47 protein-coding genes and 2 tRNA genes (2 of these 49 running past the window's edge) are annotated in these 57,671 nt (G+C 58.8%); 20 read left to right on the top strand and 29 right to left on the bottom strand.

What is annotated here, in order from left to right; genetic code table 11:
* From tsgA to GWQ29_RS06230, 7 genes are all read right to left on the bottom strand, one after another.
* Positions 1-893, bottom strand: the 5' portion of a protein-coding gene (gene tsgA, locus GWQ29_RS06265; RefSeq protein WP_275919005.1) for an MFS transporter TsgA. Its footprint begins 271 nt before the window's first position; the window shows 893 of its 1,164 coding nt (coding positions 1-893); the start codon lies at positions 891-893; its stop codon lies beyond the left edge, outside the window.
* 54 nt (positions 894-947) lie between these two features.
* Positions 948-1,649 (bottom strand): purine-nucleoside phosphorylase, encoded by a 702-nt coding sequence (deoD, locus tag GWQ29_RS06260; RefSeq protein WP_005303072.1) that lies wholly within the window; start codon positions 1,647-1,649, stop codon positions 948-950.
* Positions 1,650-1,983: 334 nt separating this feature from the next.
* Positions 1,984-2,565, bottom strand: coding sequence for a DUF1349 domain-containing protein (locus GWQ29_RS06255; protein WP_275919004.1), 582 nt, complete (start codon positions 2,563-2,565; stop codon positions 1,984-1,986).
* A gap of 225 nt (positions 2,566-2,790) precedes the next feature.
* Positions 2,791-3,159 (bottom strand): hypothetical protein, encoded by a 369-nt coding sequence (locus GWQ29_RS06250; RefSeq protein WP_275919003.1) that lies wholly within the window; start codon positions 3,157-3,159, stop codon positions 2,791-2,793.
* 1,394 nt (positions 3,160-4,553) lie between these two features.
* Positions 4,554-5,039, bottom strand: a complete 486-nt coding sequence (locus GWQ29_RS06245) for a DUF3617 family protein (protein WP_275919002.1) — start codon at positions 5,037-5,039, stop codon at positions 4,554-4,556.
* Positions 5,040-5,595: 556 nt separating this feature from the next.
* Positions 5,596-6,180 (bottom strand): hypothetical protein, encoded by a 585-nt coding sequence (locus GWQ29_RS06240; protein WP_345893275.1) that lies wholly within the window; start codon positions 6,178-6,180, stop codon positions 5,596-5,598.
* 1,187 nt (positions 6,181-7,367) lie between these two features.
* Entirely contained in the window at positions 7,368-8,318 is a 951-nt protein-coding gene (locus GWQ29_RS06230; RefSeq protein WP_275919001.1) for a transposase, read from the bottom strand.
* Between the two features lie 263 nt (positions 8,319-8,581).
* Here GWQ29_RS06230 and GWQ29_RS06225 point away from each other — a divergent pair, with 263 nt between their 5' ends.
* Entirely contained in the window at positions 8,582-9,499 is a 918-nt protein-coding gene (locus tag GWQ29_RS06225; protein WP_275919000.1) for a hypothetical protein, read from the top strand.
* Between the two features lie 206 nt (positions 9,500-9,705).
* On the opposite strand, the gene GWQ29_RS06220 is transcribed toward GWQ29_RS06225, so the two are convergent.
* The 6 genes from GWQ29_RS06220 to GWQ29_RS06195 form a co-directional block, all read right to left on the bottom strand.
* Positions 9,706-9,954: a hypothetical protein gene (locus GWQ29_RS06220; protein ID WP_096118807.1), complete on the bottom strand. Its 249-nt coding sequence runs from the start codon at positions 9,952-9,954 to the stop codon at positions 9,706-9,708.
* A 322-nt stretch (positions 9,955-10,276) separates the two neighbouring features.
* A complete protein-coding gene (locus tag GWQ29_RS06215) occupies positions 10,277-10,693 on the bottom strand; it encodes an SgcJ/EcaC family oxidoreductase (protein ID WP_275908680.1) in 417 nt (138 codons plus the stop codon).
* A 93-nt stretch (positions 10,694-10,786) separates the two neighbouring features.
* Positions 10,787-12,061, bottom strand: a complete 1,275-nt coding sequence (gene thrC, locus GWQ29_RS06210) for a threonine synthase (RefSeq protein WP_275918999.1) — start codon at positions 12,059-12,061, stop codon at positions 10,787-10,789.
* A complete protein-coding gene (thrB, locus tag GWQ29_RS06205) occupies positions 12,058-13,050 on the bottom strand; it encodes a homoserine kinase (protein ID WP_275918998.1) in 993 nt (330 codons plus the stop codon). Before thrB ends, thrC begins: the two co-directional genes overlap by 4 nt.
* A gap of 2 nt (positions 13,051-13,052) precedes the next feature.
* Positions 13,053-15,545 carry a bifunctional aspartate kinase/homoserine dehydrogenase I gene (thrA, locus tag GWQ29_RS06200; protein ID WP_275918997.1) on the bottom strand — a complete coding sequence of 831 codons (2,493 nt, stop codon included), beginning with the start codon at positions 15,543-15,545 and terminating at the stop codon, positions 13,053-13,055.
* Positions 15,546-15,795: 250 nt separating this feature from the next.
* A complete protein-coding gene (locus GWQ29_RS06195; protein WP_005312418.1) occupies positions 15,796-16,488 on the bottom strand; it encodes a tRNA/rRNA methyltransferase in 693 nt (230 codons plus the stop codon).
* A gap of 266 nt (positions 16,489-16,754) precedes the next feature.
* On the opposite strand from GWQ29_RS06195, the gene aceK reads away from it, so the two are divergent.
* Entirely contained in the window at positions 16,755-18,482 is a 1,728-nt protein-coding gene (aceK, locus tag GWQ29_RS06190; protein ID WP_275918996.1) for a bifunctional isocitrate dehydrogenase kinase/phosphatase, read from the top strand.
* Between the two features lie 171 nt (positions 18,483-18,653).
* Here the strand turns inward: aceK and GWQ29_RS06185 are convergent, their stop codons facing one another.
* The gene (locus GWQ29_RS06185) at positions 18,654-19,052 is read right to left on the bottom strand and encodes an META domain-containing protein (protein ID WP_005312410.1); all 399 of its coding nucleotides are present in this window, start codon (positions 19,050-19,052) and stop codon (positions 18,654-18,656) included.
* Between the two features lie 172 nt (positions 19,053-19,224).
* Here GWQ29_RS06185 and GWQ29_RS06180 point away from each other — a divergent pair, with 172 nt between their 5' ends.
* The gene (locus GWQ29_RS06180; RefSeq protein ID WP_265462481.1) at positions 19,225-19,701 is read left to right on the top strand and encodes a hypothetical protein; all 477 of its coding nucleotides are present in this window, start codon (positions 19,225-19,227) and stop codon (positions 19,699-19,701) included.
* 4 nt (positions 19,702-19,705) lie between these two features.
* Here the strand turns inward: GWQ29_RS06180 and GWQ29_RS06175 are convergent, their stop codons facing one another.
* A complete protein-coding gene (locus GWQ29_RS06175) occupies positions 19,706-20,185 on the bottom strand; it encodes a putative 4-hydroxy-4-methyl-2-oxoglutarate aldolase (protein ID WP_021139130.1) in 480 nt (159 codons plus the stop codon).
* A 42-nt stretch (positions 20,186-20,227) separates the two neighbouring features.
* A complete protein-coding gene (locus tag GWQ29_RS06170) occupies positions 20,228-20,644 on the bottom strand; it encodes a DUF3293 domain-containing protein (RefSeq protein ID WP_099992153.1) in 417 nt (138 codons plus the stop codon).
* 376 nt (positions 20,645-21,020) lie between these two features.
* Here GWQ29_RS06170 and arcA point away from each other — a divergent pair, with 376 nt between their 5' ends.
* Positions 21,021-21,740, top strand: a complete 720-nt coding sequence (arcA, locus tag GWQ29_RS06165) for a two-component system response regulator ArcA (RefSeq protein ID WP_005312398.1) — start codon at positions 21,021-21,023, stop codon at positions 21,738-21,740.
* 132 nt (positions 21,741-21,872) lie between these two features.
* Here the strand turns inward: arcA and GWQ29_RS06160 are convergent.
* Both GWQ29_RS06160 and GWQ29_RS06155 read right to left on the bottom strand, forming a co-directional pair.
* Positions 21,873-21,947 (bottom strand) — tRNA-Gly (locus GWQ29_RS06160).
* A 99-nt stretch (positions 21,948-22,046) separates the two neighbouring features.
* Positions 22,047-22,120: transfer RNA gene (locus GWQ29_RS06155), tRNA-Gly, on the bottom strand.
* 201 nt (positions 22,121-22,321) lie between these two features.
* Between GWQ29_RS06155 and cydD the strand changes: the two genes are divergently transcribed.
* The 4 genes from cydD to GWQ29_RS06135 all read left to right on the top strand — a co-directional run bounded on the left by cydD (position 22,322) and on the right by GWQ29_RS06135 (position 26,765).
* A complete protein-coding gene (gene cydD, locus GWQ29_RS06150) occupies positions 22,322-24,091 on the top strand; it encodes a cysteine/glutathione ABC transporter permease/ATP-binding protein CydD (RefSeq protein ID WP_275918995.1) in 1,770 nt (589 codons plus the stop codon).
* Positions 24,084-25,829 (top strand): cysteine/glutathione ABC transporter ATP-binding protein/permease CydC, encoded by a 1,746-nt coding sequence (gene cydC, locus GWQ29_RS06145; protein WP_275918994.1) that lies wholly within the window; start codon positions 24,084-24,086, stop codon positions 25,827-25,829. Before cydD ends, cydC begins: the two co-directional genes overlap by 8 nt.
* Positions 25,830-25,997: 168 nt before the next feature.
* Entirely contained in the window at positions 25,998-26,369 is a 372-nt protein-coding gene (rcsF, locus tag GWQ29_RS06140) for an Rcs stress response system protein RcsF (RefSeq protein ID WP_017412233.1), read from the top strand.
* Between the two features lie 9 nt (positions 26,370-26,378).
* Positions 26,379-26,765, top strand: coding sequence for a DUF488 family protein (locus tag GWQ29_RS06135; protein ID WP_256687872.1), 387 nt, complete (start codon positions 26,379-26,381; stop codon positions 26,763-26,765).
* 80 nt (positions 26,766-26,845) lie between these two features.
* On the opposite strand, the gene GWQ29_RS06130 is transcribed toward GWQ29_RS06135, so the two are convergent.
* A complete protein-coding gene (locus GWQ29_RS06130) occupies positions 26,846-27,838 on the bottom strand; it encodes an NAD-dependent epimerase/dehydratase family protein (protein WP_275918993.1) in 993 nt (330 codons plus the stop codon).
* Between the two features lie 235 nt (positions 27,839-28,073).
* Here GWQ29_RS06130 and tsaA point away from each other — a divergent pair, with 235 nt between their 5' ends.
* Complete coding sequence (tsaA, locus tag GWQ29_RS06125; RefSeq protein ID WP_275918992.1) at positions 28,074-28,778, top strand: tRNA (N6-threonylcarbamoyladenosine(37)-N6)-methyltransferase TrmO; 705 nt, start codon at positions 28,074-28,076, stop codon at positions 28,776-28,778.
* A gap of 43 nt (positions 28,779-28,821) precedes the next feature.
* On the opposite strand, the gene GWQ29_RS06120 is transcribed toward tsaA, so the two are convergent.
* From GWQ29_RS06120 to GWQ29_RS06105, 4 genes are read right to left on the bottom strand one after another with little or no spacing between them, the layout of a single operon-like run.
* Positions 28,822-30,267 (bottom strand): HD domain-containing phosphohydrolase, encoded by a 1,446-nt coding sequence (locus GWQ29_RS06120; RefSeq protein WP_275918991.1) that lies wholly within the window; start codon positions 30,265-30,267, stop codon positions 28,822-28,824.
* Positions 30,268-30,322: 55 nt separating this feature from the next.
* Entirely contained in the window at positions 30,323-31,444 is a 1,122-nt protein-coding gene (locus tag GWQ29_RS06115; protein ID WP_275907392.1) for a beta-ketoacyl-ACP synthase III, read from the bottom strand.
* A 57-nt stretch (positions 31,445-31,501) separates the two neighbouring features.
* Positions 31,502-32,665 carry a VWA domain-containing protein gene (locus GWQ29_RS06110; protein ID WP_275918990.1) on the bottom strand — a complete coding sequence of 388 codons (1,164 nt, stop codon included), beginning with the start codon at positions 32,663-32,665 and terminating at the stop codon, positions 31,502-31,504.
* 4 nt (positions 32,666-32,669) lie between these two features.
* Complete coding sequence (locus GWQ29_RS06105; RefSeq protein ID WP_005312374.1) at positions 32,670-33,512, bottom strand: MoxR family ATPase; 843 nt, start codon at positions 33,510-33,512, stop codon at positions 32,670-32,672.
* 167 nt (positions 33,513-33,679) lie between these two features.
* Here GWQ29_RS06105 and cysK point away from each other — a divergent pair, with 167 nt between their 5' ends.
* The 4 genes from cysK to crr all read left to right on the top strand — a co-directional run bounded on the left by cysK (position 33,680) and on the right by crr (position 37,673).
* Positions 33,680-34,648 carry a cysteine synthase A gene (gene cysK / locus GWQ29_RS06100; protein WP_005312371.1) on the top strand — a complete coding sequence of 323 codons (969 nt, stop codon included), beginning with the start codon at positions 33,680-33,682 and terminating at the stop codon, positions 34,646-34,648.
* A gap of 442 nt (positions 34,649-35,090) precedes the next feature.
* Positions 35,091-35,348, top strand: coding sequence for an HPr family phosphocarrier protein (locus tag GWQ29_RS06095; protein ID WP_005303128.1), 258 nt, complete (start codon positions 35,091-35,093; stop codon positions 35,346-35,348).
* A 44-nt stretch (positions 35,349-35,392) separates the two neighbouring features.
* Positions 35,393-37,120: a phosphoenolpyruvate-protein phosphotransferase PtsI gene (gene ptsI, locus GWQ29_RS06090; protein WP_275918989.1), complete on the top strand. Its 1,728-nt coding sequence runs from the start codon at positions 35,393-35,395 to the stop codon at positions 37,118-37,120.
* A gap of 43 nt (positions 37,121-37,163) precedes the next feature.
* On the top strand, positions 37,164-37,673 hold the full coding sequence (crr, locus tag GWQ29_RS06085; protein WP_005312365.1) for a PTS glucose transporter subunit IIA: 510 nt from the start codon (positions 37,164-37,166) through the stop codon (positions 37,671-37,673).
* A gap of 88 nt (positions 37,674-37,761) precedes the next feature.
* Here the strand turns inward: crr and GWQ29_RS06080 are convergent, their stop codons facing one another.
* The gene (locus tag GWQ29_RS06080) at positions 37,762-38,724 is read right to left on the bottom strand and encodes a sensor domain-containing diguanylate cyclase (protein ID WP_275918988.1); all 963 of its coding nucleotides are present in this window, start codon (positions 38,722-38,724) and stop codon (positions 37,762-37,764) included.
* 62 nt (positions 38,725-38,786) lie between these two features.
* A complete protein-coding gene (locus GWQ29_RS06075; protein ID WP_275918987.1) occupies positions 38,787-39,605 on the bottom strand; it encodes an ABC transporter substrate-binding protein in 819 nt (272 codons plus the stop codon).
* A 234-nt stretch (positions 39,606-39,839) separates the two neighbouring features.
* Between GWQ29_RS06075 and GWQ29_RS06070 the strand changes: the two genes are divergently transcribed.
* Positions 39,840-40,385 (top strand): cytochrome b, encoded by a 546-nt coding sequence (locus GWQ29_RS06070; RefSeq protein ID WP_111588146.1) that lies wholly within the window; start codon positions 39,840-39,842, stop codon positions 40,383-40,385.
* 72 nt (positions 40,386-40,457) lie between these two features.
* Here GWQ29_RS06070 and GWQ29_RS06065 read toward each other — a convergent pair whose 3' ends face one another.
* From GWQ29_RS06065 to GWQ29_RS06055, 3 genes are all read right to left on the bottom strand, one after another.
* The gene (locus tag GWQ29_RS06065) at positions 40,458-44,210 is read right to left on the bottom strand and encodes an AAA family ATPase (protein WP_275918986.1); all 3,753 of its coding nucleotides are present in this window, start codon (positions 44,208-44,210) and stop codon (positions 40,458-40,460) included.
* On the bottom strand, positions 44,207-45,433 hold the full coding sequence (locus tag GWQ29_RS06060) for an exonuclease SbcCD subunit D C-terminal domain-containing protein (RefSeq protein WP_265462494.1): 1,227 nt from the start codon (positions 45,431-45,433) through the stop codon (positions 44,207-44,209). The genes GWQ29_RS06065 and GWQ29_RS06060 overlap by 4 nt, the downstream gene beginning before the upstream one ends.
* Positions 45,434-45,537: 104 nt before the next feature.
* Positions 45,538-45,966: a GNAT family N-acetyltransferase gene (locus GWQ29_RS06055; RefSeq protein WP_005312341.1), complete on the bottom strand. Its 429-nt coding sequence runs from the start codon at positions 45,964-45,966 to the stop codon at positions 45,538-45,540.
* A gap of 179 nt (positions 45,967-46,145) precedes the next feature.
* On the opposite strand from GWQ29_RS06055, the gene rdgC reads away from it, so the two are divergent.
* The 4 genes from rdgC to GWQ29_RS06035 all read left to right on the top strand — a co-directional run bounded on the left by rdgC (position 46,146) and on the right by GWQ29_RS06035 (position 52,627).
* Entirely contained in the window at positions 46,146-47,057 is a 912-nt protein-coding gene (gene rdgC, locus GWQ29_RS06050) for a recombination-associated protein RdgC (RefSeq protein WP_275918985.1), read from the top strand.
* Between the two features lie 174 nt (positions 47,058-47,231).
* On the top strand, positions 47,232-49,013 hold the full coding sequence (gene ggt / locus GWQ29_RS06045) for a gamma-glutamyltransferase (protein WP_275918984.1): 1,782 nt from the start codon (positions 47,232-47,234) through the stop codon (positions 49,011-49,013).
* Between the two features lie 372 nt (positions 49,014-49,385).
* On the top strand, positions 49,386-51,038 hold the full coding sequence (gene ybaL, locus GWQ29_RS06040; protein WP_275918983.1) for a YbaL family putative K(+) efflux transporter: 1,653 nt from the start codon (positions 49,386-49,388) through the stop codon (positions 51,036-51,038).
* A 407-nt stretch (positions 51,039-51,445) separates the two neighbouring features.
* Positions 51,446-52,627, top strand: coding sequence for a M28 family metallopeptidase (locus GWQ29_RS06035; RefSeq protein ID WP_265433678.1), 1,182 nt, complete (start codon positions 51,446-51,448; stop codon positions 52,625-52,627).
* 77 nt (positions 52,628-52,704) lie between these two features.
* On the opposite strand, the gene GWQ29_RS06030 is transcribed toward GWQ29_RS06035, so the two are convergent.
* Positions 52,705-52,929, bottom strand: a complete 225-nt coding sequence (locus tag GWQ29_RS06030; RefSeq protein ID WP_275919015.1) for a hypothetical protein — start codon at positions 52,927-52,929, stop codon at positions 52,705-52,707.
* Between the two features lie 303 nt (positions 52,930-53,232).
* Between GWQ29_RS06030 and pykF the strand changes: the two genes are divergently transcribed.
* Positions 53,233-54,645, top strand: coding sequence for a pyruvate kinase PykF (pykF, locus tag GWQ29_RS06025; RefSeq protein WP_099992100.1), 1,413 nt, complete (start codon positions 53,233-53,235; stop codon positions 54,643-54,645).
* Positions 54,646-54,792: 147 nt separating this feature from the next.
* Positions 54,793-57,671, top strand: partial view of a mechanosensitive channel MscK gene (gene mscK / locus GWQ29_RS06020; RefSeq protein WP_275918982.1) — the 5' portion only. 445 nt of this gene lie beyond the right edge of the window; the window shows 2,879 of its 3,324 coding nt (coding positions 1-2,879); it begins with the start codon at positions 54,793-54,795; the stop codon falls past the right edge of the window.

Raw genomic sequence — 57,671 nt, 5'->3', positions numbered from 1 at the left:
GTGAGGTAAGGCAGCTGGCTCAGGTTGTCGGTGGTAACGATCAAGGCCGTCATCCCCATCGCCAGGGTGATGATCACCAGCAGGAAGGTGCGGATCGGAATGCGGGTGACGATGGCGGTCGACACCAGGGCGCCGAGCAGGGCCGCCGTCCAGTACTGGGTGATGATGTTGCCCGCCTCCTCGAAGGGGATGCCGAACTTGTTCTTCACGAACATGGGCGCCCAGGTGAGGAAGGTGTAAAGCGCCAGCATGCCGAGAAAGAGCCCCAGCCCGCCGCTGATGATGCCAAGGTTCCACTCGGAGTGCTCGTTACCGGCGCTCTCGCCGCCCGCCTCGCAGGCCTTGAAGTTCGTCAGCACAGCCACCAGCATGGTGGCCAGCGCCACCACGCCCACCGCCAGATAGCTCCAGCTCCACACCATGGCGTGGGTCAGGGTGTAAGTGGTGATGAGCGGAAAGACCACCCCGGCCACGTTGAAGGTGGCATCCTGCACCACCAGCATGGTGCTCTGCATCCGCGCCTTCCAGACACTCACCACCAGGGTTCCCGCAATGCAGAGCCCCACCCCGCCACACAGGCCAATCACCGTCATGGCCGCCATCACCACATAGAGGGAACCGGTCAGGTGGAGGGATGCCGCCGCCAGGGCGATCAGCCCGTAGCAGAGCAGCGTCATCCGCTTGAGACCCACCTTCTCTATGAGGAAGAAGGCGGCAATGGTGCCCGCCAGCGCCCCGCCGTTGAGCAGGGAGAAGATGGAGGCCACCTGATTGACGTCGGCGCCAAACTTGGCGGCTATGGGTTCGATCAGCATGCCGAACTGGGTCGCAAAACCGGCCATCACAAAGTTGGCCAGGAAGCTGATGGCAGTGAGGGAGAGCTTATTGTTCATATTGGATCTCTCATAGGGGTCAGGGTGCGGGCAGGGTTGGCGGCGCGGCTGCGCTTACAGCGCTGTGTGCAGCGCCAGCTCGATCATCTGGTTGAAGGAGAGCTGCCGCTCCTCGGCAGTAGTCTCTTCACCGGTCAGGCAGTGGTCGGAAACAGTCAGGATGGCGAGCGCCTCGATCCCCTGCTGATGGGCCAGCCCGTAGAGACCGGCCACCTCCATGTCGATGCCGAGCACACCGAACTTCTCCAGCGCCGGAATGAGGTTTTCGTCCGGATCGTAATAGAGGTCACCGGTGAAGATATTGCCCACCTTGACCGGAATGGCCTTCTCCTGCGCCTTGGTAAACGCCTTGTGCAGCAGGGCGAAATCGGCCGAAGTCGCCATCTGGTAACCGGCGCTGCGCTTGGCATTGGTGGGGGAATCGGTGCCTGCCGCCTGCGCCAGGATCACATCACGCATCTGCACGTGACGCTGGGTCGCCCCCAGACTGCCGATGCGGATGATGCGCTTGACCCCGAAGTCATTCACCAGCTCGTGGGCGTAGAGCACCATGGAGGGGATCCCCATGCCATGGCCCATCACAGAGATACGCTGGCCGTTGTAGTAGCCGGTGTAGCCCAGCATGTTGCGCACATTGGTCACCTCGCGCGCATCGGTCAGAAAGGTCTCGGCGATATAGCGGGCCCGCAGCGGATCCCCCGGCATGATGACGGTCTCGGCGAAATCGCCCGGGTTGGCATTGATATGAGCGGTCATTGTTGTTGTGCTCCAGTTTGACTCTTGTGGATGAGCGCATCCTAGCCCCCGCCCGGCCTCCCTTTGCAGGACAAAAGTCCTGTTGCCCCGATCGAGATCCCAGTTCCGGCAACTTGTTGTCTGCTGCGTTGCGTGCCGCATGCTTTTCGACGTTGCTTGCTACGGCTTGCCCGCCACAGTCACCCGCCATACCTGACGCGCCGGGCAAGCGGCATAAAAAAGCGGGAGGGCAACTGCCCTCCCGCTCGATAGACCCTGTTACTGGCGCAACGGGCCGATGACATTGTTGGTTCTGCCGGTTGACGCCGTCACGGCGCCAACAATAGGCAGATAGCTAGCTCAAATCATGCAGCGCCTTGCCCAGAGGCGCCGTGAGGCGCAGGTCAGAGAAGCGCACCGCCAACCCCTGCCGCTCCGGGGTACAGCACATCACCCCGATAAAGCAGCGTTCGCTTGGCGGGAACGGGGCGAGGCGCAGCAGCGGCCACACCTTGCCATCGGTGGAGTATTGCAGGCGCAGGCAATCGGCCAGCCGGGTCAGCCGCAGCCAGAAGCGGCGCGGATTGCCGGTGAAAATACCGGTGGCCCAGTCAGAGCGTGGGTTGGTGAGCACGCTGCCGATCATCGGCTGGGCATCGTTGTACTCGATCCCCGCTTTGAGCCAGTGCGCGTCGTCTTGCAGCAGCATCAGCCCCGCCTGATCGTAGAGGGTGGTGAACTCCCCCTCGACGCAGACCTGAAAGGTAAACTCCCCTTCAACCTCGCAACCATAGAGATGCCCGCTGTGGCGCTCGAAGCCATACCAGGTGCTGCGCCAAAAATCGGTCTGCTTGTCCGTCACTACCTGCAAGCCATCGCTGGTCTTGCGCCACTCGGCGGGCTCATTGAGCCAGCGCCACGCTGTGCCTTCCATCATGCTGCTCTACTCCCTTTTATCCCGCGTAATCCCGCACAAATGCGGCTCGCCAACACCTCGTCCGGTCACGACAGGTCATGGCTGCGCCTCTGCGGAACCCATAAAAGGAGTCAATAGTGTCGCTATTGCCGCCCCGATACAAGCCTGGTGCCCCGCGCCATCCGTCCCCCTAAAAAGCACGGGGGCCTGATGGCCCCCGCTAGCATGCACTGTCGACCTGTTGGCTTATGCCGATTTGACGCACTTCTGGATAAAGCTGTTCTTGGCCGCGCCCGCCAGCTTCTTGTCAGCGGCGGCCTTCTCGCACTTGGCCGCCGGATCCATCGCAGCGCCCGTCTTGACGCACTTCTGGATAAAGCTGTTCTTGGCCGCGCCAGCCAACTTCTTGTCGGCGGCCGCCTTCTCGCACTCGCCGGTCGCAGCGCCAGCGGCATCTTTCACACACTTGCCGACAAAGCTGGTCTTGGCGACGCCGTTAAGCTTTTTCGCTGCGGCCTGCGCCTCGCACTGCAACTGGGCTGCGTCGTTGGCAAAGACCGGATTGGCCAGCAGCACGCTGCCGCAGAGCAGGCCGAACAGGATGGTACGCTTCATGGGTGATCTCCTCTCTATCTGGTGATGTGTTTGCATGGTCATATTTGCATGACGATGTGTTGCAAATGGCTGTGATTGCAACAGCTGATTGTTGCCGCAGATCCCCCGCCTCGCCACCCTGGGAAACGGAGCACAGGGCAACCATCGCCCGCACTATAGCGCCGATTGGCTAAGCGGGATTCTCTCCGGCCAGCTCCGTCTCAACAGCAAGCCAAACCCCTCTTCTCCACCACGACAGCCAACCCCAATAAAATCAAGGGCCATGGGAATCCAGTTTCCCACCTCAGCCATTTTTTGAACCAGCGCAAAAAACCAATCATTACTGACTGTTACGCCACTTTTTGACTAGCACGCCGGAATCCGAGAAGTGAGCGACACCCATACGTCCCCTAAGGGTAATGAAACTGACCTAATTAATGACCTAGCATTTTAAATAAATTAAGTTAAAAAATAAAAATTCTTAAAGACTATTAAAAAATAATTCTGAGAGCTAAAACATGTATTTTTTAAGTCGTTTTCTCTCTAAAAATTTTTTAATGGATATGATTTATCAAAAGAAATCATGAATTCCATAATTTATTAAATGAATGCTATAAGTACATCAATGGTGAACATGTATGCACATTTAAAAACTTTGACATTTCAAGTACAGATATACATGTCAACCATTTTACTCTGCACCCTTAATTAATTGTGAAGAATTATGACTAACTATGCCTTATGGCATTTGCAAAATGCTGTCAGTTCAACGCGAAGATATAAAAACAATTGGTTTTTTCTTTATAAAACCACTGGCGATATAAAAACAATATGGAACATTTAGAGAAGGTTCTCGATGAGAGAAATAACTTTTTAGAAAAGATAGCAATCAATAATATTAAGGTAGAGCCCCCCCCTGCTACGATGTCACAGGCATATGGGAAAATCAATATGGTAATTAAATTTATGTACAGATTAGACTTAGAAATCTAGGGCTCTATCTTTCTGAGCCAGCAATTACCTAGCTAGCTATGTCTCTCATAACACACCACTCCACCAAGAACCTACTAAAGATCGGGCAAGAAGGCGACTTTTACCTAGCGGGCCACGTGTTCAGACGTAGTAAGACCTGAACAGGCGAATATTATGGTGTCAAAAAGGTAAGAGTCTCAATTTACCCTCCTACTAAAGCAACGTAAACATGACACCGGTTTGAGGCCGGCGTCATATGACAACCAGATCTGTACAGCCAATATCAACACCAATAACAAATTGCTGATCTACTCATTCAACAACATAATGCGATTTTCCGAAAATCATCAACAGATTTTAGCTGTGTGAGGTTTGTGCCATGTATAGCACAAACGAATATTTCGAAAGTTTGTCAGAGTGATTTTTTTGTTAGCAGCAATTTCTCACAACCTTGGCATATCATCGGTACATTCTCCAATATACGTATGTTTCACCGATGAATTAATATATGCTGACTGAAATCCTTGTGTTACGACCTGATTTACAGTGGCTATTACCTGTTTGGCAGACAGTTTCACATTAAATTTCATCGTGAATGATTTTCCATCATTGGTAGTACACGCCATCATCCAGTGAGCCATAGCCCCCTCACGCTCATAGTTTTTAACACTGCAATCGACGCCTCTCCCTTTTAATTTTCCCTGATCCAACGTTGCTGTCAAATATGGATCTGAAGCCAAAAACTCTTTACTAAGACATGTTGAAGCTTTAGATTCACCAATATTCTTCTTCTCTCCAGTGCTCGGGTTTTCAGCAATCATACTCATTGTGGTTTCCCACCCACCAGGAATCATGATTCCTTCGGCTAAAACAGAACTTACATTCAAACCAAATAGAATAGCCAGTGAAATTACAACTTTATTCTTCATCTTAAGCCTTATTAATCATGTGTAACTAACACTAAGTAGATGGAAGACGGCACTAATTCATTAGTCGCACCTTCCCTATCACTCCGTTAACCCCTGATAACCAAATTCAAAAAAATTTTTAGATCAATCCATTACGCGCCTACCGCCAATGCTGAATACATTGGCAAACCCCACTGACTGACAGTCTATGGTTTGCAACTTTTAATCTACACAGATCTGGCATGATACATCCGTGTTACCAAGGAGACCATCTTCAAACGGCTATCTTAGAGAATAAATCCAAGGAAAAAAGAAGGACATGTGCGTTTCTTGGGCAAGATCAATAAATGAAATGCTGCATCATCTTCATCTTCCCGCAGGAAATCTAGGACACCCACCTTTCTGAGCCAGCCACTGCTCGGCTGGCTATCTCTGCAATCATGAATACTGACCCCAGGAAAACAGTAACAATCGGGCAAGCGAGCGGTTTTTATCTGACAAACCGCTTGTGCAAACATGGCAATGCCTGACACCGGAACATATGCCAAAAACGGGGGAGAAGGCAGGGTCTAACGGATTAGTACGGTGGCTGATGACATCGTTGTTGACCACAGTGGTGGGCGAACTGCCGGCAATGCGCCTTGTCTCCCACAACTCTGATCCCTTGTCGCCTAAACAGTGTCACCTGTTTCAGCCATCGGGCACCATCAAGGCCCAACCGCGCCAAGATTGGGGCCAGATTGGCCGGAATATAGCCCCGCTTGTCGGTCCGAATTGCACGGCCTGTCCAGTCAACCAGCATCAGATAGTCAGAAAAGGCATAGGGCAGGCCGTCAGGTTCGAACTTACTGGCAAACGGCAGCAATAGTGGTGGCAAATTATCGGTGCCGGGATCTTTCTCGAGACGCTGTTTGATACTGGTGTAATCACTCTGCTCGGGCCGGTTGGCCAATCCAGCCCGTATCGGATTGAGGTCCACATACGCCATGCAGGCCAGAAGGGCTGACTCGGTGAGCAGGGCCTGGCTTTTGAAGCGCCCTTCCCAGAAATGGCCCTTGCAGCCATCTTCCCGATTGGCCTGCCGTGCCAGGGTTTCATGAAAAATCCTGGACACCCACCTTTCTGAGCCAGCCACTGCTCGGCTGGCTATCTCTGCAATCATGAATACTGCCCCCAGGAAAACAGTAAAAATTGGGCAATCGAGCGGTTTTTACCTGACAAACCGTTTGTGCAAACGTGGTAATGCCTGACACAGGAACATATGCCAAAAATGGGGAGAAAACAGGGCCTAATAGATTAGTACGGTGGCTGATGACATCGTTGTTGACCACAGTGGTGGGCGAACTGCCGACAATGCGCCTTGTCTCCCACAACTCTGATCCCTTGTCGCCTAAACAGTGCCACCTGTTTCAGCCATCGGGTACCATCAAGGCCCAACCGCGCCAAGATTGGGGCCAGGTGGGCCGGAATATAACCCCGCTTGTCGGTCCGAATTGCACGGCCTGTCCAGTCAACCAGCATCAGATAGTCAGAAAAGACATAGGGCAGGCCGTCAGGTTCGAACTTACTGGCAAACGGCAGCAATAGTGGTGGCAAAATATCGGTGCCGGGATCTTTCTCGAGACGCTGTTTGATACTGGAAAAGAAATTAGGACACCCACCTTTCTGAGCCAGCCACTGCTCGGCTGGCTATCTCTGCAATCATGAATACTGACCCCAGGAAAACAGTAACAATCGGGCAAGCGAGCGGTTTTTATCTGACAAACCGCTTGTGCAAACATGGCAATGCCTGACACCGGAACATATGCCAAAAACGGGGGAGAAGGCAGGGTCTAACGGATTAGTACGGTGGCTGATGACATCGTTGTTGACCACAGTGGTGGGCGAACTGCCGGCAATGCGCCTTGTCTCCCACAACTCTGATCCCTTGTCGCCTAAACAGTGTCACCTGTTTCAGCCATCGGGCACCATCAAGGCCCAACCGCGCCAAGATTGGGGCCAGATTGGCCGGAATATAGCCTCGCTTGTCGGTCCGAATTGCACGGCCTGTCCAGTCAACCAGCATCAGATAGTCAGAAAAGGCATAGGGCAGGCCGTCAGGTTCGAACTTACTGGCAAACGGCAGCAATAGTGGTGGCAAAACATCGGTGCCGGAAAATCTAGGACACCCATCTTTCTGAGCCAGCAGCCCCTCAGCTGGCTATTTTTACCATCACAAAAGCTAACGAAGAAAAAAGGTCAACATGGGGCAAACAATTAGCTTTGACCTGGCAAAACGCTGGTGCAGGCGTGGCAATTCATCACATCGGAAAAGAGGTCAAAAATAGAGGGGAAACAAAACTTACCGAATTACTCAAGTGGCTGATGACATCGTTGTTGACCACAGTGGTGGGCGAACTGCCGACAATGCGCCTTGTCTCCCACAACTCTAATCCCTTGTCGCCTAAACAGGGTCACCTGTTTCAGCCATCGGGTACCATCAAGGCCCAACCGCGCCAAGATTGGGGCAAGGTGGGCCGGAATATAACCCCGCTTGTCGGTCCGAATTGCACGGCCGGTCCAGTCAACCAGCATCAGATAGTCAGAAAAAGCATAGGGCAGGCCGTCAGGTTCGAACTTACTGGCAAACGGCAGCAATAGTGGTGGCAAAACATCAGTGCCGGGATCTTTCTCGAGACGTTGCTTGATGCTGGTGTAATCACTCTGCTCGGGCCGGTCGGCCAATCCAGCCCGTATCGGGTTGAGGTCCACATACGCCATGCAGGCCAGCAGGGCTGACTCGGTGAGCAGGGCCTGGCTTTTGAAGCGCCCTTCCCAGAAATGGCCCTTGCAGCCATCTTCCCGATTGGCCTGCCGTGCCAGGGTTTCATTGAGCAGCCGCACAAACCAGCTGATGGAATAAAGCCGCTCCCGCCATTCCTCTATCAGTTGCTGCACCACCATAAGTTCGGGCTCAATCAAGGATTCCCCTTGATACCAGCGCCGTACCAACAATGGCCACTGGAACAGCGCTGCCCAGCGCTCGGCCACTTCCCGTTCGCTCCAGCTGGAGGCGGTATCTTGCTCCACCTTGAGCACCAGGTGATAGTGGTTGCTCATCACCGCATAAGCACAGACGCTGATGGCAAATAGCCGCGACAGTTGGCCCAACTTGTCGACTACCCACTGGCGCCGGTGCTCGTAACTCTGGCCAGAATGGGTATCTTCCCCGCACAGAAAAGCCCGCCGCACACAGCGGCTGACCACATGGTAGTAAGGCGTATCCTGCAGACTGATTTGACGTGAACGGGCAATAGTCATGGCTCCTCCCCCCGACTGTGACCTCTCATCTCAAGCCAAGTACAGCAGTGCGCCGCTGTCAAAAAGGTGGGTGTCCCAATTTGAAAGTCGCAAAGCGCCCCCGCCTCCCGAGTGGGTTGCCTTGACGCTGCTTTATGCTTGCCATATGGAAACCACCCTAAGTATGATGCCAAACGGCACCACTGTGGGGGCATGCTATTTTCTCGAGACCCAGGCTGCCGTTTTGCATCATCACCCACCTATTCAATAAACAGTGAGTCCTTATGAACGTTCGCTACTGCGCCCTGCTGGTGTGCTGTCTGCCGCTAGTTGTGACCAATGCCGAAGTCACTGCTCCCTATCAACTTGAAGCAGACAAGGTAGTCTTCAAACCCTATGGCAACCTGCCAGGCAAACCCCTTGCAGATGCGTTGCCGACAGACTTTGATGTCACATATCGCAACGATGATTTCAGCATTGCCCTCTCACAAGGTCGTTATTTCTGTAACGACCAGCAATTGCCCGCAAGCTTTGATATCAACACGGCCAAGGCGCTTGGCAGCTTCCTGCTGAGCGGGCAACAGGCCTATGCCTATTGCGAGCAAATCAAGGTACCGGTCAATACAGCCGCGTTTGCATTGCTCGACCACCCTTTCGCGAGTGACGGGCGTCATGTATTTCTCGTCACCGGCGAAGTACTCGAGGGGGCAGATCCCAAGCACCTGAAGACGGCCCATGGTCAGGCCGCCGATCTGCGTCACTACTACTATGTGGCCGAACAAACCAAAATCATCCCCCACAAGGGCAAAGTCGTGCTGTACGATACCTGCCAAGGGTGGGCCAAGATCGATGACACCCTCTATTTCGAGGGGGAAACCCAACAAGAGGTGGATGCCTCCAGCTTCCACTGCCTGAACTTCTCTTCGGCCGTAACCAAAGACGGCTTCTATAGCGGCAACAAGCGGATCGCGCCCCTGCCAAAAGGGGTCGACAGCGACCTTATCAAACCGCTGCAGGAGAACTTCGTCACCGATGGCACACGCGTTTGGTATGTGAACATCAAGCCGACCGAACTGGAAGGGGTCAATCTGGCCGCAGCCAAGGTGGAATACGACCAGCTCAGCGATGGCGCGCATAACTGGGATTGCAGTGTTCACGACGATCTGGGCAACCCCAGCTGTGAAAAAACGGCCGTCGAGTAGACCTGTCGGCGCTCACCACTAACAGACAGTCAGAAAATCCAGGTACAACAAACCGGTAACCATAAGGTTTCTAGCCTCCCGGTTCTGACGCAGCGCGGCCTGCTCGCGCAATAAAAATCCCCTGCGCTCGGGGATTTTTTGTTTCCTGTTTATCCTGTTTGACGAGTCACTATCTGCATCGGCGAGCAGGGATTGGCTTCTCACCATCAACGGTTATTCAGCGCTTCCACTTTCGCGATCATGATGGCCATCAGGCTAGAGATGAGCATCAGCACCATGGCAATGGGCAGCGAGAAGAGGAAGTAATAAACACGCCCACTTGCCACCAGAACAGAGTCTGCAGTCACCATAAAAGGCAGCGGTAGCAGCATGAGCAAGGCGAAGTAGAAAATGATCCTGGCGATCACCAAAGGGGTTTTGAGGGACTGAGTCACTATTTTTCGGTACGGCCACATGATGGTTTGCTCCCTGATTCGTGATTATCCGGCCATCGGCCACCAACCCTGAACAGGGTCCCGGCCTTGTTCGTCCATGATGGCTTCATGCAGCACCCTGATTAACAGCCACCGACCAGCTGGTCAAGGGACTCCCCATCAGCGGGTTTTTCCCATGATTCTTATTCTTCTGCGCGCAGCCACTATGGCGGAGAGAACCTGCAACAAACCGGCGCCGCACCACAGTAACGTCTAACAAGTGTTTCTATATCAGCAGCTTATTGATTTTCTGCCATTCGGGGGCTTGTACCAGCCCCCACTCTGCGATAGCGCTTGGTAGCGTTCAGGCAGAAGGCGCGGGGTCCACCGCCGCCAGCAATGCAGTGCCGTAGGAGTTGTCTATGGTGCAGCGCCACTGTCCATCGGTTTCTTTGCGAAACACATAGGTGGCGCGGCGGGTTTCATCGATAACCCCTCCCTCACCATCGGGATAACGCAGCCGGGTTTCCATGATCACCAAGGCATTATCGGCCCCTTCTATCACCTTCATTGCACCCTGGGTGACCTGGAGCCGGCCCTGAAAATGGTCCGAGATGGCCCCGAAGGCGCGGCGGATGGCGGGGATGCCACGCACCACCATGCCGGGTTTGACAACTAGGGCGGCATCTTCGGCGTAGAAGGCCATCAGGGCGTCGAAATCGCGCCGGGAGATGGCGGCGTCGCAGGTCTCGATAAGGGTACGAAGGGGATGCTGACTCATCTTCACTCCTTATATGGGGCGGCTTGCCCGCCCTGTCACGGATAGAAAACAACAGATAGAAAATCCCCCGAAGTCGGGGGATTGGCAATCAACTTAACCGAGTAGGAAGGCCCTTAGGCGGGCAAACTCCGCAGGCAAATTAACGGAGAGCAGCGGCAGTTCGGCGTGCTTGGCAAGCGGGCCGGGCAGCGGCACGTCCAGCCCCAGGATCTCGTCCACCGACTCCTTGAACTTGGCGGGATGGGCGGTGCAGAGGAAGACCCCTACTTCGTCCTCGGCCAGCTGTTCGCCCAGCAGATCCCAGGCAATGGCGCCGTGGGGCTCGCACAGGTAATCCAGCTGATGCAGGCGTTTGAGGGCATCGCGGGTCTGAGCGTCGTCACGCATGCCGGAGCCCAAGGTTTCCAGCGCCCAGCCTTCGCGGCGGCACAGCTCTTCCACCCTAGGCCAGTTGTTGGGGCGGCTCACGTCCATGGCATTCGACAGGGTCGCCACTGTCTGGTGTGGCTCCCACTGACCGGATTTCAGGTAGCGCGGCACTGTGTCGTTGGCGTTGGTGGCGGCGATAAAGCGCTTCACCGGCAGCCCCAGCGCCTTGGCGATCAGCCCTGCGGTAAGGTTGCCAAAGTTGCCGGACGGCACGCTGATGACCGCCTTGGCGCGATCAGCTTTGGGCAGCTGGGCCACTGCCTCGAAGTAGTAGCAAACCTGGGCCAGCAGACGGCTGATGTTGATGGAGTTGGCGGAGTTGAGGCCAATCGCCTTTTTCAGCGCCTCGTCGTCGAAGGCATCTTTCACCAGCGCCTGACAGGCATCGAAGTCGCCGTCGATGGCGATGGTGCGGATATTGCCGCCGAGGGTGCAGAAGAGCTTCTCCTGCAGCGGGCTTATCTTGCCCTTGGGATAGAGGATCACCACCTCGATCCCCTCCAGCCCGTAGAAGGCGTGGGCCACGGCTGCGCCGGTGTCGCCGGAGGTGGCGGTGAGGATAGTGATTTTGTCGTTGGTTCTAAAGGCCGCGAGGCACTGGGCCATAAAGCGGCCGCCGAAATCCTTGAACGCCAGGGTCGGGCCATGGAACAGCTCAAGGGCATAAGTGCCATCTTTGAGTTTCACCAGCGGCGCCGGGAAGGTGAAGGCGGCGTTAATCAGCTCGCTTACCTTGGCCGCGGGCACTTCATCCCCCAGCAGGTGGCTGATGATGCGGGCAGAGCGTTCGGCCAGCGGCAGCGCCAGCAGGGCATCCACATCGGCCAGCGGCGCAATCACTTCGGGGAAGAAGAGCCCCTGATCGCGACCCAGCCCCTGACGCACCGCCTGCGCGAAGCTCACCTGTTCACTCTTGTCCTTGATATTGTAAAGATTCATAGCTCGCTTCCTGTTACCCGTGCCCCGGCCATGTCCAGTTTGCAGACCCGGGCAAATCCATCTTCGTTCTGCACAAAATGTGCGTCCATCCAATCCTTCATCCGCTCGGCCTGGGCCAGATCCTTCATCACCACGAAGACGCTGGGGCCTGAGCCGGAGATGCCGGTGGCAAGCGCCCCATTCTGGGCCGCCTGGGCCCGCACCTCGTTAAAGCCTTCGATCAGCGCCGCGCGGTAGGGTTCGGCAATCACGTCTTTCAGTACGCTGGCAGCCAGCCCCTCCTGCCCTGTGTAGCTGGCGTGAACAAAGGCAGCCAAGCGACGACCATAGGTGAGGCAATCCTGACGGCGATATTGCGCAGGCAGAATGGCGCGGGCAGCGGCGGTCGACACCACTGTGCCCGGATAGCAGACCACCCAGTACCACTGCTCGAACACCGGAATGCCCTGACTGATGACGCCGTGCTCTTCCAGCACCAGCTGCATGCCGCCGAGATAGCAGGGGGCCACGTTGTCGTAGTGCACCGAGCCGGAGATGCGCCCTTCCATCTCCCCCATCAGCAGCAGCATGTCGTGCTCATTGAGGGGCGAACCGTGGAAGACGTTGAGCCCTTCAAGGGCCGCCACCACGCTACAGGCGCTGGAACCCAGACCCGAGCCCACCGGCAGGTTCTTCTCCAGCACCATTTCGAGCGGCTTGAGTGTCAGGCCACGCTTCTCCAGCGCCTCGCCATAGGCCACCCAGCAGTCGTAGAGGATGTTCTTTTTCGGATCATCGGGCAGCTTGTGGGCGTAGCGGCCCACGGAAGAGAGGGCAAACGCCACGTCAGCCGCTTTCACTTGCACCCGATCGCCGAGCAGAGATCCATCCACGGGGGCGAGCGCCGCCCCCAGTACATCGAATCCCACGCTCAGGTTGGCGCTGGAGGCGGGGGCGTAGGCAACCACGCTACCGCCTGTTGCCATATAGGGGTTCATCTCTGAACTCATGGTTATAACTCCTGCTTCCAGTTCTGGGTGCGCAGCACGTCGGCAAAGACGCCCGCCGCAGTCACTTCGGTACCGGCGCCATAGCCACGCAGCACCAGCGGGATCGGCTGGTAGTAGGTGGAGAAGAAGGCGAGCGCGTTCTCCCCGTCTTTTACCTTGAACAGCGGTTCATCACCACCGACCGCCTTGATGGCGACCTTGCACTGGCCACCCTCAATCGACCCCACATAACGCAGCACCTTGCCCTCACGCTGGGCCGCCGCAAACTGGTCGCGGAACCAGCCATCGGCTTCGGGCAGACGAGCCATAAAGGCTTCCACGTCGCCGCTGACGTCAAAGCCCGGCGGCAACGCCTGCTCGACCTCGACATCGGAGAGCTCCAGCGCCATGCCGGCCTCGCGGGCCAGGATCAAGAGCTTGCGGGCCACATCCATGCCGTTGAGGTCATCGCGGGGATCCGGCTCGGTAAAGCCGTTGCCGCGGGCGATTTTGGTCGCCTCGGAGAAAGCCATGCCCTCATCCAGCTTGCCGAAGATAAAGGAGAGCGACCCGGACAGCACGCCATCAAAGGCGCGCAGCTTGTCACCGGCCTTGATCAGGTTCTGCAGGTTCTCGATGACCGGCAGGCCAGCGCCGACGTTGGTTTCGTACAGGAACTTGCGGCGAGTCTGGCGGGCGGTGCGGCGCAGCGCCTTGTAGTAATCGAGCGACCCTGTGTTGGCCTTCTTGTTCGGGGTCACCACATGGAAACCGGCGGCCAGGAAGTCGGCGTACTGGACGGCGACGGCCTCGCTGGAGGTGCAATCGACGATCACTGGATTGATGAGGTGGCTCTCTTCCACCAACTTTTGTACCGCTTCCAGGCTGAAGCTGTCACGGGCTTCCACCAGCTGTTCACGCCAGTTGGCCAGCGCCAGTCCATCCTTGTTGACCGCCATCTGGCGGCTGTTGGCGATGCCTACCACCCGCAGACCAGTGCCCTGCTCGGCGAGCACCGGCTGCTGGCGGGCGATCTGATCCACCAGGGCTGCGCCAACGCCGCCGACCCCGACCACGAAGAGGTCGATGAACTGCTGGCTGCCAAAGAAGTTCTGGTGGCAGGCCTTGATGGCTTCCGCCACCTTGCGATCCCGCACCACGGCGGAGATGGAGCGCTCGCTCGACCCTTGCGCGATGGCGACGATATTGATGGAAGCTTGCGCCAGGGAGGTGAAGAAGCGCGCCGCCATCCCCTTGCTGGTACGCATGCCGTCACCGATCAGGGAGATGATGGCGAGATCGCTGATGATATCCAGTGGCTCCAGCAGCTGGTTCTTGAATTCAAGCTCGAACTCGCGCTCCAGCACCTTGCGGGTCTTCTCACTGTCATAGCTGTGGATACAGAAGCTGACGCTGTACTCAGAGGATGACTGGGTGATGAGGACGATACTGACCCCGGCGCGGGAGACGGCGGAGAAGATGCGGCCTGCCATACCGACCATGCCCTTCATGCCGGGGCCGGAGACGTTGAACATGCACATGCCGGAGAGATCCGAGATGGCCTTAACCTTGAGGTCATCATCCCCCTGCTCGACGCCGATCAAGGTGCCCGGCCCCTGCGGGTTGAAGCTGTTCTTGATGAGGCAGGGAATGTGGAACTGGGCCACCGGCGCGATGGTTTTCGGGTGCAGTACCTTGGCGCCAAAATAGGAGAGCTCCATCGCCTCTTTATAGGAGAGGGTTTTGAGCAGGTAGGCATCCGGTACCAGACGAGGGTCGCAGTTGTAGCAACCTTCCACGTCGGTCCAGATCTCGCAGCATTCGGCATCGACACAGGCGGCCAGAACGGCGGCGGAGTAATCCGAACCATTGCGACCCAGCAGCACGGTTTCACCCTTGTCGCTGCCGCCGGTAAAGCCCGGCATCAGGTAGAGACATGATTCTTTTCCAGCGGGGCCCTGCCCCTCTACCACTGGACGCAGCCCCTTGGCGACAAAGCGCAGGCGGGAGGCTTCGATATCGACATGGGCTTCCAGATAACCGCCGTCGGTAACCAGCAGTTGCTCCGGCACTATGATGTCCAGCTCGAGGCCACGCACTCGCAGCAACTCGTGCATGAAAGCGATGGAGAGATTCTCGCCACGGCTCAGGATGCGGGCCTGCACGTTGTCCGGGCAGAGGCCCAGCAGACGAATGCCCTGCATCAGCCGCTCCACCTGATCCAGCTCGGCAGTGAGACGGGCCAGCAGCGCCTTGTCATCGAGAGCCGGATAGGCGGCCTTCAACCCGGCCAGCAGGCGGGAGAAGATGCCGTTGATTTCAAACAGGGTGGAACTGGCATCCATGCCGCGACTGGTCTGCTCCACCAGGGCGACCAGGTGGTTGGTCACCTTGGCCGGTGCCGACAGCACCAGGGCAACCTGGGATTGGCCGTGGGTATTGACCGCGATATCCGCTACCCGTAAAAAACGCTCTGCATCGGCCAGTGACGACCCGCCAAACTTCAACACTCTCATCGCTTTCTCTCCCTGTAAATCTATGAAATTCAATCTAAAAACCAATCCAACAAAAAGGCCCGTACTGGGTGGGTACGGGCCTTTTCTGATTTCTGTGCTTGTTCGTCAGCGCATCAACCGGCCCCAGTGCCACCTGTGGTGGTACCGGTAATAATGGTGGTGGTGATGACGTTGGTGAATGACTGCATGACGAACACTCTTGAACGAAGCTGGCTTTTAGCAATACCGCGCCGGGCGCCGGGCTGTCAACTTAAACCTCTTTGCCAAATCGGCGAGCAAGGTCTTTGCAGAGCAGATGCAGCATGTTCAAATCCCGCTGTGGCAGCATGGGTACCCGGTCCATCACCCATTGATGCAGTTTTTCATCCTGCGAAACTCCGAGTTCACCAAGTATTTCTGCTGTTTTGTGTTTCAGTACGCGAACCTGTCCGACGCTATCAAAATTTTCTGCTACGGCTTGCGGCTCATCCAGCAACTGGCTCATCTCATAGGCATACAGCATGATCGCCTGCCCCAGATTCAGGGACGGGTAGCTCACCTTGAGGGGCAGATAGCTCAGCAAATCCGCATGGGCCAGCTGCTCATTGGAAAGGCCTGACTCTTCACAGCCAAACACGATGGCGACTTTGTTGAGAGACGGCTTGGCACGGATTTGATCGCGAATTTCCCCCGGGGTGAGGTAGTGCTGATACCGGCCACGCTGACGGGCCGTGGTGGCGATCACCAGATCCATATCGGCCAGTGCCTCTGGCAAGGTGTCGAACGCCTCGGCCTGGGTCAAAATCTCCTGCGCCCCATGGGCCACCCAGCTCGCCTCCTCCTCTTCGTGTACCCGGCTCGCCACCAGTCGCATGGCATCGAAGCCCATGGTTTTCATGGCGCGGGCAGCGGCCCCGACATTGGGTGCCCGGGCAGGTGCCACCAGTACAAAATAGAGCTTCATTGGGTTTCCTCTTGGGCTGGGCCGACATCTGAAACAGGCTGCAAACCGTCGGCAAAACAGGGGCGCAATCTACCGTTTATCCCCAAAAATTGCCACTTGAACAGATGTTTGAATGTTGCCATAGTGGCCAAACGTGTGAACAAACTGCCAGCCATTCCCGGCATGAATGCCGTGAGTGATTGAGCGCTTGCAGGGCAAGGACAGGACGACAGACCAGCCCCGGACTCAGCCGCCATACCGGCCGACACATCACAAGGAAGAGAGAGATGCAGCAGCCATTGGAACAGGCCGTCGCCGAGACTATCTTGCAACGCTTCGAGTCGTTTTACAGCCGGTTTCTCGAGATAACCCAGGGCAGCAAGAGCCGCTTCGAGAACAGTGACTGGCTGGGAGTGCAGCTGGCCGGGCGCGAGCGCATTCGCCTCTATGATCACCACGTCGGCGCCACCACGGCCCTGATCAAGCAGATGATGGGGGAGCATCACGCCACTCAGACGCTGCTCAAACGGGTAAAAGGCGCCTTCAGTGATCTGCTGCCCCGTTGTGACAACTTCGAGGTGGCGGAGTCCTTCTTCAACTCCGTCTATCGCCGCATCTTCCGCCATCGCAACATTCGCGACGAGAACCTCTACATCCATCCCTTTCGCAGCCGGGGGGAGCATCCCGATTTGAGCGCCCTGCTGCGGGTCTATCGCACTGACCTCACCCATCTGCCCCAGACCCTGAGCCAGATGCTGGGGGATTACAGCTTCACCCTCCCCTATGAGGACAAGCAGCGCGACATTGTCGACATCCACCGCCATCTTGCCGAGAACGGCCCGCATATCCTGCATGAAGAGCCCTTCGCCATCGAGCTGCTCAAAGAGGTGTTCTACCGCAACAAGGGCGCCTATCTGGTGGGACTTATTCGGGTGAAGGGGCAGGTGTTCCCCTTCATTCTGCCGCTGCTCAGCACAGGCCAGAGCATCTATGTGGATACCGTCATCTTTGAACCGGAGCTGGCCTCCATCGTGTTCGGCTTCGCCCGCGCCTACTTCATGGTCTACGCCCCATTGCCGGCGCTGCTTGTGGTGTTTCTGCGCCAGATCATGCCCCACAAGCCTGATTATGAGATCTACAACGCCATCGGCTGCCAGAAGCACGGCAAGACAGAGCTCTATCGTCACTACCAGCAACACCTGGCCCAGAGCCGGGAACAATTTGTCATCGCCCCCGGCATCAAGGGGATGGTGATGAGCGTGTTCACCCTCCCCTCCTACGACGTTGTGTTCAAGGTGATAAAAGACGAGTTCACCCCACCCAAGGATGTGAGCCACGAGCAGGTGCGGGCGAAATACAGACTGGTAAAACAGCACGATAGAGTGGGCCGCATGGCCGATACCCAGGAGTTCACCAACTTCGAGTTTCCTCTGGATCGCATCTCGCCCGAGCTGCTGGCAGAGCTCAAGACGGTGGCCCCCTCTGCGCTTACCATCACCAGTGACAAGCTGGTGATAAAGCACCTCTACACAGAGCGCAAGATGATCCCGCTCAACCTCTATCTGGACAAGGCGGACGAGCAGCAGACCCGGCTCGCACTGGAGGAATACGGCAACGCCATCAAGCAGCTGGCGGCGGCCAACATCTTCCCGGGCGACATGCTGTTCAAGAACTTCGGCGTCACCCGTCACGGCCGGGTGGTCTTCTACGACTACGACGAGATCTGCTACATGACGGAGTGCAACTTCCGCCAGATCCCGCCCCCCCGCTACCCGGAAGATGAATGGAGCGCCGAGCCCTGGTACTCGGTAGCTCCCAACGACATCTTCCCCGAGGAGTTCGCCACCTTCCTGCTGCAAAAGCCCCAGGTGCGGGAGATCATGATGCAGCTGCACAAGGAGATGTTCGACGCCAACTACTGGAAGATGCTGCAAAGCAACATCAAGGTGGGGGTATTCGAGGATGTCTATCCCTATCGGCGCAAGAAGCGCTTCAAGTTTCAGCGAGGGGGATGAAGAGGCGAGCCTCGCCTTGCTGCCAACTTGAGATGCAATGCATATTGCGACGGCAGAACCGGGAGTCTTGCCACAACGCTATGGCGCAGTATTGAAAAAGGGACGCCGCGGCGTCCCTTTTTGATGGCAGCTGCCAGCTCACGCTACGACAACCCCTGACATAAATATCAGTTATTTGGCCGCAGGCATGGCATCGAAAGTGAGCAGTGCAACCTTGTTGGCATCGCTCAGTACCAGCTGCTTGCCGCTGACCTTGAAGGTCGCCACCTTCTCCAGTTGCTGCAGATAGATCATCTCTTTGCCCGCCAGATCACCCGGGCACATCATGCGGGTCGAGCCCATGGCACCCAGCGTCAATACGCCGTCACCCTGCTGGGTGATACCGCCAAAATAGCGGTTGCAGCCGCCCTTGCCCGCCACCTTGTCACCCGCCACTTGCAGGGTGAAGGTATCATCGCTCGCACCTTGCAGTTGCCAGGTGGACGCTTGCAGCGCAGCCAGATTGGAACCAGTGGTCATGGCGCAGCCTCCCAGAGCCAATGCGGCCAGCAGGGTCAGTTTCTTGTTCATGGGTTCACCTCTTGATATAAGCGAAATAGGGGAAGGAACGTGATGATGGTGGCCTGTTTATCACGAGACCGAGGCAGATTAAAACTCTTTTATTGTGATCTCAGTTCCCTTTACTACCAACTGGCATGTGCCATGCTTGTATTCCTGTTCCGGACCCAGGGAGGGGAAAAGAATGGTTAAATCACTCATCGTCACACTGGTTTCATGCTTAAGCCTCAGCGCTCAGGCCGCCGACTGGGATTTCCTCAAGAGCGAGGCTGACAGCCAGCTCTACGTCAAAAGCTACTCAGGCGTGCTGCTCGACAGCCAGACTCATCACAGCGACAGTTTCGACCTCTGGCTCATCAACACCGGCTATCAATATCCGATCATGGATGACGTCAGTCTCTACATGGAAGCAGGCCCGGCCATAGGCCCGCACAGCGAACAGTCCGGCTACAACCTGAGCTCGGGGGTGCGCTACCAGTTCTCCCCCACATTGAACATCGGCAGCCAGCTCAAACAGCTGGAAGTGCACAAGGCCAGCACACTGCTGGAGCTCAACACCAGCCTGCTGCTCACACCGCAGCTTGCCATCACGGCCAACTACGGCGTGAGTGCATTCAGTACTGAGCACTCCCTCAGTCTGGGCGTAGGCTTCAACTTCTGACCGCTCAAATAAGCCGGGCGGCACTGACCAGTACGCCGTTGAGGTCGGCGTAAACATAGTCACCCGGATGTATGGTCACACCGGCAAACGACACCACGGCATCCAGCTCTCCCTGACCCAGCTTCTCTGTTTTGACCGGGCAAGCTGCCAACGCCTTGACTCCCAGCGCCAGGGTTGCCAGTGTCCCCACATCGCGCACAGCGCCAAAGATCACTATTCCCTCCCAACCCTGCTCCGCCGCCTTGATGGCCAGCTGATCGCCGAGCAAAGCACGGCGCAACGAGCCGCCGCCATCAATCACCATCACCCTTCCCTGACCGGGACGGTTGACCAGCTCTCGCACCAGGCTGTTGTCTTCATAACAGGAAAGCGTGACCGCCTGGCCATAAAACAGCGGCTTGCCACCAAAATCGTGAAACAGTGGATCGGCGACTTGCAGGGCATCACCGTGTTGATCGCAGAGGTCGGGCAGTAGATCCAGCATCATAAGCTTCCTTCCATGGACATGAATTCGCTCATTCTTTCATCAAGCTGTTGATCTGACAATCCAGTGGGATTCAATTTTGCCCAAATGGAGTGGTTCGCCTTTCATCAGCACGGGCTGCAACCAGAGCTCGCCCTGCTCCACCCAATAGATGGCGTTCTGGCCGAAACGAGCTGCCAAACCGATGGCCTCAGCACGAGAAGAAGCCAGCGCCAGCGATGATTCACGCCAACTTGCATCAGGAGCACTGCCCCACAATGGCCCCAGCGCCATCATGGTGGGAGACGCGGCGATGGCCCGCCACAGGGCGCGCTGACGGCGGGTATTGCGACGCATTCCTACCTCGCGGCTGGCAGGATTCCAGGCCGTCACAATGGCGTAAACAGGCCATTGAGGTGCCAAAAATGGTGCAATAAAACAAATTTTTTTGTAGTTTTCCCACAAAATCATGTCAACCACATGTTACATTCCATTACATTTTATAAGGGCGAAAATGGGGGTAACCCCAAGTATCATGCTGTGAACTCAGGGTTTGACCTATATCAATCCAGAGTTAAAAAGTTGCTATCTGACGGCAAAGAGTGTTGTTATGCGCCTGTTAACTGATAAAATGCAGCCACTTTTGTAATGGACTACCTTTCCAGGCTTCTCTCGATCAGACTTGTTGAGAGCCCACGTGTGGCACAGGGATGTTTGCCGACGCTGATGCCAAATTCGCGATAATCCGACCTGACATTCATACCCAGGATGACGTAATAAATTTTCAGGACCGGTCGGGTAACGCCAAAGAGTGTTAAAATTTAGATAACTAACTGATAAGAATCTGGGAATACTCATGCAAACACCACACATTCTGATCGTCGAAGACGAACTGGTCACCCGCAATACCCTGAAAAGCATCTTCGAGGCCGAAGGCTACGTTGTACTCGAGGCCAATAATGGCGACGAGATGCATCAAGCCCTCACTGCCCACACCATCAATCTGGTGATCATGGACATCAACCTGCCAGGCAAAAATGGCCTGCTGCTGGCGCGCGAGCTGCGTGAAGATGACAACATCGCCCTGATGTTCCTGACCGGTCGTGACAATGAAGTGGACAAGATCCTGGGTCTGGAAATCGGCGCCGATGATTACATCACCAAGCCGTTCAATCCCCGTGAATTGACCATTCGTGCCCGTAACCTGCTGAGCCGCACCATGAATGTGGCCGCTGGCGGCGAAGAGAAGAAGCTGGTTGAGCGCTACCTGTTCAACGGCTGGGCACTGGACATCAACAGCCGCGCACTGGTCAGCCCGGCTGGCGACATGTTCAAGCTGCCCCGTTCAGAATTCCGTGCCATGCTGCACTTCTGCGAAAACCCGGGCCAGATCCAGACCCGTGCAGAACTGCTCAAAAAGATGACAGGTCGTGAGCTCAAGCCCCATGACCGCACTGTGGATGTCACCATCCGCCGCATTCGCAAGCACTTCGAGAGCGTCAACGACACACCTGAAATCATTGCCACCATCCATGGTGAAGGCTACCGTTTCTGTGGTGAGCTGGAGCAGGAATAAACCCGTTTCGTCATTGCAGAGTGAGTTTACGAGGCGCCCATGGCGCCTTTTCTCTGCCTGATGTTTGCCATCGCCCAGCGCAAACACAAAACAAAAAGCCCACTCGCAGGAGTGGGCTTTTTGCATGAAAGCTGGAGCGGGCAGCGGGAATCGAACCCGCATCATCAGCTTGGAAGGCTGAGGTAATAGCCATTATACGATGCCCGCAGGACATCAAAATCAAGTGCGAAACGGGAGTTCAACCCCTTGCAATCAGCCTGTGGGCTTGTGCAGTTACCGCATTGATGCAGGCTTTGCATCTGAATTTGGAGCGGGTGATGGGAATCGAACCCACGTATGCAGCTTGGGAAGCTACCGTTCTACCATTGAACTACACCCGCGTCAGGGCCTCTACTATATGCATTTTGCCGCTGAGCGCAATCACCGCAATGGTGTTTTTTACCATAAATCAAGCTGTTCGACCAACTAATGAGCAGCAAGCTGTTTTTTCAATCAAACATTTTCAACACCAGAAATTTACAAGGTTGCCAAGCCTGAGGGGCGAGGATAGTCTTGCGCCACTCGACGCGAGGATGGTGGTAATGGATAAAAAAACTCAAAAACGTCTTTATGGCTGGTTGCGCAACCAATCGAGCCACGGCCGACGCTGGATCGGTCTCTCCATCGGCTTTGGCCTTGGCCAGGGCATCTTGATGGTCGCCCAGGCCTGGCTGCTGGCGACCTTGTTGCATGGCTTCATCATCGAGGGGGCAACCCCGGAGCAATCCATTCCTCTCTTTATTACCCTGCTGCTGGTCACCCTGACCAAGGCCGCTTTGGCCTATGGCCGCGAGGTTGCCAGTTTCAAGGCGGGCTGCGCTGTGCGCCAGGCCATTCGCGAGCTGGTGCTCACTCGCCTCAGCCGTCTCGGCCCTGCCTATATACAGCGCCGCCCTGCCGGTAGCTGGGCCAGCCTCTTGCTGGAACAGATTGAAAATATGCAGGATTTCTTCTCCCGCTATCTGCCGCAGATGGCCATTGCCGTCTTTATTCCACTGGTGATCCTGGTGGCCGTGTTCCCGGTCAACTGGGCGGCTGGCCTGATCCTGCTGGGCACAGCCCCCCTCATTCCCTTCTTCATGATCCTGGTGGGTGTGGGCGCCGCCGATGCCAACCGCCGCAACTTCCAGGCACTGGCCCGCCTCTCCGGCCACTTTCTCGATCGCCTCAAGGGCTTGCGTACCCTGCAACTCTTCATGCGCACCCGAGCGGAGGGTGACGCCATTCGCGACGCGTCGGAAGATTTTCGCGAGCGAACCATGGAGGTGCTCCGTCTGGCGTTTCTGAGTACCGCCGTGCTGGAGTTCTTCGCCGCCCTCTCGGTGGCGCTGGTCGCGGTCTATTTTGGCTTTTCCTACATAGATCATCTGAATTTTGGCCACTATGGCACCAAGGTCACCCTGTTTACCGGCCTGTTCGTGCTGTTCCTCGCCCCCGAGTTCTATGCCCCGCTGCGCGAGCTGGGCGCTCACTACCATGCCAAGGCGCAAGCCATAGGCGCGGCCGAACAATTGCTGGAATTCCTCGAAGCCGAGGTCAGCGAGCCCGCCTCCGGCAATGCCTCCTTTCATGCCGACAGCCCCGTCAAGGTAGAAGCCAGTGCCCTGGAGGTGCTGAGCGCCGAAGGCAAGGTGCTGGTCGGCCCCATCGACTTCACGCTGGCAGCCGGTTCACGCACGGCACTGATCGGGATCAGCGGCGCGGGCAAGAGCTCGCTGGTCAATGCCCTGCTCGGCTTTGCCCCCTATCGTGGTGAGCTCAAGGTCAACGGGCAGGAGCTTGCCAGCCTCGACATGAGCCAGTGGCGACTGCAACTGGGCTGGCTCTCCCAGAATCCCCAGTTGTTTCACGCCTCCTTGCGCGACAACCTGCTGCTGGCCAAGCCATCTGCCAGCGACGCCGAGCTGGAAGATGCCCTCAAGCGGGCTCAGGCCTGGGAGTTTGCCATGGAGAAGGGACTCGACTATCCGGTCGGTGATCAGGCCGGCGGTCTCTCGGTCGGTCAGGCACAGCGTCTCGCCCTAGCTCGCACCCTGCTCAAATCGACCCAGCTGATGGTACTGGATGAACCCACCGCCAGCCTGGATCGCCACTCGGAGCGCGCCATCATGACCACGCTGGAACAGGCGACGGCAGGTCAAACTCTGCTGATGATCACCCACCGCCTGGATGAACTCACCAAGATGGATAACATCTTGGTGCTGGCCCGTGGCCAACTGGTGGAGCAAGGCAGCTTCCAGCAACTGAGCCAGACCCGGGGGGCTTTCGCCCATCTGTTGTCCCATCGTTCCGGGAGTTCTCTCGATGACTGATCTATTGCCGTTTCTGCGCCTCTATCGTCAGCACTGGCTGAGTCTCTCGCTGGGCCTGCTGCTGGCACTGGTCACTCTGGTGGCGGGGATGGGGCTCTTGTCCCTCTCCGGCTGGTTCCTTTCCGCCGCGGCAGTGGCGGGAATGGCGGTCGCCAGCCGCGATACCTTCAACTACATGACACCGGCTGGCGGGGTGCGTTTCTTCTCCATCATCCGCACCGCAGGTCGTTGGGGTGAGCGGGTGGTGAGCCATGACGCTACCTTCCGGGTACTGACCCGGCTGCGAGTCTGGTTCTGGCAAAAGCTCTCGCCACTCTCCACCGGCACCCTGGCCGGTTTTCGTCAGGCGGATCTGCTCAACCGGCTGGTGGCCGACATCGATGCGATGGATCACGTCTATCTGCGGCTGGTCACTCCCATAGGCGCAGCCCTGCTCAGTTGCACCGGACTGGTCATATTCCTCTCCTTCTTCGATGGCGGCCTCGCCCTGACTCTGGGCGCCATACTGCTGTTTGGCATGATTGCCCTGCCGCTGGTCTTCTACTACCTCGGTCGCCAGCCCGGTCGTCGGCTTATCGCCGAGAAATCGTCCATGCGCACCCGCATGGTGGACTATCTGGACGGTCAGGCCGAACTGCAGATGTTTGCCGCAGCCCCCAAGGCGCTCAGCGAGCTGCAACAGGCGGAACAGGCCCTGCTGACGGCACAGGCCCGTATGGCCAGGGTGAGCGGACTGGCCAATGCCAGCGTGCAGCTCTTGAGCGGCTGGACACTCACCCTGATGCTCTGGCTGGCCGGTCACGGCGTGGCGGGTGCGGCGCCTGACCCCATTACCGCGCTGATGGTATTTGCCACCCTGGCAAGCTTCGAGGCCCTGCTGCCGCTGGCGGGTGCTTTCCAGCACCTCTCCACCAGCCTCACTTCGGCTCGCCGCCTCAACGAGATCCTGCAGGAGGCCAAGGCCCCCGAGTGGGGGAACGAACAGCAGCATGCCAAAGAGGGCGTCTTGCAGATAAGCGATCTCTATTTCGGCTATCCCGGCAACCCGCATCCCGTGCTGCGTGGCTGTACCCTGCAACTGCAGGCGGGTGAGAAACTGACTCTGCTGGGCCAGACCGGCTGCGGCAAGTCCACCCTGATGGGATTGCTGACCCGTGAATGGAGCCCGCAAGCGGGCAAGATCCTGCTCGATGGCAAGCCGTTGACGGACTACAGCGAAGGGGCGCTGCGCGCCTCTCTTTCTGTGGTGAGCCAGCGGGTTCATCTGTTTGCCGCCACCTTGCGCGACAACCTGAAACTGGCCGCCCCCGGGGCCGGCGATGAGCAGCTGACCGAGGTGCTGAGTCAGGTCGGTCTGGCACATCTGCTGGAGGATGAGGCGGGCCACAGTGATACCGGGTTGAATGCCTGGCTCGGAGATGGCGGTCGCCCCCTCTCGGGTGGCGAACGACGCCGTATCGGTATCGCCCGCGCCCTGTTGCACGATGCACCGCTCTGGCTGCTGGATGAACCGACCGAGGGCCTCGACAGCCAGACCGAGCGGGAGATCATGGATCTGCTGTTCAAGCTGGGGGCGGATCGCACCCTGCTGCTCATCTCCCACCGCTTGCTGGGGCTGGAGCAGATGGACCGTATTGCCCTGATGGAAGAGGGGCAGATCCGGCTGTGTGCGCCTCATCATGATCTGCTGGCTGACGACTACTATCGCAGCCTCTATGAGCGGCTGACACCGGCTTGAGAATGAAAGAGGGAGGATACGCCTGCGGACACCTCCCTCCTTTAAGACAGGCCGGCGAAGCCTGTCTGCTCCCCGTCACACCTCGTCTTCACAGCTAAAATTGGGGCTGGTCGCAGGCAGCGACTGGCCCCTATAATGTCCGCCCTCACAGTTCAAAAAGATGCTGATATGAAACGCCTGATCCTGATGATGCCCCTGATTGCCTCCGGTTGCGCCGACTTCTCCTTCAACAGCAATCTGGACAAGGAAAACTTCGACGAGTACTTCAAGCCGGGCGGCGTTCAGATCTATGAACAGAACCAGCTGGCTGACCTCAACTACCTCTACCTCGGCACCGTCGAGGGGGAATCTTGCCAGAGCGATGCCAAGCAGCCGGTACCCAACGCAGGTGAGGCTCGTACCCTGGCGCGTCGCCGCGTGGCCGACATGGGTGGCAATGGCGTCACCTTCGACAAATGCGCCGAGTTCAGTGACACCCCGGGCTGCCTGAAACAGGTCATCTGCTACGGGCAGGCGCTCAAAGTGGCACAAGAGAAGTAAGGATACCCCATGGCCCTGGCCATAGTCCGGCTCGGCAGTCCTCGTCTTGAAGATGAAGGGTTGCGCATCGGCACAGTGCGGCGCCCGCCCCGTGGTGTGCCCAAGCATGCGTTTGCCAGTCAGGATTGGTATGACGTCTGGTTTCCCAATCTGGCGCCCAGCAGCGACACCATGAAGCTGGGCCAGGCCGCCGATACGCCTGCCCTCTGGGCCGTTTTCTGCAAGCAGTACAAGGCCGAGATGGCCACCCCCTGTGCCCGCCACGATCTGGCGCTGCTGGCTGCCCTCTCCCATACCACCAATCTGTCGGTGGGCTGTTACTGCGAGCAGGCGTCTCGCTGTCATCGCAGCATATTGCAAGAGCTGCTGGTCAATTGCGGCGCCAAGTTACGCTAGAGGGCACCGCTGGATAGTGAAAGAGGGCGTCCCGACGGACGCCCTCTTTCACTTCAATCACCATTCAGACAGGACAAGCCCTACTGCAGGCTGCCAACCAGCAGGCGCCGACGCAGCGCAGCCTCCTGCTCCGCAGTCATACCAGCCACCACGGCTCCCTCGTTGTCCATCAACCATTGCATCAGATCGGCGACCGTCTCCTCCAGCGGTCGAAAGTTGAGCCCCTGCACTATGGCAGCCTCGGCGCTGATGCGGCCATAGCCGGCATACTCAGCCAGCTCGTTTGGCAATAGCGTGGGATAGCTCTGCCAGGGCTCGACGCCGGCCGCCAGCAACTCGGGCCAGGGGCGCCACTGTGCTTGCCATTGTGTGGCGGGCGCCAGCCTGGCGGTGATGCGATCCAGCCAGTCCACCAGCGCAATGCCTGGTTTGAGCAGATTGAAACAGCCACCCAGCTGCTGCTCGGCAGCGCGCAGCACGAATTCGGCGCAGTCGCGCACATCCAGATATTGCAGTCGATCCTGCCCCTCCCCCGGCAGCAACCAGGGCCCCCCTTGCTGTATCCGCTTCACCCACCAGGCCAGACGGCCGGTCGGATCATGGGGGCCGCACAGGACACCGGGGCGCAGTATGCAGAGCCGCTCGCCCCAATGATCCCGATACGCAGCTTCACACAGTACCTTCAGCGGACCGTAATCGGTGGGCAATTCCCCCTCGGCAATCTCGTGCAACGGTGCCGATTCATCCATGCCCCGGCTGGCGAAGTCGCGATAGACGCTGATGGTGGAGATAAAGATCAGCCGCTCGCAGCGCCCGAGCAGGGCTGCCGAGAGGCTCACCGCCTGCTCGGGACGGTAGCAGCAGGTGTCTATGACCAGATCCCAGCGCAACCCTTCGCTTTGCAGGGGGCTCAGATCCTTGTCCCTGTCACCGTTGAGCTGAATCAGGTCACGCCAGTCCGGGTGCTGATGCCGGCCCCGGTTGAATAGCGTCACCTCGTGCCCCCAGTCCAGCGCCAGCGTGGTGAGGTGACGACCCAGAAAGCCGGTGCCACCGATAATCAGCAATTTCATCCATGTATCTCCAATCCGGCGCCATCTGAACGCCTTCGCCACAGAGCAGAGCGCGAATGCCATCCCCTGCTCCATCTGCCCTCACCCTACGCAAGTTGGTGCCGGGGTACAGCTCCCCGAGTGCCGGTATGGGACGGGGATCACGACAGGACGCGGGAAATGAGCGTCGCGAGGCAGAACCTGCGTTTTGAGGCTGCCTGTGCTAAATTGCCGGGGTTTTCAGTCAGGATCCGCCATGAAGTTCGAAATCGACACCCTCGGGATCATCCGCTCTCCCTACAAGGAGAAGTTCGCCATCCCCCGCCAGCCCGGTCTGGTCAAATCGGCCCGCGCCCGCCTCGAACTGCTGCCCCCTTACGATCAGCCGGACGTGCTGCGCGGGATAGAGCAGTTCTCCCATCTGTGGCTCAGCTTTGTGTTTCACCAGACCATGGATCAGGGCTGGCACCCGACGGTACGTCCGCCGCGCCTGGGCGGCAACGAACGGGTCGGAGTCTTTGCCACCCGCTCCACCTTCCGCCCCAACCCGCTGGGTCTGTCAGTGGTCGAGCTGCACGGCGTTGGTCGCGAGCGTGGCAAACTGTGGCTGGAACTCGGCGCCGTGGATCTGTTGGATGGCACTCCTGTCGTCGATATCAAGCCCTATATTCCCTATGCCGACAGTCTGCCGGACGCCCGTGGCGGCTTTGCCCCCGAAGCCCCCACCCCGCCTCTCGTGGTCAGCTTCACCCCCGAAGCGGAGCTGCAACTGCAGCCCTGGCTCAAGGCTCACCCCGAGCTTCGCCTGCTGGTGAGCGAAGTGCTGGCCCAGGACCCTCGCCCCGCCTACAAGAAAGGCAAGCCGGACGAAAAGGAGTACGGCGTCAGGCTGTTTGATCTCAACGTACGCTTTCGCATCACAGAGCCCGACTGCCAGGTGCTCGCCATAGAATTTGCTTGATCTCGGCGCTATTTGAGTAAAAAACACCCTGATGTGTTTTTTGTCACTCTTGATCCCTGTGTTCGGCGGCGATCTGCCTGAAGGCTTCCTCGCAGGCAAGGAAGGCATCGACCATACCAGGATCAAAATGGCTGTCGCGCCCTTGCACTATGATGGCTTTCGCCTCTTCATGGGTGAAGGCGGGCTTGTAGACCCGTTTCGAGATGAGGGCATCGTAGACATCCGCCACCGCCATCAAGCGGCCAGATAGCGGGATAAGCTCTCCGGCCAGGCCGGCCGGGTAACCGCTGCCATCCCACTTCTCGTGGTGGGTGAGGGAAATTTCGCGCGCCAGCCGCAGAAAGGAGTTAGAACCGAGCTGAGCCTCGGCGCTGGCCAGCGCATCCGCCCCTATCTGGGGATGGCGCTTCATGATGGCAAACTCTTCATCGGTCAGCTTGCCCGGCTTGAGCAGGATGGCATCTGGAATGCCCACCTTGCCCACATCGTGCAACGGCGCCGACTTGAATAGCAGGTCTATGGTGGTGTCATCCAGTGGATAACGCTCTCCGTCGTGGCGACTCAGGTACTCGGCCAGCACCTTGACGTAGTGCTGGGTACGGATGATGTGGGCACCCGTCTCGTTGTCACGGGTCTCTGCCAGCGAGGCAAGGCCGAGGATAGCCACGTCCCGGGTCAGGTTGAGCTCATCGCTACGTGCTTTCAGCTCGCCGATCATCTGGTTGGTGCTGGCGGCGATCAGGCCGAATTCATCATCCCGGGTCACCGGCACCCGCGCATCCAGATCGCCGCACTGCACCTGCGCCATGGCGCGCGTCTGGTGCATCAGGGAGAGGGTCAGATTACGGCCATAGCCACGAATAATCAGCCAGAGGTAACCGAAGGTCACCGCCATCACGAAGGCGATTTCCAGCAATATGTAGTGTTGGGCATCGAGCCGCGACATGCCTCTGTCCACCGTCGCCAACCACTCCAGGTCCTTGTTGAACAGTAGGAAAAAGACACCCCCCAACAGTGCGAGCGTGGTGAAAGTAAACAGAGTGAACTTGCGGGAAACCGGCATGGCCAGCGGCCGGGTCAGCACCAGCGAGCCCTGATACTCCCGCAGTTTGGCCAGGTTCCAGTCCCGCACCAGCGACAAGTCCGCCGCCACCAGAAAGCCCAGGGTGGCCATCCCCAACAGGATCTTGAGGTGACTCTCCAGCGGGAAGTCATGCATGAAGCCGTTGTAGCCCGAGAGCAGCAACGCCCCAAGCAGGTAGAAGCCCACTTCCAGCCCGAAGCTGCCAAGCCCGCTGCCAGGCAGGGCCAGCCGGTGCAACACCCGATCGCGCACGGCGAACATGATGGCGAAGACCAGCAAGGCAGGCCCCAGCAGCTGAGGCAGGGTCAGGCTTTCCAGAAACGGACAGACCTGCCACCCATAGAGGCAAAAGAGTGACAGTGTCACCCCGTAATGCAGGGCGCAGCGCCCCGTGATTTTCTGCATGATTTCACCCTGACCGCTGTTTATTGTTATGACGGAGGGGATATGCCCCCGCCCCTCACCGGCGCCGCAGCAGCAGACTCCCTATCGAATAGCCAGCGCCAAACGAGCAGAGTACACCACGGGCCCCCGCAGGAAGGTCGCGATTGTACAGATGAAACGCGATGATGGAACCCGCCGAGCTGGTATTACCATAGCTATCAAGAATGACCGGCGCCTCCTGCTGGCTGGCATCGTGGCCCAACAGCTTGCGGCCGATAAACTGGTTCATGGTGAGGTTGGCCTGATGCAGCCAGAGTCGGCTCAAGGAGTCCGCCGTCCAGCCCTGCTCATCCAGCTGGCTGGCAATCTGATCGCACACAAGCGGCAGCACCTCCTTGAACACCTTGCGCCCCTGCTGGCGAAACAGTTTGTCATCCCCATGACGGGTACGCGGACTGAGCCGGTTCAAAAAGCCGAAGTTGTTGCGGATATTGTTGGAGTACTGGGTCACCAGCTTGCTGGCCAACAGTTGCCAGGGGTTGGCCACCTTGCAATCGGCCTCCCGCTCCAGCAGCACGGCGGTACAGGCATCGCCGAAGATGAAGTGGCTGTCCCTGTCACGAAAGTTGAGGTGCCCGGAGCAGATCTCCGGGTTCACTACCAGCGCCAGTTTGGCGGTGCCTGCCGCCAGCATGTCCGCCGCCGTCTTGATGCCAAAGGTAGCGGATGAGCAGGCCACGTTCATGTCAAAGGCCATGCCGCTCGCCCCCAGATAGTGTTGCAACTCGATGGAGAGCGCCGGATAGGGCCTTGGCATGTTGGAAGCCGCCACTATCACCAGATCAATCTCACCCGGCTCCCGGCCGGCGGCAATCAGCGCCTGCTCGGCGGCAGCAACCGCCATCTCCACCATGATGGAGGGCTGATCGTCGGCCCGCTCGGGGAGCAAGGGCTGCATGATGTCAGGGTCCAGCACCCCCTCCTTGCTCACCAGATAGCGACTCTTGATGCCGGACGCCTTCTCGATGAATTCGCAGCTCGAGTGCTGCTTGGCGGACAGCTGACCCGCATCGATGGCGGAGGCATTTTCCTCGTTGTAGAGGTCCACATACTGGTTGAAGGCGGTCACCAACGCTTCATTGCTGACGGCAAAAGGCGGGGTATAGAGGCCTGATCCACTGATCACGATAGAAGTCATCTTTGCTCCTGGCCGGGTGCAATCCCGGCTTGTTGGTTTATTTGGGTAGAGAGGTCATTACAACTGATCGATCGCCGCGGCGAGACCAGCCAGCGTCAGCGGATGCATACGCCCGCCAACCACGTCATTCATCAACTTGATGGAGGGATGCCAGAGCCACTCGCGCCTGGGGATGGGATTGATCCACACCAGTCTGGGAAAGTGTTGCTGCAGGCGAGCGAGCCATACCTGACCCGCCTCCTCGTTCCAGTACTCAACGGCACCGCCGGGCCAGCTGATCTCGTAGGGACCCATCTTGGCGTCCCCCACAAAAATCACCCTGTAGTCGCTGCCGTAGGTGCGCAACAATCTCAGGGTGTCGAACCGCTCCTCGAAGCGACGGGCGTTGTCTTGCCAGACGAAGTCGTAGAGACAGTTGTGAAAGTAGAAATACTCCATATGCTTGAACTCGTGGCGCAGCGCCGAGAAGAGCCGCTGCACCTCGGCCACGTGAGCATCCATGGAGCCACCCACATCGAAGAAGACCAGCAGTTTGACACCGTTGTGGCGCTCGGGCCTCAGCTTCACATCCAGCCAGCCCTGACGGGCTGTGCTCTTGATGGTGTCGTCGAGATCCAGCTCGTCAGGATTGCCCTTGCGCACCCAGCGTCTGAGTTTGCGCAGGGCCAGCTGGATGGCACGCTGACCCAGGGGCGAGTCGTCGCTGAAGTTGCGATAATGGCGGGCTTCCCACACCTTGACCGCCTTGCCATGCTGGCCCTCTCCCCCCATGCGGATCCCTTCCGGATGAAATCCGCCGTGACCGAACGGACTGCTGCCGCCAGTCCCCACCCACTTGTTGCCACCGGCATGGCGCTCTTTTTGTTCCGCCAATCGCTGGTTGAGGGTTTCAAGCAGCTTGTCGAGTCCACCCAGAGAGTGCAGCAGTGCCTTTTCTTCGGCACTTAACAAGCGTTCGAACTCCTTGCGTAGCCACTCATCAGGTAAGGCGTCGGGCAGCAAGGGGCTGGCCTGCAGACCGTCGTAATACTCGGCAAAGGCGCGGTCGAAGCGATCAAAATGCGCCTCGTCCTTGACCAGCAGGCAGCGGGAGAGCTGATAGAAGTCGTCCATGTCGATACTGACCAGCCGGGCTGCCAGCGCGGCGTGCAAGTCCAGCAATTCGCGCAAACTGCAGGGGATCTTGTGACGACGCAGCTGGCTGAAAAAGTCGATCAGCATGGTGTCAGTTGCCGCGACGGGCCAGGAAGGCCAGCTTCTCGAACAGGTGCAAGTCCTGCTCCGTCTTCAGCAGGGCGCCGTATAGCGCCGGGACCAGCTTGCCCGGTTCGCGGGTGCGCATTGCCTCGGGAGAGATATCATCGGCCAGCAGCAGCCGGATCCAGTCCAGCAGCTCGGAGGTTGAGGGCTTCTTGCGCAGCCCTTCCACTTCCCGCAGTTCGAAGAAAAGCGTCATGGCCTCATCCAGCAACGCCGCTTTCAGGTTCGGATAGTGCAGGTTGACGATGGCCTGCATCTCGGCCTTGTCGGGAAAGCGAATGTAGTGAAAAAAGCAGCGACGCAAGAAGGCATCCGGCAGCTCTTTTTCGTTGTTGGAGGTGATGATGACAACGGGGCGCCGGCGGGCCTTGACTCGCTCGCCGGTCTCGTAGACGTCAAACTCCATCCGATCCAGCTCCAGCAGCAGATCGTTGGGGAATTCGATGTCCGCCTTGTCGATTTCGTCGATAAGCAGCACGGGCCGCTCATCAGCGGTAAAAGCCTGCCACAACTTGCCCTGGCGAATGTAATGACTGATATCCCCCACTCGCGGATCCCCCAGCTGGGAATCACGCAGCCGGGCCACTGCATCATATTCGTAGAGCCCCTGCTGGGCTTTGGTGGTGGATTTAATGTGCCAGGCAATGAGGTGAGTGCCGAGCGAACTGGCCACGGCCTCGGCCAGCTCTGTCTTGCCGGTGCCAGGTTCACCTTTGATAAGTAAAGGTTTTTCCAGCACTATAGCCGCATTGACCGCCATCTTCAGCGCCTCTGAGGCGAGATAGCGATCGCTTCCTGCAAATCCCATAACGTCCATTCCTTTGACGATAAGAGACCTTTTTGAGATCGAGGCCTCAGTAAGAAAGAATAAGCTCTATATCTTGTAATAACATATTGTTATAACAAATCGTCACTTCTCATTCAGAAACCACAGGGTAATCTTGTTTCATCGCCGTAACAAACAGGGATAGCACCATGAGCAAAATTTTTGAGGACAACAGCCAGACCATAGGTCACACCCCGCTGGTTCGACTCAACCGTGTTACCAAGGGCCGCGTACTGGCCAAGATTGAAAGCCGCAACCCGAGCTTCAGCGTCAAGTGCCGAATCGGTGCCAACCTGATCTGGGATGCCGAGAAGCGCGGCGTACTGACCCAGGGCAAGGAGATCATCGAGCCCACCAGTGGTAACACAGGTATTGCTCTGGCATTTGTGGCCGCCGCCCGTGGCTATCCCATCACCCTGACCATGCCGGCCACCATGAGCCTGGAGCGCCGCAAGCTGCTCAAGGCGCTCGGTGCCAATCTGGTGCTGACCGAAGGCCCTCTTGGCATGAAAGGCGCTATCGCCAAGGCCAACGAGATCCTCGAATCCGAGCCGGGCAGATATGTTTTGCTGCAACAGTTTGAAAACCCCGCCAACCCGGAAATCCACGAGAAGACCACTGGCCCCGAGATTTGGGATGCCACCGACGGTCAGGTAGATGTATTCGTGGCTGGTGTAGGTACAGGTGGCACCATTACCGGTGTCTCCCGCTACCTGAAGCAGACCAAAGGCAAGGCCGTGATCTCGGTGGCCGTCGAGCCAAGCGAATCACCGGTGATCAGCCAGCGTCTGGCCGGTCTCGAAATCAAACCGGGTCCCCACAAGATCCAGGGCATTGGTGCCGGCTTCATCCCGGGCAACCTGGACCTGACCCTGCTGGACCGCGTCGAACAGGTGAGCAGCGATGATGCCATCGAGATGGCGCGCCGTCTGATGGAAGAGGAAGGCATTCTGGCCGGTATCAGCTCCGGGGCAGCCGTCGTGGCTGCCGCCCGTCTGGCCGAGCTGCCGGAATTTGCCGACAAGACAATCGTCGTCATACTGCCGAGCGCCGCCGAGCGTTATCTCTCCAGCGCGCTGTTTGCCGGCGTGTTCAGCGAGCAGGAGTTGCAGCAGTAAGTGATCGGATAATTTCAAAACAACGGCGCTCCCAGGAGCGCCGTTTCTTTATGAGCTAAACTGAGCACTTGGCAGCGCCACTCGGCCCCTTATTTTTTGGGGTAAAATAACAAACAAACGAGTGACAAAAAAAGCAGACATCCTGTGATAAATTTCATATCCTGTGCGGCGTCACGAGGTGTTTGCCGACTAGGTATCACAAAGTAACAAAGTGTTATTTTTCGTTATAAAATAATTTCAAGCCAGTATTTCTGCGGCTTGTAGCGCGATAACGGAAAAGAGTAGCGGCAAACACCGAATACTGCACAGAAAATTGACCTGGATTAAACCATTGCAGGTCTGATTTCGTTACTTTACAACATATCCATACTGACACGGTGAGACAAGGAAGCGTCAAAAGCATCCATCTCTCCAAAAAATATCAATAATATGGGGTGAAACCATGTACGAGAAGTCTGTTGTTATCACTGCTGAAAACGGCCTGCACACCCGTCCGGCAGCTCAGTTCGTGAAAGAAGCCAAAGAATTCCAAAGCGAGATCACTGTGGTCTCCGGTGGCAAATCCGCCAGCGCCAAGAGCCTGTTCAAGCTGCAGACCCTGGGCCTGACCAAAGGCACCAACGTGACCATCCAGGCCGACGGCCCGGACGCTCAGAAAGCCGTTGAGAAGCTGGTTGCCCTGATGGACGAGCTGGAGTAATCCAGCTTTATTCCTCCCCCACAGTCGTTTTAATAGGAAGGATTATGATATCTGGCATTCTTGCGTCCCCCGGTATCGCATTCGGTAAGGCGCTTCTTCTTAAAGAAGATGAAATCGTTATCAATCAGGGCAAGATTTCTGCTGACCAGATTGACGCCGAGATCAACCGCTTCCTCGAAGCCCGCACCAAGTCAGCTGCACAGCTGGAAGCCATCAAAGCCATGGCTGGTCGCACCTTCGGTGAGGAAAAAGAGGCCATCTTCGAAGGCCACATCATGCTGCTCGAAGATGAGGAGCTGGAAGGGGATATCAGATCCTTCATCAAAGACAACAAGGCCACCGCTGATAAGGCCGTCTACGAGGTCATCGAGCAATACGCCAAGATGATGGCCGATCTGGACGATCCCTACCTGCGCGAGCGCGCCACCGACTTCCGTGACATCGGCACCCGTCTAGTGAAGAACGTGCTGGGCATCGCCGTTGTCAATCTGAGCACCATCGACGAAGAGGTCATTCTGGTCGCCAAAGACCTGACTCCGTCCGAAACTGCCCAGATCAACCTGAAATATGTGCTGGGTTTCGTTACCGATATCGGTGGCCGTACCTCTCACACCTCCATCATGGCGCGCTCCCTGGAGCTGCCGGCCATAGTGGGCACCAACGACATCACAGAGCGCGTCAAGAACGGTGACATGCTGGTACTGGATGCGATCAACAACCAGATCATCATCAACCCGACCGCTGAACAGCTGAACGAAGCCAAGCAATTCCAGGCCCAGTTCCAGGCTGAGAAAGATGAGCTGACCAAGCTGAAAGACCTGCCTGCCATCACCCTGGATGGTCACCAGGTCGAAGTCTGCGCCAACATAGGTACCGTCAAGGATACCGAAGGTGCCATCCGCAATGGCGCCGAAGGCGTGGGTCTGTACCGTACCGAGTTCCTGTTCATGGATCGCGATGCGCTGCCGACCGAAGACGAGCAGTTCAAGGCCTACAAAGAAGTGGCAGAGGCCATGCCGGATCAGCCGATCATTGTCCGTACCATGGACATTGGTGGCGACAAAGAACTGCCGTACATGAATTTCCCGAAAGAGATGAACCCCTTCCTGGGCTGGCGTGCCGTGCGTATTTTCTTCGATCGCGAAGACATCATGCATGCCCAGCTGCGGGCCATACTGCGTGCGTCTGCCTTCGGCAAACTGCGCATCATGTTCCCGATGATCATCTCAGTCGAAGAGTTCCGTAGCCTGAAGGCCACCGTAGAGAAGCTGAAAGCCGAACTGCGCACCGAAGGCAAAGCCTTTGATGAATCCATCGAAGTGGGTATCATGATCGAGACCCCGGCTGCTGCCGTGATGGCTCATCATTTGGCTAAAGAAGTGGATTTCTTCAGTATCGGTACCAACGATCTGACCCAGTACACCCTGGCCGTCGACCGTGGTAACGAGATGATTTCCGCCATGTACAACCCGCTGTCACCCTCCGTCCTGACTCTGATCAAGATGGTTATCGACGCTTCCCATGACAATGGCAAGTGGACCGGTATGTGTGGTGAGCTGGCTGGTGACGAACGCGCCACACTGCTGCTGCTGGGTATGGGTCTGGATGAGTTCTCCATGAGTGCCATCTCTGTACCGCGTATCAAGAAGCTTATCCGCAACACCAACTTCGAAGATGTGAAGGCAATGGCTGACCAGGCACTGAGCTACGCAACTGCCGCCGAAATCGAAGCCTGTGTAGATAACTTTATTAAGCAGAAGGCAGTCTGCTAAGATCGGCTGCAAACAGCGACAATCATCTCTAGGAGCTTTTACTATGGGTCTGTTCGATAAACTGAAGAAACTGGTTTCCGATGATAGCTCTGATACCGGCGGCATCGAAATTTTTGCCCCGCTGTCAGGTGAAATCGTACCGATCGAAGATGTGCCTGACGTTGTCTTCGCCGAGAAAATCGTCGGCGACGGTATCGCCATCAAGCCAGCTGGCAACAAGATGGTTGCACCGTGCGATGGTACCATCGGCAAGATCTTCGAGACCAACCACGCGTTCTCGCTGGAATCCGACTCTGGTATCGAGCTGTTCGTTCACTTCGGTATCGATACCGTTGAACTGAAAGGCGAAGGCTTCACCCGCATCGCTCAGGAAGGTCAAAAGGTCAAGCGCGGCGACACCATCATCGAGTTCGATCTGGCCATTCTGGAAGCGAAAGCCAAGTCGACCCTGACGCCGGTTGTCATCTCCAACATGGATGAGATCAAAGAGCTGATCAAGATGACAGGCGCCGTGACTGTGGGCGAGACCCCGGTGATCCGCATCAAAAAATAATGCACGGCTGGCTCAAGCCAGTTGCTGCAACGAAAAACCGAAGCCATGTGCTTCGGTTTTTTTATGAAAAAATGGCAGTGAATACCGACTACTCCTTGCCAAACAACACCCGGTTTCGCCCTTGCGCCTTCGCCTGATACAGCGCCCTGTCCGCCACCAGCAACAGGTTGTCGAGGCTTTGCCCCGTCGTCAGCGTGGCGCAGCCAAAACTCATCGTCAGTGAGAAATGGTGATGGTGCCAATTTATCTGACTGGCAGACAACAGCTGTCGCAGTTGCTCGGCCAGGGAGACCGCCCGGGAGGCATCCGCTCCCGGCAGGATCAGCAGGAACTCCTCCCCTCCCCAGCGCGCCAGACACTCCTTTCCCTGCAACTGCTCCTCCATGATGCGGGCAACCCCACACAAGGCCGCGTCCCCGGCGGGATGACCGTATCGATCGTTGACCTGCTTGAAGTGGTCAACATCGCACAGAACCACTGACAAAGGGCGCCCCTGCAGCCAGTGCGCCTGCAGCTGCTGCTCGGCTCCGCGCCGGTTGCTGAGTTCTGTCAGTGGATCGGTACAGGAGAGGCGACTGACCTCCTCTATCATGCAGTGCAGATCGTGAATGTCGCGAAACGTCACTATGTGCCAGCCGGGCATGGCATCGGCCGTCAATTGGGCTGTGATGGTAAACCAGCGATGCTGGCCATTCTTGCAGTAGATCCGGGTAGACATCTCCGCCACGGCAGAGCCGTTGGCCAGACTGGTCATGACAACCTGATTCCAGTCCTGGATGGCTTGAGTTCTGGTCTGCTCATCGTGATAGACAGTCGCGAACCAGGCTGTCATATCCGGCAAATCGGCCAGGGTGTAACCCAGCTGCGCCGAGAAGGCCTGATTCACGAATCTATGGTGCCTGATGGGAATGTTCGACAGGGTTGTTGGTATTGTGCCAAGAGTATCACCACAGACCGCCTCTGAAATGAGGATCGGTATCGGGATCACATCAAAGGATCGAAACAGGATCTGCTGCAGTTCGCTCAATATCGCTGACTCGGATATGTTCAAGGTATTTCCCTTACCAATATTTCGCTCAACAGTAAGTGAGTCCGCAGGCTGGGTAAATCGGCTTATTGAGCCTCTCGGACCACCTTAGTCGCAGTGTTCTCTCCCGGTTGCCACTCCTGATAGGGGCCGTGGATGGCAGAGTAGATCTTGTCCAGCTGACCGGAGGTCTTGAGCTTGCCGATGGACTGTGTCAGGAAACGGTCCACCGCATCCCCCTTCTCTCCTTTCGGGATAATAAACACATCGTCGAACTCGCCGAAATAGACGCGGTGGATATTGGTCAGCCCCATCTTCCTCAATGCAAAATCGGCCTCCTCCTGCGCCCAGAGAAAGGCGTCGATACGGCCCCTGCTCAGTTTGCCAAGGGACTGCTCGATTGAGAGGGAACGCTTGACCGAGAAGGGCCAGAAGTCGCTCACCCCCTCGATGAGCAGATCGCGCTTGGTGTACTCATAACCGAGCACCATAGCGGGTGTAACGGGCGTAGCACTGCTGCTGTAGAGCACATGAGTTACCTTGCCAAAAGTCACAGAACTGAAGCGATAGGGGAGCATGGATTCATCAATATAGGGGTTACGCAGTGCGGGCAGATTGAAGTCCGCTTCCCCCACCACCACGCTGCGGGTCGCCCGGGGCATGGGATATACCTCCACACTCACCTCGACCCCGTCATCCAGATCGGCGATAGCCTTGACCAGATCGACGAAAGGACCGGTCCCATTGGAATCAATAAGACCCGGCAATAGGCCAAGATATGCCGAGAAGCGGGCAGTGTGCTCAGGCTCTGCCGCAGCAAGACGCGTATTGCCGACCCCTGTCATACCCAACAGCGTGGTCCCCAGCATGAACAGGAGTACAGCCCCAAAACCAAGATTTTTCATGAGTTCACCCTTCTCGACACCACCACAATGGCTGCGTTACAAAAAGCATAGCCCCGTGATGAAAGGTGAGACGATAGCTAGAGAAATGAGCATTCATTGTTAAAAGGTTATCTGGATCAATATTTACCCGGACAAGCCTAGTAACATGGAAAGGGATACACCAAGGTCCGGCCATCCCAAGCCCGCCCAACGAGATAAACGTGATGCAATGAGCGCCCCGAGAAGGACACGAGCATGTTGAAAAATACCGAACAGCGTTATGGCAGCCTGAGTATCGGGCTGCACTGGTTAACCCTGCTATTGATGATGGCCGTCTACGCATTGATGGAGTTCAGGGATATTTTCCCCAAGGGCTCGGCCGGTCGTGACCTGATGAAGGAGTGGCACTTCATGGTGGGCTTGTTGATCCTGGCGCTGGTCGTCGTACGGCTGCTGGTGCGCTTTAGCAGCCCGTCACCCCGCATAGTGCCCACCCTGTCACCCCTGATGCGAACACTGGGTCACCTCGCTCATCTGGCACTGTACGGTTTTCTCATCCTTGCTCCGCTGCTGGGTTGGTTGCTCCTCAGCGCAGGCGGCAAGCCCATCCCCTTCTTCGGATTTGAGCTGCCCGCCCTGCTCGCGCCGGATGATGGTCTGAAGGGGACGATCAAGGATCTGCACGAAACGCTGGCCAACATAGGCTATGCGCTGATCGCCCTGCATGCGGCGGCAGCCATCTATCACCATCATGTGCTCAAGGACAACACCTTGACCAATATGTTGCCCGAGCGAAAATAAGCACCCGCCTTGAACACGCCAACAAAAAGGCCCCTTTGACAGGGGCCTTTTGCCATGGCTGAAACGCCACCATCAGGGCAACACCACCCGACTCTCACCACCACCGAGGGCCTCGACCCGAATTTGCACACCGATCCGCTCCACCAGGGTCTGCACATGGGAGATGATGCCTATCTGGCGGCCGGCCGCCTGCAGGGAGTCGAGGCTGGAGAGCGCGAGATCTAGGCTGTCCGGATCCAGGGTGCCGAAGCCCTCATCGATAAACAGCGACTCGACCTGGGTCTGGCGCGACGATAGGCTGGAGAGCGCTAGCGCCAGCGCCAGCGATACCAGGAAGCTCTCGCCGCCGGAGAGGGAGTCCACAGAGCGCACCTCGTCCCCCATGTCGAGATCTACCACCTGCAGCGCCAGATCCGTGCCGGGTACCCGCTCCAGTCGATAGCGCGGCGACAGCTCGCCGAGCTGGGCATTGGCCTCCAACAGCAGACGCTCCAGGGTGAGGCTCTGGGCGAAGGTGCGCAGCTTGGCGCCGCTGGCGGAACCGATAAGCTCGGACAGCTGCTGCCAGTGATCCGTCACCGCCTGCTGGCGACTCAGCTCCTCTTGCAAGGAGCCAGCCTTGAGGGCCGCCGCCTCGGCCTGGGCCAAGGTACTCTTGCACTGGAATAGCTGCTCCTCCAGCTCGCGACAATGGGCCTCGCAAGCGCCAAGACGCTCGGCAAGGGCCTCGGTGGAGAGCGCCGTCAGGTCACCGTGATGCTCACGATAACGCTCCCGTTTCACCTCCTCCAGCGCCAGCGCCCGTTGGCGTTCGGCCAGCCGGGTGCGCGCCTCGGCCAGGGCATCATCCAGCCCCTGCAGGGCTGTGCGGCGGGCCTTGAGCTCCTCCGGATGGATGGCCAGCAATCGGCGCAGATCATATTCGGCAATCCCGAGCCTGGTAGCATGGGCAGCCCAGCGCCCCAGTACCTCGCGGCGGCGGCGACTGCTCACCTGTTTGTCCTGCTCAAGATGGGTCAACCGTGTCTTGAGCTCTGTCTGTCGCTCCCTTGCGGCCCGCAGTGCGCCCACCGCCTCTTCGAGTTGATTGGCTCCCCGTGAAAGTCGCTGCTGCCACTCGCCCTCGACCTCGGCGATGGCACGTCCCCCAAGACACGCCTCGCGGCTGACCAGCAGTCCCTGGCGCTGTTGCTCGGCCTCCTTGTAGTCGCGCTCCAGCTTGTGCAGCTGTTCATTCTGGCTCTGAACCCTTGCCTCCTGCGCACTGAGCGCCGGGGTCAGGCTGGCAAGTTCGCTGCCCAGCTGCTCCCACTCGCGCTGTCCGTGCAGATAGGCCTCACAGGTCTGCTGCCATTCGAGCCACTGCCGACTGCCGAGCCATTGACGCCAGGGTTCGGCCCCCATCTGTTCATCGAGCCGGGTTTCACCCTGAACCAGGCGCTGGCGCAGCGTGACTTCCTGCTCGGCCAGCGCTTTGAGCTCGGCCTCCCACTCTATCTTCTGCCGCTCGGCCTCCTGCCACTGCTGCTCAAACTGCTGATGACGGGTTGTGAGCTGAGTCAGCTGATTGCGCAGCCCCATCAGCATCTGCTGACCTTGCTGGGCCTGTTGCAGCTGTCGCTGTCCGGCCACCAGACCCAGCTCCAGCGCCTCCCCCTGTGCCAAGAGATGCGCCAGCAGATCTGCCCACTCCGCGGGGCTTTGCCGCAAGGGCAGACCGTGGCCCAACAAGGTCTCACCACCCCACTGCAACCAGCGCTGGGTCAGCTGTTCGGCTCTTGCCTCCAGCTCGGGTTGGTGTTGCTGGCGGGCAACCAGCTGACGAGTCAGCTCGACGCGCTCGCTCTCTCCCTGAATATGTTGATGATTGAGCCGCTCCCACTCCAGCTCCAGCTGGCGGGCACGCTCGGCCAGCTGGGCCAGGATACCGGCCACCTGCGGCTGACTCTGGCGATAGGGATGCTCCTCTGCGCCACACAGCGGGCAAGGCATGCCATCGCTGAGCACGTGGCGATACTGCTCGAAGCTGGCGACGGCACGGGCCTGATCCAGCGCATGACGCGCCTCGTCACGCTGAAGCCCGAGTCGCTCCAGCGCAGGTACCAGCTCCTCGTGCTGGATGGCCAATCGGTGCAGATGTTGCTCGAGCAGTGCCATCTCTTGCAACAAGCGCTCCTGTTGCTCGCTGTGATTACGGCCTGCCTCCGCCAGCTCCAGCAATTGGCGCACCCGTGCCAGCTGTTCGGTCTGGGTCTGACGCTGCTCCTGCGCCTTGGCGACCTGACCATCCCACTCCTGCGCCTGCAACTGGTCGTGCTGCTGTTGCAGCCGGGCGCGCTCCTGCTGCCAGTAGTCCCGCTCCTGCTGTCCCTGCTCCAGCCGGCTGTTGAGATCCCGCAGGGCATGGCTCTTGTGCTCACGGCTTTGCAGCAGATGTTGCAGTTGATCCCGACCCTCGGCCCAATCCTGCATGGCCGCCAGCAGGGGTTGCCACTGGCGTGCCAGGGGGGCCAGCGTCTTGCGCTCCTCGAGCCAGAGCGCCCATTGCTGACGCCGCACCTCGAGCGCCTGCACCCGGCTCGCCTGCTGTTGCCACTCCTGTTGCAGAGCGACTTGCAGCGCGCGGGCCTGCGCCCCCTGCTGCTGAACTTCCTGCAACTGGCTGCTCTTCTCCCTGATGCGGGTATCGAGCTCCTGCGCCCGCTTGAGTTCGGGTTGCAGCGCCCCCCATTCGCGCTCGGCGGCTATCTTGTCGGCAAGCAGTTGTTGCTCGCGCAGCGCGGCCTGCTGCTGGGTCTGCTCGACCTGTTCGAGCTCGGGGCCCAGCTGGCCAATGAGCTGCTCTTGCTGCTGCACTTCCAGGGTGAGGCGAGCAAGTTCATCGTGATCGGCGCGGGCCACCTGGGCCTGCTCAGCGCGGCCAAACTCCTCCCGTTCGGGAGCCCCCTGGGCATGAGCCGCTTCTGCAGCGGCCAGTGCCGTCTGCCCCTCCTCGCAGGCCAGCAACTGGGCGGCGATGCGATCGTTGAGGTCCCGCAAGTCCTGCAACAGCTGGCGCTGCTGCTGCTCGTGCTTGAGGCTGGTGGAGAGCGCCAACTGCTGGGCGACCCACTGCTCGCGGGTCGCCTCGTCCATCAGCGCCACGTCGCCGAGCCGTTGCCCGATGGCGGCCAATTTTTGCTGCTCCTCCCGCGCCCGTTCATGGGTCTGGATGGAGATGGCGGAATAAAGCTCGGTGCCCGTCATCCGTTCGAGCAGGGCGGATCGCTCGTCGGCACTCGATTTGAGAAACGCGGCGAACTCCCCCTGGGGCAGTATCACGGCGCGGCGGAACTGCTCCCAGGAGAGCCCCACCAGCTCGTCGATGCGATCCTGCAGCTCCCGCTTGCTGCCGGAGAAGACCTGACCCGACGCCACGTCGGTCAGGCTGCGCTCCTGGGCCTGAAAACGCCCCTCGGAACGGTTGCGCGCCCGGCGCACCGCCCAGCGGGCCAGCCAGATGCGGCCATCGCAGCCGCGAAACCGTACCTCGGCACAGCCGCTGGCGTGGCCGCGACTGAGGATGCCCCGCACGTCGTTGGCCTTGAGCTTCTCTTCGTCATCCGCTCGGCCTACCTCGGCCACGTGCTTGCGATTGGCGATAAAGCGCGGCATCTCGTCGTACAGCGCCAGACAGATGGCATCGAGCAATGTGCTCTTGCCGGCACCCGTGTTGCCCGTGATGGCAAACAGCCCTGCGGCGCCGAGCGCCCCCCTGGTAAAGTCGATGGTGAAGGCACCGGTCAGGCTGGCCAGGTTCTCACCGCTGAGGGACAGGATCTTCATGCGCCGGACTCCTTCACCTGTTGCAATATCTCTTCAAACGAGGCGACCAGTTCGGCCTCGGGTTCACCGTCAAACTGGCGCTGATAGCAGAGCCTGAACACCTCAGTGGGGGAAAGCTCATCCAGCCTGCGCTGGTTCTGGCCATCGGCCAGCCCCTGGCCAGAGCCCAGATAGCGGGTACTGATACGGGCCAGGCGTACCGGCTTGCCCGCTAGCGCCGCCAAGATGCGTTCGCGGATGCGGGCCTCGGGTCTGGGCAGCAGCAGTCGTACTTCGAGGAAGGGTTGTGCCTCGCTGGGCAGCGTTGGCAGGGACAAGGCCTCTATGGCCTTGATCGCCCCTTCCAGTTCGCTCTCGGGCAGGCGGATCATCTCTACCGCGCGGGGCACAGGGATCCGCTCCATGCCCACCAATTTGCCCCCCTCAAACGTCACTTCCAGCACCTGATGGTTGTAGTTGGCCTCGGCCAGCGAGAGCGGCAGTGGCGAGCCGCTGTAGTGAACACCCTCGGCCGGGCTCTGGGCCAGATGGAGGTGACCGAGCGCCGTGTAGTCGGCGCTGGCAAAAATATTGGCAGGCAGGGCATGCTGGTTGCCGCCGAGTACCCGCCGCTCTGAGAGCTCGGAGAGCTGGCCTGCCGCCAGATAGGCGTGGCCCATGGCGATCAGTGCCTGCTCGGGTTCGCAGCGTGCACGACCTTGCGTCAATACCTCTTCATAGACCCGCCGTACCCCTTCAATCAGCCGATCCTGACCCTCTTCAAGCTGTTCAACCCTCAGGTCGCTGCTGCGCAGGAAGGGGACGGCAGCGCACCAGGCGGCCACCTTGCCTTCCCTGTCTTGCAGCGGCACCAGCAGGCGGTCGGTCTCAAGCTTGCCCTCACTGTCACGGCTGATGCTGCCCACCAGATGCAGATCAAAGGCGCGCAGCAGTTCGTGAGGGGCATCCAGCTTGGAGGGAGAGTCGTGGTTGCCGCCGATCAGCACCATGTTGAGGTGGGGCATCTCGGCCCGCAGCCTGGCCAGAAAACGGTAGAGTTGCTGCCAGGCGCTGGCGGGGGGATTGGCGGTATCAAACAGATCGCCCGCCACCAGCAGAGCATCGATCTGCCGCTGCTTGATGGTATCGGTCAACCAGTCGAGGAAGCTGTCGTGTTCGAAGCGGCGTTCATGGCCATGGAGTTGATGACCAAGGTGCCAGTCGGCGGTATGCAGGATTTTCATGAGAAATCGACTCGGATCCAGGAGAGGTGCCAGCGGCACCCGATGGAGACAAGATGAGGATGCCAGCCTCTCTTTTCAAGCAAAACAGGCCGGTGGCGTCAGATTCAGGCGGGCTCGCAACACATCTTGTACTGGGGATGACCGGTGAGGGGATCCGACTCCTCCCCCTGGATCACGAAACCGTGGCGGCGGTAGAAGCGCACCGCCTGCGCATTTTCCACGAACACCCGCGCATGCAATCTGGCCCCCTGCGCCTTGGCCTCCTGCAGCAGGGCATGGCCGACGCCGCGCCCTTGCCGGTCGGGGCGCACGAACAGGGCAGCCAGGTAATCCTCCACCAGTGCCATGAAGCCGAGCAGCTCGCCGCGCTCCTCGAACACCCAGATGCGGGCGTGGTCGAGATAGCGGGTGCGCAGATCCTCCTGGGCCTGCCACCAGCAGGAGGCATCGACGAAATCGTGGGCCTGCAGGGAGGCCAGCAACCAGATTTCGACGATCTCTTCCATGTCCTCGGACCGACTCGGCCTCAACATATTTGCATCCTTGTTAACAATCTGAACACCCGCAGTCTAGGGGACTTTGATGACAGGGTTGGGGACGAACATGACTCCCTGTGAACTCGATCGTCATTTTTTTACGAGAATGATTGGCTGATCACAAAGCGCCTCTCTAGTACAATGCCCGCCGGACAATCTATGAGACCGAGGACGCCATGTGGTTTAAAAACCTGCAGATTTATCGCTTTACCCGCCCCTTTGACCTGACAGTGGATCAGCTGGAAACCCAGCTCGAGGCCTGTGCCTTCACCCCTTGCGGCAGTCAGGACATGTCCCGGTTCGGTTGGGTCAAGCCCCTTGGCAAATTCGGTTCGACCCTGACCCACTCCGCCTCAGGCCACATCCTCATCTGTGCCCGCAAGGAAGAGAAGATGCTGCCGGGTACCGTCATCAAGGAAATGCTGGCGGAGAAGGTAGAAGCGATCGAATTCGAGCAGGGTCGCGCCCTCAAGAAGAAAGAGAAGGAAGCGCTGAAGGAGGAGATACTCCACACCCTGCTGCCCCGCGCCTTCAGCCGCACCAGCCAGACCTTCGCCTGGATCAACCCGGCCGACAATCTGATGGTGGTGGATGCAGGCTCCGCCAAGAAGGCGGACGATCTGCTGGCACTGCTGCGCAAAAGTATCGGCACCCTGCCGGTGGTGCCCGTGGCCCTCAAGAACCCGCCCGAAATCACCATGACAGAGTGGCTGAGCGAGGGTAACCTGCCCGCCACCTTCGCACTGGAAGACGAAGCCGAGCTGCGCAGTGCCATGGAGCACGGCGGCATCATCCGCTGCAAGCAGCAGGATCTGATGACCGACGAGATAAAGAACCACCTGGCCAACGACAAGCTGGTGACCAAGCTGGCTCTGAACTGGGGCGAGACCCTGAGCTTCGTGCTGGGGGACGACCTCTCCATCAAGCGTCTCAAGTTCAGCGAAGAGCTGCGCGAGCAGAACGACGACGTGACCAGCGAAGATCCCGCCGCCCGTCTGGATGCGGACTTCGCGCTGGTCACCTCCGAGCTGGCCCAGTTCATCCCGGCGCTGTTTGCCGCCCTGGGTGGCGAAGAGCAGTCCATCTGATCAACGCCTGCTTGCATTGCACAAACCGCCCGAGTGGCGGTTTTTTTGTGTCTGCGGCACATGACCTTTATTGATAAATGAGTAAGGTATTGATCCAGTTCAACAACTTGAGCAACCAGTGCCAATCGTGACATAGTCGTCCTTCGCGCTCATAAAACAGACAAGGAGAGTGTCATGTTGCTCAAACCCGCAGGGCTGGCCGTTGCCTTCGCCCTCCTGGCCGGTTGTGCCAGTGACAAGGGCTTTCACTATGCCCCGCCCCCCCAGACCCTGATCGCCCCGGAAGCCGCCAGCGGCTGGACAGACAAACAGGGCTGGCAGGGCCATGACTTCATGGTGGCTGCGGCCAACCCGCTGGCAGTGGATGCGGGCTACCAGATCATCCGGGCGGGCGGCAGCGCCGTCGATGCCGCCATCGCCGTGCAACTGGTACTGACCTTGGTGGAGCCGCAATCCTCCGGTATCGGTGGCGGCTCCCTGCTGCTGGTATGGGATGGCAGCAAGGTTGCGGCTGTGGATGGTCGCGAGACGGCCCCTGCCGCCGCCACGGATCAGCTGTTCATGAAGGATGGCAAGCCCATGGCCTTCTATGACGGCGTGGTGGGCGGTCGCTCTGTGGGTGCGCCTGGCACGGTACGGGCGCTGGCGCTGGCCCATCAGCGCTACGGCAAGCTGCCCTGGGCTGCGCTGTTCGAGCCCGCCATCACCCTCGCGCAGCAGGGGTTTGTCATCAGCCCGCGCCTCGCCACCCTGCTGGCAAAAGACCCCTATCTCGCCAAAGACCCGGATGCCCGCGCCTACTTCTATCTGCCCGACGGCACACCAAGGCCCGCCGGCAGCACGCTCACCAACCCGGCACTGGCCCGGGTGCTGAAGACCCTGGCCACACAGGGGGCGGATGCCTTCTATCAGGGGCCGCTGGCAGATGCCATGGTGGCCAAGGTGCGCCAGCATCCCACCAATCCCGGTGTGCTGGCGGCGGCCGATCTGGCCAGCTATCGCGCCAAGCTGCGCGACGGCCTCTGCTTTGACTACCGTCAGAGCCAGATCTGCGGCTTCCCGACCCCCTCCTCCGGCACCATAGCCCTGGGACAGATCTTCGGCATGCTGGAGAACCACAACATGGCGGCCCTCAAACCTGTGACGACGCCAGAAGGTCTACTTGCCGCGTCAAGCGATGCCGTCCACCTCTACAGCGAGGCGGCGCGGCTCGCCTTCGCCGATCGCAACCAGTACGTGGCAGACAGCGATTTTGTCAGCGTGCCGGTGAAGGGGCTGCTGGACAAGGGCTATCTGGCCGAGCGGAGCAAGCTTGTCGGCGAGCGCTCCATGGGGATCGCCCAGCCCGGTACGCCACCGCTGGCAATGGCTCGCGGCAAGGATGCAACCCCCGAGCTCCCCTCCACCAGCCATGTCTCCATCGTCGACAAGGCGGGCATGGCGGTCTCCATGACCAGTTCCATCGAGGATGGCTTCGGTTCGCGGCTGATGGTCAACGGCTACCTGCTCAACAACCAGCTCACCGATTTTTCCTTCACCTCGGTGGATGCCGCCGGTCTGCCGGTGGCGAACCGGGTCGAGCCTGGCAAACGGCCACGCTCCTCCATGTCCCCCCTGCTGGTGTTTGACAAGCCAAGTGGCGAGCTGACCATGACGCTGGGCTCACCGGGGGGCTCCGCCATCATCAACTACGTGGGCAAGACGCTGCTCGGCACCCAGGATTGGGGGCTGAACCTGCAGCAGGCCATCAACCTGCCCAACTTTGGCAGCCGCAACGGCCCCACCGAGCTGGAGCTTGGGCGCACACCGCAGAGCGTGGTCGAGGGATTGAAAGCGAGAGGCCACGAAGTGGTACTGAGCGAGCAGACCTCGGGTCTGCAAGGGGTCGAGCGCAATGCCGGCGGCTGGTTCGGCGCCGCCGATCCGAGACGCGAGGGCATTGCCAAGGGCGAGTGAGTACCAGCGTATCTTCACCAAGGCGACCTCAGGGTCGCCTTGGTGCTTGTGACGTGCTGGCACCCACCTATACAGGGAAAATCATCAATGATGAATTATTCCTGCCAACGAAATGGATAAAGGCGCCCCTTTCCCCCTGCATTTCGACACTTATGCACTTTTAATCGCAAATAAGCGTCAAAATGTGGATAAATATTGCTTTTAAGCAAAATTTGTATTATTTTTCAACAGAAACGACAACTGTTGTCCCCAATATCCAGTGTTCGCTGCGGCCAACATCTGTCTCTTTCGCCCCCTGCTCATTGACAGCTGCCCTCTTCATCCCCTGCGGTGATCTGGTAGCCCCCTGACTGCCATTAGCGAGGTGACGACATGGACCACTCCCTTCCCCTTATCACGACTCTGGTGGGCGGCTTCGTGCTCGCCTACGTACTCGGCATGCTTGCCCATCGTCTCAAGATCTCCCCCATGGTGGGATATCTGGCGGCCGGGGTGATTTCGGGCCCCTTCACACCGGGCTATGTGGCCGACATGGCGCTGGTGCCCGAGCTGGCGGAGCTGGGGGTCATATTGCTGATGTTCGGGGTCGGCCTGCACTTCTCCTTCAGCGACCTGATGTCGGTGAAGAAGATCGCCATCCCGGGGGCCATAGTCCAGATAGCGGTCGCCACCTTGCTCGGCATGGGGCTCTCCTCCCTGCTGGGGTGGGATTTCACCGCCGGCCTGATGTTCGGCCTCGCCCTCTCCACCGCCAGTACAGTGGTACTGCTGCGGGCGCTGGAGAGCCGCCAGAATCTGGAGATCCTGCAGGGGCGCATCGCCATCGGCTGGCTCATCGTCGAGGATCTGGTGATGGTGCTGGCGCTGGTGATGCTGCCCATACTCGCCAATATCCAGCACGGCGATCAGAGCATGAGCTGGCAGAGCATAGCGCTGGATCTGAGCTGGACCCTCGGCAAGGTCGCCCTGTTCGTGGCGCTGATGATGGTGGTGGGCAGCCGCTTCATTCCCTGGTTGCTGGCTCACACCGCCAGCACTGGCTCCCGCGAGCTGTTCACCCTGGCGGTACTGACCGGCTCCCTTGGCATCGCCTTCGGGGCGGTCAAGCTGTTCGGCGTCTCCTTCGCCCTCGGCGCCTTCTTCGCCGGCATCGTCATGAACAGCTCCGAGCTGAGCCATCGCGCCGCCAACAACACGCTGCCGCTGCAGGATGCCTTCGCCGTGCTCTTCTTCGTCTCGGTGGGCATGCTGTTCAACCCGGCTGTGCTGCTGACGGATCCGCTGGCGGTGCTGGCCACCCTGTTCATCATCATGTTCGGCAAGTCGGTGGCGGCCTACGCCATAGTGCGGCTGTTTCGCTACAGCCAGCGCACAGCGCTCACCATCTCCGCCAGCCTGGCCCAGATCGGCGAGTTCTCCTTCATCCTGATTGGGCTCGCCATCGTGCTCAAGCTGGTGCCGGAAGCGGCCCGGGATCTGATCCTGGTGGGCGCCAGCCTCTCCATCATGCTCAACCCCCTGGTATTCAATGCCGTCGAGCGCTACCTGGAGAAGCACCCGGATGCCGACAACACCCAGGCACTGGCCGAGTGCAAGTGTCCGGCCGTCGAGATGAAGGAGCACACTGTGCTGGTGGGCTTTGGCCGGGTCGGCCGCCTGCTGGTGGAAGGGCTGCAAGCCGCAGGGCGGCCGCTGGTGGTGATAGAGCAGGATCCGCACCGGCTGGAGAGCCTGCACCAGGCCGGGATCCCTCATATCAATGGCAACGTGGCGAACGATGAGGTGCTGTGTCGCGCCGCCATCGCCGACGCCCGCTGGCTGCTGGTGGCCATCCCCAACAGCTTCGAGGCCGGCGAGGCCATCGCCCAGGCCAGACTGATCAATCCGGCCATCCGGGTCATAGCCCGTGCCCACAGCGATGACGAGGTTCACTTCCTCACCCGGCAGGGGGCAGACAAGGTGATCATGGGGGAGCGGGAGATAGCGCTCGGTATGCTGGCGGAAACCACTGGCGCCCCTGCATAAGCCCGTCACCACCAGACAAGAAAGGGGCCCATGGCCCCTTTCGTTTATCCCCCAGTCCACCCGTGACTGAATCGTGCTGACGATGGCTGATGAGTCATATCGGCAATCCCGAACGCACCTCAGCGTCATGGCACAGTTTGGCTCCCTTCGTCAGCCCCCCAACCGGGGCACCTCGGGTACCACCTTGCAACCACACTGCCACCCGCCTCCTTGTCAGCACAAAGCTCCGGCCAGCTCGGGACAAGCCCGGTGGTAAACAGCAGATTGTGCAGCGGCCCCCACCGGACGGGGGAGTCCGCATACCAGATGGGCAGATCCGGTGAACGCCCCCTTGGCTAGACTGGGGTGGTCGTCTTATGACACCCACCCATGCTAGTCACCTGTGACAATACCCGGAAGGATCCGACATGAAACTCTTTATGACCGCCCTCTTGCTTCCCCTGCTGCCCCTCGCCGTGCAGGCCGCTGAACCCGTCTGGATCACGGTCGGTGCCGATAGCGGCGTCGAACTCAGGCAGGTCAAGGCCAAGCTGGCCCCCCTGTTCAGCGCCAGCGGCGCCCCCATACAGCTGGCCCAGATAGAGGCGAGCGAGCTGGGTACCCTCTCCCACCTGATGCATGAAGGCCACCAACGCTGTGGCGGCTATGTGGTTCACAGCACGCTGGCAGATGCGCTGCAGAGCATGGCCCAACCCCTCAGCCAGAACCTGTTCAGCCCGCCGCCGCTGACTCAGGGTGCCAGTGTCAACCGGCTGCTGCCCTATCTGGATCAGGGCAACATAGTGGGCACCATCAGCAAGCTCTCCAGCTGGCGCAACCGCTACTACACCACCACAACAGGGGTGCAATCCGCCGACTGGGTCGCCAGCCAGTGGCAGAGCCTCGGCAGTGCCCTGCCCTGGGCCAGCGTCAGCCGGGTCAAACACAGCGGCTATCCGCAGCAATCCGTGGTGCTAACCCTCAAGGGCAGCCGCTATCCTGACGAAGTCGTGGTGCTCGGCGGCCACCTCGACTCCACCGCAGGCTCGGCTCCCAACAGCCGCACCCTGGCCCCGGGCGCCGACGATGATGCCTCCGGCATCGCCACCCTGACTGAAGTACTGAGGGTCATCGCCGAGCAGGGCCGCCAACCGGAGCGCACCCTGCAATTTATCGGTTATGCGGCAGAAGAGGTGGGCTTGCGCGGCTCCAAGGACATAGCGACCCGCTACAAGGCGGCCAACACCAGGGTACTGGCCGCGCTGCAGCTGGACATGACCAACTATCAGGGCTCGGTTGAGGATATCGTCTTCATGACCGATTACACGGACAAGGGACTGACCGGCTATCTCACCCAGCTGCTTGACGCCTACCTGCCGCAAATAAGCTATGGCTATGACAGCTGCGGATACGGTTGCTCGGATCACGCCTCCTGGCACAATCAGGGCTATCCCGCCGCCATGCCGTTTGAGTCACGCTTCAACGACTACAACCCCAAGATCCACACGGCGCAGGATACCCTGCAAAACTCCGATGCCTCGGCCGGCCATGCCCTCAAGTTTGCCCAGCTGGCCACCAGCTTCGCCATCGAGATGGGCAAGATCAACTGAGTGACACCCGGTTGAACAAGCAACAATAAGACAAGAAAGGGAGGCTCGGCCTCCCTTTCTTGCTCATCACACGGTTTTCAGCGGGATTGTGGATGCCAGCCAAGCAGACTGGCCTGACGTAGCGCTTGCCAGGCTGGGCGGGAGAGAAGAGGTTCACTGGCCGCCAGCATCTGGTGCAATTCGGCGAGCTCAAGGGCGATGACGGCCCCCTCCAGAGGCGCTGGATCATCCGGCCAGCAGCTGGCGGGCAGTGCCTGCATCCCGAGCAGGGCGAGGGAGAGTATCAGCAGATAGGGCGCCATATTGCGGCTCTCATGTTCAGTCACAGTGTCTATTCTTGTCGAGACTGATGACGGCTTGATGACAGGGAAGGATCGTCATTTTACAACATCTGACGAGGCTAACCGGCGCCGAGACACATATGGCAACATTTATGCCAGTTCTGCGAAAACCAGTTAATTTATGCCCTAAAAAGTAACCGGGAGGAAAACGTTATCCCTGAAAAGAAAACGTTATCTGGTCAAAACGTTGTTTCTGGATCATAAAAAGTATCCAAAAACTGGTGTATATTGCACGGCGGAAACTCCTTAACCATGAAGACTGACATGAAAAAGACCAAAATCGTCTGCACCATAGGTCCCAAGACCGAATCCAAAGAAATGCTGGCTAAAATGCTGGATGCCGGCATGAACGTCATGCGCCTGAACTTCTCCCACGGCGATTACGCCGAGCACGGTGGTCGTATCAACAACCTGCGCGCTGTCATGGCCGAAACCGGCAAGCACGCGGCCATACTGCTCGACACCAAGGGTCCGGAAATCCGTACCATCAAGCTGGAAGGCGGCAACGACGTTGCCCTGGTCGCTGGCCAGACCTTCACCTTCACCACCGACCAGACCGTCATTGGCAACAAAGACAAAGTGGCCGTGACCTATGCCGGTTTCGCCAACGACCTGCGCGTCGGCAACCGCATCCTGGTGGATGACGGCCTGATCGGCATGGACGTGATCGAAATCACCGAGCGTGAAGTCATCTGTAAAGTGCTGAACAGCGGTGATCTGGGCGAGAACAAGGGCATCAACCTGCCGGGCGTCTCCATCAAGCTGCCGGCCCTGGCCGAGAAAGACAAGCGCGACCTCATCTTCGGTTGTGAGCAAGGCGTTGATTTCGTTGCGGCTTCCTTCATTCGCAAGAAAGAAGACGTGCTGGAAATCCGTGAGCACCTGAGAGCCCACGGTGGCGAGAACATACAGATCATCTCCAAGATCGAAAACCAGGAAGGCCTGGACAACTTCGACGAGATCCTGGCTGTCTCCGACGGCATCATGGTGGCACGTGGCGACATGGGCGTGGAAATTCCGGTTGAAGAAGTGATCTTCGCCCAGAAGATGATCATCACCAAGTGCAACAAGGCACGTAAAGTGGTTATCACCGCCACCCAGATGCTGGATTCCATGATCAAGAACCCGCGTCCGACCCGCGCCGAAGCTGGCGACGTGGCAAACGCCATCCTGGACGGTACCGATGCAGTCATGCTGTCCGGTGAGTCCGCCAAGGGCAAGTACCCGCTGGAAGCCGTGACCATCATGGCCACCATCTGCGAGCGTACCGATGCCGTCATGCCGTCCAACCTGTCTGCTGCCAACGACAGCAACAAGCTGCGCATCACCGAAGCCGTCTGTAAAGGCGCGGTCGAGACCTCCGAGAAGCTGGACGCCCCGCTGATCGTGGTCGCCACCGAAGGCGGCAAATCTGCCAAGGCCATTCGCAAGTACTTCCCGCAAGCCTGGATCCTGGCCATCACCACCAACAAGAAAACCGCAGCCCAACTGGTTCTGACCAAGGGTGTGGTGACTCACGTGGTTGACAGCATTGCCTCTACCGACGATTTCTATCGCATCGGCAAAGAAGCAGCGCTGGAAAGCGGCATGGGTCTGAAGGGTGACGTGGTCGTCATGGTCTCCGGAGCCCTGGTACCGAGCGGTACCACCAACACCGCCTCCGTTCACGTACTCTAATCAGTCCTGAACCGATAAAACGGCGCCTGCGGGCGCCGTTTTTTTTATCTGCCCCCCTGCTTCACGTTCAAGCCCGGTGTTAGAATCCACGCGGATTCAATCCAAGTGGGAAATGTCCCAAATATCGCGTAATAACCCGGAAGTTTTATGCCCTCAACACGTTTCAAAAGAGCCTCGGCAGCCCTGTTGCCGCTGCTCTGCTTACTCATCAGCCTCTGCGCCCCACAAGCCATGGCGCAGGATGTGCCCCAACGGGCCAGCGTACAGCGGGCGCTCGATGCCCTCGGAAAATCAGATACCCTCACCGTCAGCCAGCAGGCCGACCAGAAGTTTCTGACAGACACCCTCAGCCTGCTCGACAGCATCGAGAAGGAGCACGCCAAGGCCAAGAGTCAAACCCAACGTCTCCGCTCTCTGCCGGGTGAGCTCAGGGACATCAGCGCCAAACTCGATGCCCTGACCCAGAACAAGAGCGCCGAGCAGATCAAGAGTGAGTACGCTCGCATGAGTCTGGCCGAGCTGGAGAGTCGCCAGCCCGAAGTCATTGCCAACATGCAGGATGCCCAGGAAACCCTCGGCACCATCGGCAGCCAGCTCACCAGTCTGCAAACCCTGCCGGAGCGGGCTCAGACCAACATGAGCCGTGCCTATCAGCGCAGCCAGGAGATCCGTACCCGCCTCAACGTCGGTGACGGCGTCAGCAGTGCCGAGAAGATGAAGCTGGGCGCAGAGCTGGCCTTGCTGGAGTTGCAACTGGCCAATCTGCAAAAACAGCTGGATAACCGCACCAGCATGCAGGATCTGGCGGTCAAGCAACGGGACTACCAGAATGCCCGCCTCGCCAACGAAGAGCAAAAACTGCAACTGCTGCAAGAGCAGAGCAGTGCCAAACGTCTGGGGGATACCGAAAAAACCGCAGAACAGACCGGTGAACTGGTCGCCATTGCCGACAACCCGCTGGTACAAAAAGAGCAGGAGCTCAACCATCAGCTCAGCCAGCAACTGGTCAGCGCCACCACCAATCTCAACAATCTGGTGCAGAAGAACCTGCAAGCCAAGAGCTGGCTGGAACGCGGCACCCAGACAGAGCGCAACCTGAACGAACAGGTACAGATGCTCAAGGGCAACCTGCTGCTGTCGCGCATCCTCTATCAGCTCTACCAGCAGCTGGAGTCGGCCCCTTCCACTCTGGTCAAGAATCTGGAAGAGCAGATCGCCGACCTGCATCTGGCACAGTTCGAACTGAGCCAGCAACGTGACCAGCTGTTCCAGAAAACCCAGTATCTGGACAACCTGATCGCCAGCAGCAGCGAGCCGGTCAGTGCAGAGGACAGAGCCAACCTCTCCACCCTGCTCGACACCCGCATCAGCCTGCTCGATCAGCTCAACCGTCAGCTCGACAGTCAGCTGACCAACGCCATCAGCCTGCAGCTGACCCAGCAGCAGCTGGCGCGGATCTACGCCTCCATCGAATTTACTCTGCAGCAACACATCTTCTGGGTCAGCAGCAACAAACCCATCGATGTGAAATGGTTCATCAACTGGCCAGCCCAGGCTTACAAGCAAGCCTCAGACTGGGTGCTGAAACCGGACTGGGACGGCTGGGGCGAGATGCTGCTGCCGGTTTCCCTGCTCGCCTTCCCGCTGCTGCTGATCGGCGGCCTGCTGATCTGGAAGCGCCCCTCCCTGCTCAATCGGCTGAAGCGGATCAACAAGGATCTGGGACGTTTTCGCCAGGACAGCCAGTGGCACACACCGCGCGCCCTGCTCTATACGGTGCTGCAACGCCTGCCGGGCAGCCTCTTCATTCTGGCGGCCGGTCTCTGGCTCGCTTACTGTGGCCTGCTCAGTGACAAGTTGATGCTCCAGATCACCCTCAACCTGGCCCTCGGTTATCTGGTGTTCAGCGTCTATCTGGCGGTGATGCGCCCGGGCGGCATTGCCGAATCCCATTTCCGTATTCCGAAGGCCGAGTTGCAGGCCAAGCGCACCAGCATGCGCTATCTCTGGTTGCCGCTGCTGCCCCTCATCATGCTCTCTACCAAGGCTGTGGTAGAGCCCTCGTCGCTGGGCAACGACGTTGTCGGTCAGGCGCTGACCCTGCTGCTGCTGGGCCTCACCACCTATCTGGTGTTCCCCATCTCTCGCGCCCTCATCAAGGGGGAGGGCAGCATGCAACAGTCGATCACTGCGGTCGCCCTGGCGCTGGCGCCGGTGGCACTGATGGTGCTGGTGGGACTGGGCTACTACTACACGGCGCTGAAACTGACCGGCCGTCTGGTGGAATCCTTCTACCTGCTAATCATCTGGAGCCTGGTCTACCGCACCTCACTGCGTGGTCTGGAGCTGGCGGCCCGCCGTCTGGCCTACCGCCGTGCCGTGGCCAAGCGTGAACACAAATCCCAGGAAGACGCGGAAGGTGGCGAGTCCATCGAGGAGCAGCCCATGGATCTGGAGGATGTCAGCCAGCAATCCCTGCGTCTGACCCGCACTGTACTGCTGCTGGTATTCGGCGTCGCCTTCTACTGGCTCTGGTCCGATCTGGTGGCGGTCTTCTCCTACCTCGACAGCATGGTGCTGTGGCACAAGAGCGTGGGCTCTGGCACCAGTGCCGTGCTCTATCCCGTCAGCCTGAGCGATGTGCTGACTGCCATCTTCATGCTGGGCGCAGCCTGGTCACTGGCCCGCAACCTGCCAGGTCTGCTGGAGGTGCTGGTGCTTTCCAAGCTGCGCCTCGCCCAGGGGACGGCCTACGCCATCACCACCATGCTCAACTATGTGCTGATCGGTGTGGGTACCCTGACCGCCCTCTCCCTGATGGGCATGCAGTGGGACAAGCTGCAGTGGCTCGCCGCCGGTCTGACGGTCGGGATCGGCTTTGGTCTGCAGGAGGTGGTCGGCAACTTCGTCTCCGGCATCATCATACTGTTCGAGCGTCCGGTACGGATCGGTGACACTGTCACCATTGGTACCTACTCGGGCACCGTCTCGCGGATCCGCATTCGGGCCACCACCATCACCGACTT

It is taken from the genome of Aeromonas sp. 2HA2, assembly GCF_029237345.1.
GTDB lineage: Bacteria > Pseudomonadota > Gammaproteobacteria > Enterobacterales > Aeromonadaceae > Aeromonas > Aeromonas salmonicida.
The sequence above is the reverse complement of the archived record's forward strand: the minus strand, read 5'-3'. Positions and strand labels throughout refer to the sequence as shown.

Bases quoted from the DNA above. Each gene is read 5' to 3' on its own strand.
- deoD (WP_005303072.1), bottom strand. From the start codon at position 1,649: ATGACCGCTCATATCAATGCCAACCCGGGCGATTTCGCCGAGACCGTC.
- GWQ29_RS06255 (WP_275919004.1), bottom strand. From the start codon at position 2,565: ATGATGGAAGGCACAGCGTGGCGCTGGCTCAATGAGCCCGCCGAGTGG.
- GWQ29_RS06250 (WP_275919003.1), bottom strand. From the start codon at position 3,159: ATGAAGCGTACCATCCTGTTCGGCCTGCTCTGCGGCAGCGTGCTGCTG.
- GWQ29_RS06245 (WP_275919002.1), bottom strand. From the start codon at position 5,039: ATGAAGAATAAAGTTGTAATTTCACTGGCTATTCTATTTGGTTTGAAT.
- GWQ29_RS06240 (WP_345893275.1), bottom strand. From the start codon at position 6,180: ATGATTGCAGAGATAGCCAGCCGAGCAGTGGCTGGCTCAGAAAGGTGG.
- GWQ29_RS06230 (WP_275919001.1), bottom strand. From the start codon at position 8,318: ATGACTATTGCCCGTTCACGTCAAATCAGTCTGCAGGATACGCCTTAC.
- GWQ29_RS06225 (WP_275919000.1), top strand. From the start codon at position 8,582: ATGAACGTTCGCTACTGCGCCCTGCTGGTGTGCTGTCTGCCGCTAGTT.
- GWQ29_RS06220 (WP_096118807.1), bottom strand. From the start codon at position 9,954: ATGTGGCCGTACCGAAAAATAGTGACTCAGTCCCTCAAAACCCCTTTG.
- GWQ29_RS06215 (WP_275908680.1), bottom strand. From the start codon at position 10,693: ATGAGTCAGCATCCCCTTCGTACCCTTATCGAGACCTGCGACGCCGCC.
- thrC (WP_275918999.1), bottom strand. From the start codon at position 12,061: ATGAATCTTTACAATATCAAGGACAAGAGTGAACAGGTGAGCTTCGCG.
- thrB (WP_275918998.1), bottom strand. From the start codon at position 13,050: ATGAGTTCAGAGATGAACCCCTATATGGCAACAGGCGGTAGCGTGGTT.
- thrA (WP_275918997.1), bottom strand. From the start codon at position 15,545: ATGAGAGTGTTGAAGTTTGGCGGGTCGTCACTGGCCGATGCAGAGCGT.
- GWQ29_RS06195 (WP_005312418.1), bottom strand. From the start codon at position 16,488: ATGAAGCTCTATTTTGTACTGGTGGCACCTGCCCGGGCACCCAATGTC.
- aceK (WP_275918996.1), top strand. From the start codon at position 16,755: ATGCAGCAGCCATTGGAACAGGCCGTCGCCGAGACTATCTTGCAACGC.
- GWQ29_RS06185 (WP_005312410.1), bottom strand. From the start codon at position 19,052: ATGAACAAGAAACTGACCCTGCTGGCCGCATTGGCTCTGGGAGGCTGC.
- GWQ29_RS06180 (WP_265462481.1), top strand. From the start codon at position 19,225: ATGGTTAAATCACTCATCGTCACACTGGTTTCATGCTTAAGCCTCAGC.
- GWQ29_RS06175 (WP_021139130.1), bottom strand. From the start codon at position 20,185: ATGCTGGATCTACTGCCCGACCTCTGCGATCAACACGGTGATGCCCTG.
- arcA (WP_005312398.1), top strand. From the start codon at position 21,021: ATGCAAACACCACACATTCTGATCGTCGAAGACGAACTGGTCACCCGC.
- cydD (WP_275918995.1), top strand. From the start codon at position 22,322: ATGGATAAAAAAACTCAAAAACGTCTTTATGGCTGGTTGCGCAACCAA.
- cydC (WP_275918994.1), top strand. From the start codon at position 24,084: ATGACTGATCTATTGCCGTTTCTGCGCCTCTATCGTCAGCACTGGCTG.
- rcsF (WP_017412233.1), top strand. From the start codon at position 25,998: ATGAAACGCCTGATCCTGATGATGCCCCTGATTGCCTCCGGTTGCGCC.
- GWQ29_RS06135 (WP_256687872.1), top strand. From the start codon at position 26,379: ATGGCCCTGGCCATAGTCCGGCTCGGCAGTCCTCGTCTTGAAGATGAA.
- GWQ29_RS06130 (WP_275918993.1), bottom strand. From the start codon at position 27,838: ATGAAATTGCTGATTATCGGTGGCACCGGCTTTCTGGGTCGTCACCTC.
- tsaA (WP_275918992.1), top strand. From the start codon at position 28,074: ATGAAGTTCGAAATCGACACCCTCGGGATCATCCGCTCTCCCTACAAG.
- GWQ29_RS06120 (WP_275918991.1), bottom strand. From the start codon at position 30,267: ATGCAGAAAATCACGGGGCGCTGCGCCCTGCATTACGGGGTGACACTG.
- GWQ29_RS06115 (WP_275907392.1), bottom strand. From the start codon at position 31,444: ATGACTTCTATCGTGATCAGTGGATCAGGCCTCTATACCCCGCCTTTT.
- GWQ29_RS06110 (WP_275918990.1), bottom strand. From the start codon at position 32,665: ATGCTGATCGACTTTTTCAGCCAGCTGCGTCGTCACAAGATCCCCTGC.
- GWQ29_RS06105 (WP_005312374.1), bottom strand. From the start codon at position 33,512: ATGGGATTTGCAGGAAGCGATCGCTATCTCGCCTCAGAGGCGCTGAAG.
- cysK (WP_005312371.1), top strand. From the start codon at position 33,680: ATGAGCAAAATTTTTGAGGACAACAGCCAGACCATAGGTCACACCCCG.
- GWQ29_RS06095 (WP_005303128.1), top strand. From the start codon at position 35,091: ATGTACGAGAAGTCTGTTGTTATCACTGCTGAAAACGGCCTGCACACC.
- ptsI (WP_275918989.1), top strand. From the start codon at position 35,393: ATGATATCTGGCATTCTTGCGTCCCCCGGTATCGCATTCGGTAAGGCG.
- crr (WP_005312365.1), top strand. From the start codon at position 37,164: ATGGGTCTGTTCGATAAACTGAAGAAACTGGTTTCCGATGATAGCTCT.
- GWQ29_RS06075 (WP_275918987.1), bottom strand. From the start codon at position 39,605: ATGAAAAATCTTGGTTTTGGGGCTGTACTCCTGTTCATGCTGGGGACC.
- GWQ29_RS06070 (WP_111588146.1), top strand. From the start codon at position 39,840: ATGTTGAAAAATACCGAACAGCGTTATGGCAGCCTGAGTATCGGGCTG.
- GWQ29_RS06065 (WP_275918986.1), bottom strand. From the start codon at position 44,210: ATGAAGATCCTGTCCCTCAGCGGTGAGAACCTGGCCAGCCTGACCGGT.
- GWQ29_RS06060 (WP_265462494.1), bottom strand. From the start codon at position 45,433: ATGAAAATCCTGCATACCGCCGACTGGCACCTTGGTCATCAACTCCAT.
- GWQ29_RS06055 (WP_005312341.1), bottom strand. From the start codon at position 45,966: ATGTTGAGGCCGAGTCGGTCCGAGGACATGGAAGAGATCGTCGAAATC.
- rdgC (WP_275918985.1), top strand. From the start codon at position 46,146: ATGTGGTTTAAAAACCTGCAGATTTATCGCTTTACCCGCCCCTTTGAC.
- ggt (WP_275918984.1), top strand. From the start codon at position 47,232: ATGTTGCTCAAACCCGCAGGGCTGGCCGTTGCCTTCGCCCTCCTGGCC.
- ybaL (WP_275918983.1), top strand. From the start codon at position 49,386: ATGGACCACTCCCTTCCCCTTATCACGACTCTGGTGGGCGGCTTCGTG.
- GWQ29_RS06035 (WP_265433678.1), top strand. From the start codon at position 51,446: ATGAAACTCTTTATGACCGCCCTCTTGCTTCCCCTGCTGCCCCTCGCC.
- GWQ29_RS06030 (WP_275919015.1), bottom strand. From the start codon at position 52,929: ATGGCGCCCTATCTGCTGATACTCTCCCTCGCCCTGCTCGGGATGCAG.
- pykF (WP_099992100.1), top strand. From the start codon at position 53,233: ATGAAAAAGACCAAAATCGTCTGCACCATAGGTCCCAAGACCGAATCC.